Source organism: Zunongwangia profunda SM-A87 (genome assembly GCF_000023465.1).
In the GTDB taxonomy this organism is placed as follows: domain Bacteria; phylum Bacteroidota; class Bacteroidia; order Flavobacteriales; family Flavobacteriaceae; genus Zunongwangia; species Zunongwangia profunda.
The window spans coordinates 3,955,172-4,012,842 of record NC_014041.1; the positions used below are offsets into that span (position 1 = coordinate 3,955,172).

The window sequence follows — 57,671 nt, forward strand, 5'->3', positions numbered from 1 at the left end:
ACTTACATCCTTTGTTTGATAACCTAAAAATGAAAAAGTAACCGACGTATAATCTCTGGATGAAGACAGTGAAAAGTTACCATCCCCATCTGTTGTAGTTCCTTCCTTAGAATCGGTAAAAATCACATTGGCAAAAGGAATCCCTACACCACTCTCATCTACAACGATACCGCTAATCTGGGTTTGTGAAAAAACCTGAAAGCAGCTAAAAATAATTAGGGTAGATAAAAGAATATTTTTCATAAAGACATACAAAAAAACCCCTCAACCTTAAACGGGAAGAGGGGTCAAATATAGGTTATCTCTTTTACTTGTACATCACCTTTTTTACAGCTTTAACAACATCTTCACTATTAGGCAACCACTCTTTAAGAAGAACAGGAGAATAAGGTGCAGGTGTATCTGCCGTATTTATTTTGATAATTGGCGCATCAAGAAAATCAAATGCTTGCTCTTGTACCTGGTAAGTAATTTCTGTAGAAATATTTCCGAATGGCCAGGCTTCTTCAAGAATAACCAAACGATTGGTTTTCTTAACAGATTCTATAATCGTTGCGTGATCCATAGGACGGATGGTACGAAGATCGATAACTTCCGCAGAAATCCCTTCTTTTTCCAATTCATCCGCAGCTTTATAGGCTTCTTTGATGATTTTACCAAAAGAAACAATAGTTACGTCTGTACCTTCACGCTTAATATCGGCTTTACCGATTTCGATTACATATTCCTCTTCTGGGACTTCACCCTTATCACCATACATTTGCTCACTTTCCATAAAGATCACTGGATCGTCATCTCTAATTGCAGCTTTTAATAGCCCTTTTGCATCGTAAGGATTCGAGGGTACGATTACTTTTAAACCTGGACAGTTTGCATACCAGCTTTCAAATGCCTGTGAGTGCGTGGCACCAAGCTGACCAGCAGAAGCTGTTGGTCCTCTAAATACGATAGGACAGTTAAATTGTCCACCACTCATTTGGCGAATTTTGGCTGCGTTGTTTATAATTTGATCGATTCCAACAAGGGAAAAGTTAAAGGTCATGAACTCTATAATAGGACGGTTTCCATTCATAGCACTACCAATACCGATTCCTGAGAATCCAAGCTCAGAGATTGGAGTATCTATTACCCTTTCTGGTCCAAACTCGTCCAACATTCCTTTAGAAGCTTTATATGCACCGTTATATTCGGCTACTTCTTCACCCATCAAATAAATGGACTCATCTTTGCGCATTTCTTCGCTCATAGCCTGTTGAACGGCTTCCCTAAATTGAATTGTCTTCATTATAGTTCTTGATATTAATTTTTATAACTTATAGGACAACAAAAATAGTAATTCGATAAAGTTTTTACCACATAAACCATTAAAAATTTACGACGATGCACAACTTGCTGATTTCGCACCTTAACACAACGGTCATATCATTAAAAAATCAAGTATTTTATTATTAAAACTGTGACAAAACCAGAATATTTTGAGGTTAAATTAAATCTCAAGTCATTTTTTATGATTTTTTTACTATGCATGCATAGTATTTTATAATTTATTTATGTAACTTCGTAGCTATATCGTTTAATAGAAAAAGAACTTTAAATATGAAAATATTAGTGTGTATTAGTCATGTACCTGATACAACCTCAAAAATTAACTTTACCGATGGCGATCGTAAATTTGACACCAACGGGGTTCAATTTGTTATAAATCCTAATGATGAGTTTGGTTTAACGCGTGCTATGTGGTTTAAAGAAAAGCAGGGCGCCAGTGTAGATATTATCAATGTAGGGGGAGCAGAAACCGAACCTACGTTACGTAAAGCACTCGCTATTGGCGCAGATACTGCAATACGTATTAATACGGCACCTACGGACGGTTTTCAGGTAGCTAAGGAATTAGCCAAAGTTGCCAGCGAAGGAAACTATGATCTTATTATATGCGGTAGAGAATCTATAGACTATAATGGAGGAATGGTTCCCGGAATATTGGCCGGTATGCTTAAAGCTAATTTTATAAATACCTGTATTGGACTAGAAATTGAAGGCGATAAAGCTACTGCCATCCGGGAAATCGATGGCGGTAAAGAAACCTTAACCGCCAGTTTACCTTTGGTAATAGGTGGACAAAAAGGATTAGTGGAAGAGAGCGATCTTAAGATCCCAAATATGAGAGGGATCATGCAGGCTCGTAAAAAACCACTAAATGTTGTAGAACCCAGCGGGGCTGAAGTTGCTACTAAAGCAGTAAAATTTGAAAAACCGGCACCAAAAGGTGAAGTAAAATTAGTAGACCCTGAAAACCTGGATCAATTAATTGATTTACTACATAACGAAGCTAAGGTGATCTAAACTTTAAGTCGGTTAATATCGATTTTCAATCAAGGTTTTTAATCTAAAAAATTTAAAAAAATGTCAGTTTTAGTATATACAGAGTCAGAAGACGGAAAATTTAAAAAAGGTGCTCTGGAAGCAGCATCCTACGCCAAGGCTATTGCAGATGCGATGGGCACCAGTCTTACCGCTATTACTTTTAATGCCGAAGATACCAGCGAACTTGGTACATACGGTGTGGATAAGATACTTAGCGTTAGTAACGATAAATTAAAAGATTTTAATGCAGAAGCGTATGCTGATGCCATTAAACAGGCAGCTAAAAAAGAATCTTCGAAAGTGGTAGTTTTAGACCAATCCGCTAATGGAAAATATATCGCACCTCTTGTTGCTGTTCATCTAGAAGCCGGTTATGCTTCTAATGTTGTAGCCTTACCAGAAAGCACTTCTCCATTTCAGGTAAAAAGAACAGCTTTTACTAATAAGGCTTTTAATTTCACTGAAATCACTACCGAAGTGAAAGTTGTAGGACTTTCAAAAAATGCATTCGGATTAAAAGAAAGTGAAGGGTCTGCAAGTGTTGAAGCTTTTGAACCACAGCTTTCAGCAGAAGATTTTACCGTAAACGTAACGGCAGTAGATAAGGCTAAAAACAAAGTCACTATTGCTGATGCAGAGATTGTAGTTTCTGGTGGACGCGGACTCAAGGGTCCGGAAAACTGGGGCATGATCGAAGAAATGGCCGATATCCTTGGTGCGGCTACTGCTTGCTCTAAACCAGTAAGCGATATGGGCTGGAGACCCCATAGCGAACACGTGGGCCAAACAGGAAAACCAGTAGCTTCAAATCTTTATATCGCGGTAGGAATTTCAGGAGCTATACAGCACTTAGCAGGAATTAACGCTGCTAAAACTAAAGTCGTGATTAATAACGATCCAGAAGCGCCTTTCTTTAAAGCCGCAGATTATGGGGTTGTTGGTGATGCTTTTGAAATTGTTCCCAAGCTAAATGAAAAATTGAAGGAATTTAAGGCGAAAAATGCATAAATTTTATAACTTGCACCCCTTAAAAGGGCTGTCTAAATTTAGTAAAATGCTCTATTTAGACAGCCTTTTTTAATTTATGGAATATGAGTTTAGTGCGTCTGAATATCAAAGGAATATCTTATAGTCAAACCCAAAATGGAGCATACGCTCTAATATTAAGTGAAGTTGGTGGGGATAGAAAATTACCCATCGTAATTGGTGCATTCGAGGCTCAGTCGATAGCAATTGCACTCGAAAAAGAAATCAGGCCTCCAAGACCCCTTACTCACGATCTATTTAAAAACTTTTCTGACCGATTCGATATTACTGTGAAACAGGTAATTATCCATAAACTTGTAGATGGTGTTTTTTACTCAAGTCTTATCTGCGAAAGAGATAAAATAGAAGAGATAATAGACGCTCGTACCAGTGATGCCATTGCTTTGGCTTTAAGGTTTGAAGCCCCTATTTTCACTTATAAAAATATTCTGGAAAAAGCCGGAATTTACCTCCAGGGCGAAGAACAACAGAAAAACGAAAAAGAAGAAAATCAGGAAGAAATAATTTCTGAAGAACTTCTCCCGGACGATATAGAGATCTCAAAAGAAGATAATAATTACAAGAAGTTATCTTTAAGCGAATTAGAACGCTTACTCTCACAGGCTGTTCAAAACGAAGATTATGAAAAAGCAGCAAGGTTAAGAGACGAAATCTCTAAAAGACATTAATACTCCCCTATTTAAATTAAATATGAAGAGATTATTATACCTTCTTTTCTTTATGGTATTGAGTGTAACGACATTGCAGGCTCAGAACATAACTAAAAGCTGGAAAATCGAAAAAAATGTCGATAGCCTGGCTGTCGAAATCTTTAAACCAGGAAGCGTACTCACCATACAAAAAGGCAGGTTTAGTTTCTCTAAAGAAAAGGATACAGTAGCTCGTGGTGACTATATGTATCAAAATGATATTCTCGTTTTCTTTTATGGTAAACCTAAAAAGGACATGGAAAACTACCGGGTCACCAAATTATCAGACTCTTCCATGATTCTTAAAAGCGGGAGAAATGCAATTAACCTCAAAGCTTATCAACCTAAAATAGCTGAAGTAATCCCAGCTGAAACTGCTAAAAAAATCATTCCAAATCAGGGAATTACCACCACAGGAATTCTACGTGGAATTTTGGGGATGTTTTCGCTTATTGTTATTGCATTTGCATTTAGCAGTAACCGCAAAGCCATTAACTGGAAAACCGTTGGGATAGGTCTTGGAATGCAATTATTACTGGCTTACGGTGTTCTAAAAATCGATTGGGTGAAATCAACTTTCGAATTTGTGGGAAAAATCTTTGTGAAGATATTAGAATTTACCGCAGCAGGAAGTGAATTCCTTTTGGGCGGACTTATGGACACCTCTAGTTTTGGATACATCTTTTTATTTCAGGTATTGCCTACCATTATTTTCTTTTCAGCGTTAACCTCTATTCTTTTTTACTACGGAATTATACAGGTGGTTGTTAGAGGGTTTGCGCTGGTACTTACGAAGTTATTAGGGATCTCTGGGGCAGAAAGCTTAAACGTTGCCGGAAACATTTTCTTAGGCCAAACAGAAGCTCCTTTAATGATTAAAGCTTATTTAGAGCGTATGACACGTTCTGAAATTTTACTGGTAATGATTGGCGGTATGGCTACTGTGGCTGGTGGCGTTTTAGCTGCATATATAGGATTTTTAGGGGGAGACGACCCCATGGCTAGATTAGAGTTTGCCAAGCATCTACTGGCTGCTTCGGTAATGGCTGCTCCGGGAGCAATTGTGATTTCTAAAATATTATACCCACAACAGGAAAAAATTAATACCGATGTAGAAGTTTCTTCTGAAAAAATAGGATCTAACGTACTGGATGCTATTGCTATTGGAACCACTGAAGGTTTAAAACTTGCTGCCAATGTAGGTGCAATGTTGTTGGTTTTTGTGGCTTTAATCGCAATGATTAATTATGGCTTTGCCAAAGTAGGGCAAATCACTCATCTTAATGATGTGCTGGCGGCAAATACGCCTTATCAAACATTTTCAATCGAAGCAGTTCTGGGAACGGTTTTCGCTCCCCTGATGTGGCTTATAGGTGTTGCCAAGGAGGATATGATGTTAATGGGACAACTACTAGGCATTAAACTTGCTGCAAGTGAATTTGTGGGATATATACAATTAGCAGAACTTAAAAATGCCGCTTCAGGATTAAGCTTCACGTACCAGAAGTCGATTATTATGGCAACCTATATGTTATGCGGTTTTGCAAATTTTGCTTCTATCGGTATTCAGCTTGGTGGAATTGGTTCTCTAGCCCCGGGACAACGTAAAAACTTATCTGAATTCGGGATTAAAGCCGTAATCGGTGGAACACTGGCCTCTTTGCTATCAGCTACCATCGCAGGAATGATTATTGGGTAGAACTTTTTAGTATGATTAAGGGAAAGATAAAAAGTCTTGGTGAAATTGTTATTAGAGTAAATAACATGAAAATCATGACTGAATTTTATCATCAAACTATTGGTTTAGAAGTTATTCGAAACTCAGAAAAATTCACCTTTTTCAAAATTGCAGAAGGTAATGCCGGACATCATCAGACACTAGCATTATTCCACAAAGAAAATCCAACAGCTTTCGAGGAAAAATTAAATGACATAAATTCTAAAAACTCTTCATTACATCACTTTGCTCTTGAAATTGCAAAAGAAGATTATGATATTTTTTTATTGAAATGTGAAGAGCTTAATCTCGAATCTACGACTGAAGTTTTCCCATGGATTAAATGGAAGTCTGTTTTTATCAAAGACCCGGAAAACAATATTATCGAATTTGTTTGTTATGATGAAAACATTCAGGAATAATTAATTCGATCTAACTCTAATACTTTTTATATTTCTTCTTTAAGACTTATTTCTCCTTTTGATTTTTCTCCTTGCTCACCTAAAACAATAAGGACATAATCATTTACTGGTAGTGCGATCTCTAGATCATCAGAATTTTTCGTCTTTAAATTAAGAACCGGCACTGCATTCTTTTTATAAATATCGAATTCTTCTTTATTATAAATTTTAGCAAGTAAAGTAGTCTCTAAATTGAAGTTTCTTAAATTCAGTTTATAGTTTTTAAACTCTTTTTCTGGATAAGTATTTTTTAAATTGGTGGGTATATTATTTATTACATAATAGTCATTTGTCTTTTCTTGTCCTGGAGGTAGTTCATGAAATGGTATTAAAGTGAGACCATTGGTCGTTTTATCAATAATTTCAACCTGATTTATCGTCAAAGGATTTATACCAGTGATTTCTTTGAGGTAAACAGCCATTCGCTTCCCTTTTTTGGTTGGCTTTTCCAAAATATGATCAATCCCAGCGTGTACCAGGATTTTAGCCTTTGGATCATTTTCTATTATCGCTGCAAGTTTTTTGGCTTGCCCTAATTCTCTATCTACCGCCATATCGCTACTTTCATAAGCGATAATTTTATATCCCAATTCTTTTGCGATCCTTATAAGATGTGCAAAATAGGGCTCCTGTATATAATATCCAGCACTTAATGTAGGATAAGGTCGTTCTTCAGTAATCTTTGAAGCCTGAAAAGAACTACTCAATGCTTCAAGTGCCAGATAATTAAACCCGTTCTTTTTTAATTTCTTCAGTAATTGAATTGTAAATATTCGATGTTTTGGATACCAGTGATTTTCATTCACCATAACCACATTAGTAGATTTCGACTCTTGTGAAATTTTACCAAAGGCAGCGGTATCATGATAAATCTTTGAGGTATCAATACTTGCTATATTTATTTTTTGCTTACGTATTCTTTTTTGTTCAAATACATTTATCAGGCTATCATACATAATATTATTTTGTACAAATGAATTGATAGTAGTCAAAAACTGGTATTGCATCCAATCTTGCCCAAGGCTATCTTCAACTGGTGCATTTATTAGTTTTTTACTCGCTCTTAGATAATTAATATCGTCCCTTACGTTTTCGAAAACACTGGAATAGGTTAAAGCATTACTACTATCTATCTTAAATCGAATACTTTTTAAAATTTCTTCTCCATCATTAATCACACTTTTCATAGTTATGCTGTCCTGCCTTATTAATAAGAGATAGGCCCTTTTTTGATTATTAGCAGTTTGAAATAATACCGACTTCGCCAAAGTGTCTTTTATGGGAAATTCTAAAGTATCAATATCTTTTACATACTCATTAAGAAATAAATATGCCGCATATCTCGGTGCTATCGTTGTTTCCGAAAAAGCAAGAATATCTTTCATCCTCAGGAAAGGATATTTCTTCAATAAAGATCGAAGTGAAGTTTTATCAATTTGTTCTAAAGAACCGAAATGCGTATCCCCAAAATATTGAACAGTAATTTTTGCTTTAGTATTTATAAGCCTGCTCTTATTTACGTAATTATATTTAGCCAAATGATGATAAGGACTACAACTTAAAAGGAGAAAGAAAATAAAGACTAAGAAGTAATATCTGTAATGAAGCATGATTGATAAATTTATTTTCGTAATATACAACTAAATAATTAGTTTAAAAGTTTTGCTATAACAAATGCGTGGGCAAAGTAGTATTACTGTAATCCAAATTCATTATTTTAGCGCCTTATTAGTTAGTTCATTTTTTGAAAAAAGGGTAGCAGAATTATGAAGCAATATCACGACTTATTACAGTATATTTTAGATCATGGAGCAGAAAAAGGAGATCGTACCGGCACGGGTACTAAAAGTGTTTTTGGCTACCAGATGCGATTTAATTTAAGTGAAGGATTCCCGATGGTCACCACTAAAAAAGTACATTTAAAATCGATCATTTACGAGCTACTTTGGTTTTTAAAAGGAGACACTAACATTAAATATCTGCAGGAAAATGGCGTTAGAATTTGGAATGAATGGGCTGATGAACATGGCGATTTAGGACCGGTGTATGGCCACCAGTGGAGAAACTGGAATAGTGAAGAAATCGATCAAATTTCAGAAATTATAGAAACCTTAAAGACCAATCCTAATAGTCGAAGAATGTTGGTTTCAGCCTGGAATCCTTCCGTAATGCCGGATACTGCGGTTTCTTTTTCAGAAAATGTAGCCAATGGTAAAGCAGCACTTCCACCCTGCCACGCTTTTTTTCAATTTTATGTAGCTGATGGAAAATTAAGTTGTCAACTTTATCAGCGCAGCGCCGATGTATTTTTAGGCGTTCCGTTTAATATTGCTTCTTATGCGTTATTTACGATGATGATGGCTCAGGTTTGTGGATACGAACCGGGAGATTTTATTCACACTTTTGGTGATGTACATATTTACAGCAATCATATGGAGCAGGTAAAACTTCAGTTAAGCAGAACACCAAGAGCCTTACCTATTATGAAGATGAATCCTGAAATCACTAATATTTTTGATTTTTCGTTTGAAGATTTTAAATTAGAGGGATATGATCCGCATCCGGCTATTAAAGGCAAGGTTGCGGTATAATCAAATTTTTAATTTAAAATTGTTAGTATTATGAAAAGCGTATTGCTTATAGCAAGTTTTGTAATTGGAAGTATCACCACCGTGGCAGCACAGCAAACCTCACCAGTTTGGCCCGGATGTGAGGATAGCAAAAATGTAAAAACCTGTTTTAACAAGAAACTTAGTAAACACGTTAGAGAAAATTACAAATACCCAAAAAATGACGCCGGTGAATATGTTCGCGGTGAAGTGACCATCAAATTTGAAGTTGATGAAGAGGGTAAAGTAAATGTTTTAAATATTGAAGGTGACGAACCTTTAGTAAATGAAGCGGCTAAAGAAATGATCGAAAAAATGCCAAAAATGGAACCTGGTACACTTCAGGGAGAACCTGATGCGCGCGAATTTACTGTTCCATTTAAATTCTAATAAAAATTACCAAACTATATTATCTTCAGTTTTTATGAAAAATCTACTATTTACCATTTGCTTGTTGGTGAGTTTTATAAGTTGCGGACAAGAGCATGTAAAAACTGAAGGTAATACGGTTACTGTTTCAGAAATAGCTCCGGTGTGGCCTGGATGTGAATCTCCTACTAATGATCAGGACGACTGCTTTCGTAAGAAATTCCTGGAACTGGTAAAAACTACTTATAAATACCCTCGTAAAGAAAACGGTGATTTTATTCGTGGCAAAGCCACTATCAAAATGCATATCGATGAAAAAGGAGTGGCACAAATCGATAAAATCGAAACCAAAGAACCCGAAATAAAAGTAGCATTAGAAAAAATGCTTAAGGAATTACCTAAAATGACCCCCGGTAAAAGAGCGGGAAAATCTATCTCAATAAAATATACGATACCGGTTAAGCTTTAAAGTTTGCAGTACAATTAACCTACAGATTAATTATTTAACCCTGATTCATTTTTTTCAACAAATACGAAATAAAAAATCTAAGCTCTAATTTCTTAGTTCTCAATTCTAAAAGGGAAGCGGTCTAAATTCTAATATCTAATAGCTCAAAATAACGTTTTTCAACTCGCTACTAGCACTATTCCTTTTTTAACTTGGGATTAACGCTGGTGAAAACTTATCACTTCTAAAAAATTGTAAATTTGAGAGATACGCACAAATCGCAGACCTCTTTTTATGCTTTTACAATCTGAATTATTAGATTTCTTCAATGAAACCAGAGCAAAATCTGAACTTATCTGTTCTTTTTTGGAAACTGAAGATTACGTGGTTCAACCTATCGTAGATGTTTCTCCGCCTAAGTGGCACTTGGGACACACTACCTGGTTCTTCGAAGAATTTGTTCTAAAACCTTATAAAAGCGGATATCAGCTTTTTGATAATCACTCTGCTTATGTTTTTAATAGTTACTATGAAAGTGTAGGTGAAAAAGTAATTCGTACCGATCGAGGAAATCTTTCGCGCCCAACCGTTGCCTGGGTGTATAAATACCGAAATTATGTTTCTAAAGCATTACAGGATTTTATTGAATCTGAAGATTTAAATAATAAAATTCTTGAGGTGATCGAGATTGGTTGCCATCATGAAAAGCAACATCAGGAACTTCTCTATACCGATATTAAATATATTTTAGGCAATAATCCGCTTTTCCCTAAATATAATGACCAGTTTGAAGAAAACCCAATTCAGGATTTTCCCCAGCAATGGATTACTATAGATAAAGGAAATTATGAGATTGGGCATAACAGTACCGATTTTTGCTACGACAATGAGCTTGGCAGACACAAAGTTTACTTAGCCGATTATCAAATTTCAAATAAACTGGTTACTAATAAAGAATATATCGAATTTATCGAAGACGGAGGATACAATGATGTTTTACTATGGCATGCTGAAGCTTGGGATTGGATAAATTCCAATCAGATTTCAGCCCCATCTTATTGGCATAAAATCGATGACGCATGGCAACAGTTTACCCTACAGGGACTACAAAAATTAATTCCCGATGCACCGCTAAGTCACATTAGTTATTACGAAGCTTTTGCTTTTGCTCAATGGAAAGGTTTACGCTTACCTACCGAACAGGAATGGGAAGTTGCAAATAGCAAATTTAACTGGGGATTACGTTGGGAATGGACAGAAAGTGCTTATACTCCCTACCCCGGCTATATAAAAGCCCCAGGAGCTTTAGGGGAATACAATGGTAAATTTATGGTGAATCAAAAAGTCCTTCGAGGAGGCTCTGTTGCCACTTCAAAAAAGCATACAAGACCCACCTATCGCAATTTTTTCCATGCGCCATTACGTTGGCAATTCACAGGAATTCGCCTTGCTAAATAACCATCAACCTAGATTATGAAATCCACACCTACTACCACAAAATACGATACTGCTTTTGAAGAAGATGTTGCCAAAGGTCTAACTAGCTTCCCAAAGTATCTGCTTTCCAAATATATTTATGATAAAAAGGGTGATAAGCTGTTCCAGCAAATCATGAATATGCCAGAGTACTATTTAACCAATTGTGAACTGGGCATTATAGAACAGCATACTGCTTCCATTGCCGATTCTTTTAATGGTAAAAACGGATTCGATTTAATTGAACTCGGCGCAGGAGACGGCAAGAAAACCAAGGTTCTACTGAAACATCTGGTAGCTAAACATTATGATTTTAATTACTTACCGGTAGATATTAGCCAACATGTGTTAGACGAACTGGAAGAAGCCCTAAAAACTGAAATCCCTGGGGTTAAGATCAGAACCCAGCAAGGTACTTACTTTAAAACTTTGGAAAAATTGGCCGACTATAATTCGCGTAAAAAAGTGATTATGGTGTTGGGATCTAATATTGGAAACCTTTTACACGAAAAAGCCATCGATTTTTTAAAAAATATCTGCGAAGCCATGAGCGAAGAAGATATGTTATTTATGGGGTTTGATCAGAAAAAAAATCCCCAACAGATCCTCGATGCTTATAATGATCCCCATGGAATCACAGAAGCTTTCAATAAAAATCTTCTGGTACGGATGAATAATGAATTGGATGCCGACTTTAATATTGAGGATTTTAAACACTGGGAAACTTACAATCCTGAAACGGGGACAGCTAGTAGCTATCTGGTAAGCAGCAAGCAACAACAGATTAAAATCGACAAACTGGGCTTAACTATTCATTTTGATGCCTGGGAAACTATTCATACTGAAATTTCTCAGAAATATGATGATCATATTGTACAGTGGCTGGCGAAAGAATCAGGGCTTGCTGTTACGGATGAATTTAGCGATTCGGAAAACTGTTATAAAAATTATATCTTTAGAAGGAAAACTTTTTAAAGCTACAATCAACACCCTATACCATGAAAAAGTTACTATTCCTTTTTTCGGCAATTCTTTTAAGTTTCGCGTTTATCCCGGTACAGAATCATTCTGAAACATCAGAAAATATAGCTTTACAAGAGTTTATCCCGCAGGGAAAAATCAGCTTTTCTGAGATAGAATCGATTGAAAAATCTGCTATAGATACTAATTTTGAAACAAAACTCACATTTGTTGATATCGAAGACGGTAATGTAATAAAATATCTTTCAGAAAAGACCAAAATAAAAAGTGACCTCGCGTTTAATCAAAATGAATATCTCAAAATTGTTAAGCTAAAAGGAAGTTTTGCTTACGATATAAAAAAGACTTTAAAAAACATCGAGTTTGGGACGACTACAACAACACATCCTGATTTTATTCTAAATACTGAAGAGAATAGCATTGCACTTGATAAAAATATCTATTCATTTTCCGCTAAAATGAGTATTGAACATTCAGAAAATGCTTTTAACAGTGCCTGGACGGGGTTTGTATATACTAACGGACAATCTAAAGTAGTTTTAGCAAAACTTGAAGATAATCGCTTCGGAATTTTGATTCAGCAACCAAATAAAAAACCTCAGGTTTTTATCGAAAATCAGTAATTATGAAAGCGATCTGGAAAAATACGGTTATTGCGGAAAGTACTGAAACCAAAACGGTAGAGAGCAATCATTATTTTCCCATGGAAAGTATTAAAAAGGAATATTTTAAAAATAGTAAAAAACAAACACGTTGTCCCTGGAAGGGATTAGCTTCCTATTTCACTATAGAAATTGATGGTGAGAAAAACGAAGATGCCGCCTGGTATTATCCAAAAACCAGTCATGCTGCCAAACCTATCCAAAATCACGTCGCCTTTAAAAATGGTGTCGAGATAAAAGTTTGAAAATTAGTTTTTTTACGCAAGTGAAAAAATCTTACCTATTTAACGATAATAATCACAAAGACTATGAGATTTTGAGTCAAGTTGAAAATAAAGACTTGTAATGTTCTTTTTATCAAAAAATAAACTATTTTTTATAAGCTTTCAGCGCCTTTACCAAAACCCCTAGTTCTTCTTCTGTATTAAAATAGTGAAAACTTACACGCAGTCCTTCTCCACGTTGTGAAACAATAATGTCTTTTTCCCGCAAATATTGATATAATTTATCGTCGCCTTTAATATTAAAAATGGATGAATGCTCGCCTCTTTTTACAACAGCTTCTTCCAGCAAATTCATTTCGGTAAAGACCTGCTTGGCGTGGCTTTTTAAAACATTTACCAGACTTTCAATGGTTGAAATTCCAATATCTTTTATCAATTTAAGAGCTTCACCTAAACTTCCATAGTTTAGCGTATCCTGATGCCCTGGCTCAAATTTTCCAAGAAAGTTACCTTCCTGTGCTTTATATTTTCCCTGCAACGATCCAAAACCTAAATGCTTTGGAGATATTTTACCTTCAATATCTTTGTTGAACAGCATAAATCCATTTCCGTAGCCGGCATTTAACCATTTATAGGTACTTGAAATAACGACGTCTATCCCACTCGCATCAAAATCAAAAGCCTCTGTTCCCAAAAACTGTGTCCCATCGGCCACAAAAATCACTTCTGGAAAGTCCTTTTTAAGCTGGGTGAGAAAAGCGGTACTTAGTTTAATTCCGTTAATATATTGAACGATACTAAAAGCAAAGAACTGAGGCTGTTCTTTCTTTAAAACCTCAACAATGTTTTCCTCTAAAAATTCATTGATTTCTGCATAACAAATCTCAAAATCTCTGGATTCTACCGGCCAATTGATCGATGGATAGTCATTATTTAATAACAATACTTTTTTAGGCTTTTCAATACCTTCTAAAAGCGTATTAAAGCCATACGAAAAGTTAGGCACCAATCCTACCCTGTTTGGTTCGCAATTAAAAGATTCCCCAACCTCTTCACGTACTTTCGCTAAAAGTCGACCCTGATTTTCTTTCAGCACACTTCCGGAGATCAAAAAGTCTAAATCATGTTCCTGCCTGAACTCTAAAACTTTTTCGTGTAGTAGACCGGAAGCTGCAGTGTTTAGGTAGGTGTATCGCTCTAAAACGGGAAAGCCTTTTCTTAAATTACTCATAAGCCTTAAAGAATTCAGTTCTAAAAATGTAAATTTGTTAAAAGCACTAAAGTACCTTTATTTATGTTCTCTAAAAAGAAAAATACTTCTAAAATGGATGCTGAACAACGGGAGTTGTACGAAAACGCCAGAAAAAGAACACTTCAGAAAAAAAGACTATTTCAGCATTTTATCGTATTTCTTGGCGCTTCGATTTTAGCTATTATTCTAAACGTGGTTATTGGCTTTAAAGAAGAATATCAACCTTTAGGCTACGACTGGTTTGTTTGGATCGTCCTTATTTGGGGGTTTATCTTTTTAATTCATTTCTTTAATGTGCTTTTGGTTAACACCTTTATGGGTAAAGAATGGCAGGCCAAACAAATTGAGAAACTGGTCGCCAAACAAAAAGAGAAAATTGCCAAATTACAGCAGCAGGTAGAAAAAGACCATCCGTTACCAACTAAAGAAAGCAAAAAAAGTTTTCCCGAAAATAAAGACCCTAACGACAAGTTCAAGCCTATTTCCCCAGACAATAAACCAGACCAAAACTACAATCACTAATTTATGGTAACCATGATCGCGGCTGCAGCCGAAAATAATGCGCTAGGAAAAGATAATGACCTGTTATGGCGCCTGCCAGACGACTTCAAACGTTTTAAAAAGTTAACCAGCCACCATCCTATTATTATGGGGCGAAAAACTTTTGAAAGTTTTGATGGATTATTACCAAACCGAACTCATTTTGTAATTACACGAAACGAAAACTACGATCCCGGGAAAGGGGTGTATGTGGTAAAAAGTTTATCCTTAGCCCTAAAGATCGCGCAGGATTTAGATGAAAATCCTTTTATAATTGGTGGTGGTGAGATCTATAAAATGGGACTGGAAAGAACCGATAAAATTGAACTTACCCGTGTTCATGAAAGTTTTGAAGATGCCGATACTTTTTTTCCTGATATCGCAGAAGAAGAATGGAAGTTAACTGAAGAGGTTTTTCACGAAAAAGACGAAAAGCATAAATACTCTTTTAGCTATCTTACTTATGAGCGTAAATAAAGGCTACAAACCACTTTTTAAAATTATTGAAGAAAAAAGCAACTTAAAAATCAATAATATCGCTCCATTATCCGGCGGCGACATTAATGATGTGTTTTTACTAAACACTTCGGAAGGAAAGAAAGTAGTAAAAGTTAATAGTGCTATAAGGTTCCCAGGAATGTTTGAAGCTGAAATGGCAGGAATGAAAGCCCTAAAAGCAACTAACGCGATCGACGCTCCTAAAATAATAGATGTCTATACTAAAGGGGACTACTCCTGTCTTTTAATGGAATATCGCGAGACCGGATCTAAATCATCAGATTTTTGGACGGTTTTTGGTAAACAAATGGCTCATTTACATAAAAATACACAGCCCAATTTTGGCTTTTCTGATGATAACTATATTGGCAGCTTGCCGCAACGTAATAATGCACATAAAAATATTGTAGATTTTTATATTGAAGAGCGACTTCAACCTCAATTTAGATTAGCTACTGAAAACGGATATAGTTTAGGAGATACTAAAAAATTCTGTTCAGTATTATATCATCTCATCCCACAGGAAAAACCAGCTTTAATACATGGTGATTTATGGAATGGTAATTACCTGGTGAATGCTAACGGCCACCCTTGTCTTATTGATCCGGCCGTAGCTTATGCGCCACGGGAAATGGACTTATCCATGATGAAGCTTTTCGGCGGATTTTCCGAAGAATTATTCAATACATATTTTGAAGAGTTTCCGGTAGAAAATGATTTCGAAGAACGTGTCCCTATCTGGCAACTTTATTATTTACTCGTCCATCTTAATCTATTTGGAAAAGGATATTTAGGCTCCTGTCAAAATATTGTAGCCCGCTTTACCTAATTTCACAATTCTTAACAGCACTGCATTTGTTTTTAGCAATTTATTAGCTGCAAAGCTCTACACTGAATTGTACCTTCATAATAAATTAAAAAACTATGAGTACAGAAAATTTAGAATATAGCGAAGCCAGAAAGAAATTAAAATCTCTAGTAGACGATATTAAAACCTGCATGATGGTAACCAATATTGGTAGTAAACCAGTAGATGCCATACCAATGACCACGAAGAAAATTGATACTGAAGGGAACATTTGGTTTTTAAGCGGCTTAAATAGTGACCATAACACCAATATTGTAAAAGATAACGATGTCCAGTTATTATATAGTGATGTTAAGGATTTCGAATTTATCAGCATTTTCGGAAAAGCAGCTATAGTAACCGAAAAAGACATTTTGGAAGATCTATATAGTAAAGTAGATGACACCTGGTTTAGAGGTACAGATGATCCAAATTTAAGTGCAATCAAGGTAAATCCAGAAGAAGCCTATTATTGGGATACGAAATCCAATAAATATGTTTCATTATTCAAAATGGGGGTATCTGCCATTACCGGGGATCAAAAAGATATCGGAGAAAAAGGAAAATTAGAATTATAAATACCAAAGTGTATTTGATGAAGGACCTCATAACTGTATTTTGTTGTGAGGTCTTTTTTATTCTTACTATTTTTGCTAAAATTTCACCGTTTTATATTTTAAAAAAACGGCGCATTAATTTATAATTTCGCGTTTCTATCATAGGTTGATGAAGACCGGAACAGCTATTAAACCCTGATCGAAGGGATAAAAATTAGAAAATGAAAGCATATGTTTTTCCCGGACAGGGAGCACAATTTTCAGGAATGGGAGCAGATTTATACGAGAAATCTGCTGAAGCAAAAGAACTGTTTGAAAGAGCTAACGAAATTTTAGGTTTCTCTATAACCGAAACCATGTTTAAAGGATCTGCCGAAGATCTAAAACAAACTAAAGTTACCCAGCCTGCAATATTTTTGCATAGTGTTATTTTAAGTAAAGTATTGGGAGCAGACTTTAAGCCAGATATGGTAGCGGGACATTCTCTAGGAGAATTCTCTGCCTTAGTTGCTAATAATACTTTAGAATTTGAAGATGCACTAAAGTTGGTTTCGCAACGTGCTTTAGCGATGCAAAAAGCATGTGAAATTACTCCATCTACCATGGCTGCGGTTTTAGGTTTAGAAGATGAGTTAGTAGAGGCTGTATGCGCAGATACAGAAGGAATAGTAGTTGCGGCAAATTATAACTGCCCAGGGCAGTTAGTAATTTCTGGTGAAATTTCTGCAGTTGAAAAAGCCTGTGAAAGCTTAAAGGAAAAAGGAGCTAAACGCGCCTTACTACTTCCTGTTGGGGGTGCTTTTCATTCACCACTCATGGAACCGGCAAGAAAAGAATTGGCTGCTGCTATTGAAGCTACAACTTTTAAAAACCCTTCTTGTCCTATCTATCAAAATGTGAGTACTAACGCAGTAACCGATCCTACAGAAATCCAGAAAAATCTGGTATTTCAATTAACAGCTCCGGTGAAGTGGACACAATCTGTACAAAATATGATTAAAGACGGCGCCACAAGTTTTACGGAAGTTGGCCCGGGAAAAGTGCTACAAGGATTAGTAAAAAAAGTAGATCGTAAAATGGAAACTGCCTCTGCTGCGATTTAATTTTTAAAAGAAAATATTTCAGTAAACTACCTCATAATGGCACATGAGGCATTTATTAAAAAATTCGATCTCGATAATCGAGTAAAAACGCCTAATCCTGGGATTAGGCGTTTTTTAATTCATGAATTTTTCACGCCTCTTCTCAATGCTAATGACCAAGACTTAAAACAATACATTTAGTGTATCAATTTGCAATGTTGTACCCTTTAATTATCATTCTCACGGCTAAAATTTACCAAACCTATCTATTTTTTTGCATGTAATACACAATTTTAGTTATTCCTAAACTTTAAATAAGTTAATTTGAAATCAATTATTTTAACAAATAAATATTTATTAACATTTTAAATTTAATTAAATACATGATTTATCAAAAATTAACTATTTATAATTATTAATTTGGTTTTTAATTAGTGTTTTTTCATATTTGTTAACATACTAATTCAAAAACTATATTATGACAAGAAAACTACAAGGCTTTTGGACCTTATTGTTTTTATTCTCCTTTTGTAGCATGTTTGCTCAGGATAGAACAATTTCAGGGACAATTACAGACGACCAGGGTATGCCTTTACCTGGAGTAAACGTCAGGATTAAAGGAACCTCAAGTGGAATCCAATCCGACTTTGATGGAAACTATTCAATTCAGGCACAAAAAGGCGATGTCATCGTTTTTTCTTTTGTAGGACTAAAAACAGCAGAATACACTGTTGCAGATGTTAATACTATTGATGTAATAATGGAAGCCGACCAGGCCCAGCTAGATGAGGTCGTTGTAACAGCATTTGGGATTTCCAGAGAGAAAAAATCATTGGGATATGCCGTATCCGAAGTAAGTAGTGAAGATTTAGAATCCAGAGCTGAAGGCGATGTTGGCCGGCTTTTAAGCGGGAAGGCTTCGGGAGTACAGATTACACAACAAAGTGGTATTTCAGGCTCAGGAACCAACATCATCATTAGAGGATTAAGTTCGTTTAGCGGTAGTAACCAACCCCTGTTCATTGTAGACGGGGTTCCTTTTAGTAGTGACACCAATGCGCAGGGCGATTTTGTTCAGGGCAACAGTGGAGGTAGCAGGTTTTTTGATCTGGATCCAAACAATATCGAAAGCGTAAACGTCTTGAAAGGACTTGCTGCTTCTACACTTTACGGGACCCAGGGTAGAAATGGAGTAATTCTAATTACCACCAAAAACGGCAGTGGTGCTGCCAGTCGTAAAAAACATGAGGTTACGGTAACCTCATCGATATTTTTTAACGAAGTGGCTTCTATTCCAGATTACACCATGAGCTACGGCGGTGGCTTTGACCAGGCCTTTGGTTGGTTTTATAGTAACTGGGGACCAAGCTTTGAAAAAGATGGTGTTGCCGGTTGGGGTTCTGATTCGGCTATAGACGAAAACGGCTATTTACCCCACCCCTATTCTACCGCAAGTTCGGGAACAGGTATTCCTCAGGCATTCCCAGAATTCGCAGATACACCATACCCATGGCAGCCGTATAACAGTGTAGAAGAATTCTTTAGAACGGGCGTTGTTTCGAATACCAGTATTAACTTCTCCGGTTCTTCTAACGACGGTAAAGTCACCTACAATTTAAGTGGTGGTCATTTAGAAGATGAAGGCTTCACGCCCGAAAATAAAGTAGTACGTAACAACCTGGGGATAGGAGGAAAAGCAGAGCTAGCTAATAATTTTATTATCGATGGAACTTTGAACTTTTCGCAAACAGATTTTAAATCTCCACCTGTTTCCGCAGGTGATGGTAATACCGTTTTTGGAGGTGGTGGATCCTCGGTTTTTTCTAACGTCTTCTTTACTCCTAGAAACGTAGATCTCATGGGATTACCTTATCAAAACCCGTTAACTGGGGGGAGTGTTTATTACCGCCAGGCTAACGACATACAGCATCCTTTATGGACAGTTTATAATGCTAGCTCACAGCAGCTTACCAATAGAGTCTATGGAAGTGCAGGAATTACTTATAACTTTACAGATAACTTAAATCTTACTTATCGACTGGGTATCGACCTTTATAATGAAGGTAACTCCAGTTATCAAAATAGAGGCGGATCTACCTCGAACACCAGAATAAGAAGTGGTTTTTACGACACCTGGAACAATGCTAACACCATTTGGGATCACAATCTTACCTTAAACGGGATGTATGACCTTTCTGAAAAAATTGGATTAAACTTTAACATTGGAGCAACAACCAGAAGAACAATTTACGATCGCCAGGGAGTTAGCAGCTCTAACCAGCAAGTCTTTGATGTATTGCGTCATTTTAACTTTATGTTACAAGATGAAATTCAATATTCTGAAGAAAGAAATATAGCTGGGCTTTATGGACAGGTAGAACTAGATTATAATCGATTTTTATATCTAACCATAAACGGCAGGAACGATTGGGTTTCGAACCTTGCTAAGGAGAATAGGTCTATTTTCTATCCAGGGGTTAGTGCTTCTTTTTTACCCACCTCGGCATTCTCAGGACTTAGCAGCGATGCTCTAGGCTTTTTAAAACTAAGAGCAGGTTTTGGAACTTCGGCGAACTTCCCATCTGGATATCCTATTGCAAATCGATTATCCCTAGATACCCAAAGATGGCTGGACGATTCTGGTAACCTGGTTGTAAGTAATACTACCAACAGTGTTCTGGGAAATCCCGATCTAGAGCCAGAAACAATGACAGAAATCGAGTTCGGTGTGGAGTCCAATTGGTTTAAAAACCGCTTTACCTTAAATGCTTCTTACTTTAATCGAATTACCAAAAACCTCCTGGTTAATCGCAGTCTAGATGCCTCTACCGGTTATACGAGTGTTAGAACAAATATTGGTGAAATTAATGTGGAGGGATTAGAGATTGAAGCAGGATTGGACATTTTTAAAAATTCAGATGAGGGTGCTTTCAACTGGAGGATTAATGCAAATTTTAGCACTATAGAACCAACAGTGAAAGATCTTGGACAGGACACAGATATTATTGTTTATGCCGGTTTCTCTAATCTGGGGAATGCTGCCATTGCAGGTAAACCATTAGGAACTATAGTTGGATCTCGAATATTAAGAGACGATAACGGGAATTTTATTACAAACAGTCAGGGAGATTACGTGGTAGAAGCGGGACAATTTGAAATTGGTGATCCAAACCCAGATTATACCTTAAATGTAAGTAGTAATATTTCGTTCAAAAATTTTAGCCTTAATGTACTGTTTACTCATGTATCAGGCGGCGATATTTACAGTCAAACCATCGCAACTTTACTAGGTCGAGGCCTCACTACAGATACTGATAACCGTATTAATCCCTTTATTTTACCAGGGATAAATCAGGACACTGGAGAGCCTAACACAATCCAGATCAACAATTCCCAGTATTATTTTAGTAACATTTTATTTGGACCAGACGAGCTGCAAATTTACGATGGCTCTGTGATAAGACTCCAGGAAGTATCACTGGGCTACTCCTTACCCAAATCATTTTTAGAAAAAACTCCTTTTGGATCTCTATCACTAAAAGTGTCTGGCTATAATCTTTGGTATGATGCTTACAATACCCCAGATGGTATAAACTTCGATCCCAATGTTGCCGCGTTAGGAGTAGGAAATGGACAGGGATTTGATTTTTTAAGCGGACCTAGTTCGAAGAGATACGGAATTAGTATCACCGCTTCATTCTAAAAACTAAAAACAATATGAAAAGTATACGTAAAATATTCGGATTGATCGTTCTGTCAGGACTTTGCTTTTACTCCTGCGAAACGACCGACATGGATTTAACCGAGGACCCTAACTACCTGACGCCTGAACAGGCAAATGTAGATTTCTACCTAAATGCTATTGAAAGATCATATGTAAGTCTTATGCAAAATTTTGGAAACTATGGTGCACAGGTAACAAGAATAGAATATTTAGGAAGTCGGAATTATTTAAATGCCTATGCCCCTACATCTTTTGATGATGAATGGGATCTGGCCTACAGGCAGATTTTAGCAGATGTAGAAGCTATGACCCCAATTGCGCAGGAAAACGAACAATTTCACCACATAGCAATTGCTCAACTACTTTCTGCTAATGTTTTAATTACTCTTGTAGATTTTTTTGGCGATATTCCTTACTCTGAAGCCTTGATGGCCGACGAAGGAAACTTCAATCCTAACTTAGACAATGGTGCTGCTGTTTATAGTGCTGCAGCGCAGTTAATCGATACTGCTATTACCAACTTTAATAAGGAAGCCGCACTTGAGCCTGAATACGATCCATTTTACAATGGGAACTATGAAAACTGGATAAAACTCGCGAATACCTTAAAAATGAAAATCTATCTCCAAACCCGGTTAGTAGACAACTCGGCTTTAAGCAGCTTTAATCAAATTGTTGCCTCAGGAGATTTCATCACCAGTACTGATGAAGATTTTCAGTTTAATTATGGAACTAACGAAAACCAACCAGATACAAGAAATGGAAAATATGCAGGTAATTACAGACCTACAGGAGCTGGAAGCTACCTATCTAATTGGTTGATGGGAACTATGTTAGAAGATGGTGATCCAAGGATCCGGTATTATTTTTACCGGCAGGTAAATGCTGTACCTGGGGAAGAAATAGAGCCCAATGAGCAAACACTAACCTGCTCTATGGAAAATGCTCCACAACATTATATCGATGGCGGATTCACCTTCTGTAGTTTACCAAATGGTTACTGGGGCAGAGATCATGGCGATGATGATGGCACTCCCGGAGACGGTTTCTTAAGAACAACCTACGGAATTTATCCTGCAGGCGGAATGTTTGACGACAGTAGATTTGCACCGGTGTCTCAAGGTGCCGGAGCTGCCGGCGCCGGTATAACTCCATTAATGCTTGCATCCTGGGTAGATTTTATGAGAGCTGAAATGGCAATGGTAGAAGGAGATGTTGCTGCCGCTCAAGAATTTGTTGTAAGTGGTACAGCAAAGTCTATAACTAAAGTACGTTCTTTTGGTGCTCTAGATGAAGACGCAGATTTAAGCCTTGCTCCATCTGAAGAACAAGTGAATAGTTTTTTATCTGGAATTGAAACAGCCTTCATAGAAGCAGATACAGAAGAAAAATGGAATCTACTTGCCGAAGAATTTTGGATTTCTTGTTTTGGAAATGGTATTTTGAACTATAATTTCTATCGAAGAACTGGCTATCCAACCACTTTACAACCTAATAGAGAACCAAACCCGGGAGGTTTTATAAGATCCTTTAGGTATCCTGCCAATTTAGTAAATAACAACTCGTCTATTTCGCAAAAACAGGAAGTTACCACTACAGTCTTCTGGGATACCAATCCGGCCTCTCCTTCTTTTCCTGAGTCGAACTAAATAAAAAACTATGATGAAACATTATACAAAATATATCATTCCGTTTTTTGCCTTCTTTCTGTTACTTGGTTGTACGGAAAAAGACAATACTGTAGACAAGGTATTTCAGGATACTGTTTACGGGGCAATATTAAGAACAACACAAACCATAAGTACTTCTTACAATGCTTTTGACCCCTCCTCTCTCTTTTCGATAATGTTGGAAGAACAAGATGAAGAAATGGGAAATTTATTAGCATCTGTAGACATATATATCTCTTTTGAGGACAATCAGGAAGATGCTATGGATAAAAGTGTTAGCGAAGTTTTATTGGTAAACATTCCGGCATCAGATTTTACTACCGGAGATAATGGTTTGCCTGTAATTCAATTTGAAAGATCTTTAGCTGAAGCTGCCAGTGCAGTTGGAATTTCTGATAGCGATTACAGCGGAGGCGATCGCTTTATCTATCGTATGGTTTTAAATTTAACCGATGGAAGATCATATACCAACACCGATTATGGGGGGACGGTATCCAATAGTTCATTCTTTAGGTCACCACTTATTTATTATGTTGGAGTAAACTGTACGCCGATTACTCCTATTCCCGGCACCTATAGTATAGATCTACAGGATAGTTACGGGGATGGCTGGAATGGCGCCTCTATAGTGGTTACCATCGATGGTGTTGCTGAATCCTATACCTTAGATTCTGGCTCATCCGGTTCTTTTTCTATAAGTGTTCCTGAAGATACAGAAGAATTATCTTTTGTATTTAACTCAGGAGATTGGGATGGTGAAGTTACGTTCCAAATTTACGCTCCCAATGGAGAAATAGCTTCTGAGCAGGGACCAAGTCCAGGCGTAGGGGAAATACCGCTTAGTATATGTCCAGATTAATTTAATACCTATTTGTTTTAGCTTTAAGGCTGTCTGTAATAATTAAGGCAGCCTTTTCTTCTTAAAATATTTCATTATGAAAAAAACAAATATAAGTTGTTTAGTATGTTTCCTACTTGCTATTACTTTATCAGTTACCGCACAGGTAACTACGCCTAAACCAGACCACTTCAAGTCGATAACAGACGGCGGCACAGGAAGTCAACCTATTCTTAATACGATTATGCATGACCTTTTGGATGATAAAATAACCTATAAATCAAATCTTAAAACCATAGGATCGCCTTATTTAAAAGAAAAGTACCAAATCGCAACTTTATTTTATAAAGAAGAATTACAGGAGCATTTTTATATTCGTCACAATATTTTAAATGACGAAATTGAATTAAAGAAAAGTATGCTACCTAACGAACAACCTAAAGCATTAATCAGAGATCCAGGTATAAAGCTAGTTCTTGAAGATGGTAAGGCAATTTGCTTCAAAAAGTATCGCTCAAAAAAGGCGACATTAAAAGGGGATTTATCTATACTCTAAATGACTCTGCCACTTATACTATTTATAAAGCTATACATGCAAAATTTTCTAAGGGTCACACTGCACACACTGCAACAAGTTCGATGGTAAAAGAAGTTCCTCATCGATTTTCGCATTTCAGTAGTTATTATTTTACTTCTATTCCAAAAGGAACCTTATATCCTTTACCGTCAAATTATAAAAAATTTCTCCAGAATTTGAAGCCGGAAATTCAGAAAAAATTAAAAGCCTACATCAAAGAAAACGGACTGAATTTTAAAGATGAAAATGAGATTAAACTAATTTTCGATTATTTGAAAAGCATTTTATAAATAAAAGTCATAAAATTGAACAATTTGATAAGGGCTAATGACTTAAACTTTATGCTCACAAGAGTTTTCATGATAAATTCCAACCTACTCTTTATATAATTCTGTATGCATTGGTAAAGAAAATAAAGAAAGTTTTTGGAAGTAATGTTAAGATTTAAGATTATGAACCGCCATTTCAAAACGACTTTTATGGAAGAAAATCAAATGGAATAGCGGTTGATCGTCCCGGTCATGTCTATTTCACAGGAATTATATAATAATCTAAGATTCTCAGACTAAGAAGGGCAGTTTACCTATTCGAGATGATGTAAAAGTACAAGACCATAAATTAAACACTCCTGAAGTTACACTTTTGGCAATTCCCATCCGTTGTGGTAACGGGCGCTTACCAGAGCATCAGCCTCTGAATCTTTAAAAGAACCGCTGGTGGCATCCCAATAGATTTTTTTACCGGTTTTATAAGCGATATTACCCATATGTGCGGTAATCGCGGCTACACTCCCTGTTTCTACCCCGCATGCCAGTGCGCTTTTATCGTTGTTGCGTATAGCAGTTACAAAGTTTTTAGCGTGTTTATCAAGCGCATTACCTTCGGGTTTAGTGAGTTCTACCCGGTCTATTTTGTTTTTCCACTCACCTTCTACACGCTCGCCTTCGGGGAGGACTTCCCATCCACCACGGTTAACTATCAGTGTTCCGTTATTGCCGATAAAGGCAATGCCTTCGGTACGGCCATAGGGACCACCGTCAATCCCGGTAGCGTGTTCCCAGAGAAGGTTATAATTATCAAATTCATACACGGTTTGAAGGGTATCCGGTGTTTCGGAAGCATCATCAGGGTAGGCAAGCTTTCCGCCAGAAGCTAAAATAGATTTTGGCGCTTTAGCTCCCATCGCAAACAGTGCTATGTCGAGTTCGTGCACCCCCCAATCGGTCATCAAGCCCCCTGCATAATCCCAAAACCAACGAAAATTGAAATGGAAGCGGTTTTCATTAAACGGACGTTTGGGAGCAGGACCTAGCCACATCGCATAATCTACTCCGGGAGGCGGAGTCGTATTGGGTTTTTCGGGAACAGGATTCATCCATCCCTGATAGGCCCAGCATTTCACGAGTCTTATTTGTCCAAGTTTACCCGATTGTACGTACTTAATCGCCTCGTCATATTGCTGCCCGCTACGCTGCCACTGTCCTACCTGCACCAACTTCTCTGAAGCATTGGCAGCTTTAAGCATCACGTTACATTCTTCAATACTGTTAGCCAAAGGTTTCTCTACATAAACGTGTTTACCGGCCTGCAGGGCATCTACCATATTGAGGCAGTGCCAATGGTCTGGCGTACCGATGATCACCACATCAATATCTTTATTCTCAAGCATTTTTCTATAATCGGTATACAGTTTCGGAGCCTTTCCTGTCATTTTTTTAAGTTCACCTGCACGGCGGTCCAGCACCCGCTGGTCTACATCTGCCAGTGCAATGCAGGTAACGTTAGGCAATTTTAAATGCGCCTGCATATTAGACCATCCCATCCCGTTACAGCCTATTAAACCAAAGTTAAGCCGGTCATTGGCTCCAAAAATAGAAACCGGGTTTGCCAAAAGAGAACCTGACAGGCTAAGACCAGCAGTAGCTAAAGTAGTTTGCTGCAAAAATTTTCGTCTGGGAAGCTTACTCATAACGTATGATTTAAAACTATTTTTCACAATATAGTCAATTTTACTCTAACGTTTTTAAAGAATTAGTAATTCTCCCGGAAGTCTGTAATTAAACTCTGACGCGAAACCTAAAACAAATATTAATTGGGTACAATCAAGGAAACGGATTTTACTTTTTCTATTTATATAACTCAAAAAATAACCCTGAAATTAAGCAATTCTAACTGTAGTGGTTTAGCGCAATGCAAACATTAAGAAACTATACAATAATTTTTACGTTTCATTTTATTCGCCTACGTAAACAGAATACGCTATAAGCGTATAAATGTTTTATACGCGACACTGTTTTGGTCACCCGTTTATTGCGAAAAATAACACAATAATCGAAACTACACTTTGGAGTAATTCGAAGTCTGGGGGTCTCTCCCTTTACAGAGGTTGGTTGGGTTTAAATCAGGCAAATTTATTTCATCAGATGACAAATTTTAAAAAACAAACATAAAAATAATTTAAATTCATTAATTATAATAAAAAATTAAACAATAAACTGTATTTAACTTAATTTAACTAATTATAATTAATTTTAAAAATAATTAGTATTTTAGCATTAGCTAAATCCTGTAATTGAAACAGGATGGGAATAAAAATTATAAAATTAAATTACTGATCGGTAATTCGGTAATTTGTAATTTAGCCGAAAAGAGCTGCTCAAAACTGAACAGCTCTTGTTTTTAGGCAAAAAATCTCCCGAAATTTGAAGCCTTAAATTCAAAAAAAAGCAAAAAGTTTACATCAAATAAAGTCGACTGAATCTTGAATAGGTGGATAAAACTCAACTAACTTTGATTATTTGAACAGCTGTTTATAAATAAGCGGCATAAAATTAAAAAATCTCATGCCGCTGTCATCACTTTAATTCTAATATCCATTAAGCATTCACAAATGCTATCAACGTTTTTGTGATAAATTCAATCTGCTCTTTATCTAATTCGGTATGCATTGGTAAAGAAATCACTTCTTTTACCAATTGATTGGTAACTTCAAAATCAGCTTCGTTGTACCGCTCATCTGCATAGGCCTTTTGTTTATGAAGCGGAATTGGATAATACACTCCACATGGGATATTATTTTCCTGAAAATGCTTTACTAAAGCATCTCTTTTGCCATTTGTAATTTTTAATGTGTATTGATGAAATACATGAGTATCATCATTTCCTACACGAAGCGGCGTAATTATATGCTCCTGAGCTTTAAAAGCAACATCATAAAGATCTGCCGCTTTTCTTCTAGCATTATTATAGGAATCTAATTTTGGTAATTTGGCTCTTAATACCGCTGCCTGCAAACTGTCCAATCTTGAATTTACACCTACAACATCATGATGGTATCGCTCGTACATTCCATGGTTCACTACTCCGCGAATAGTATGTGCCAATTCATCATCATTGGTAAAAATCGCGCCGCCATCACCATAACATCCTAAATTTTTAGAGGGAAAGAAAGAAGTGGCTCCAATATGCCCAATAGTTCCGGTTTTATGGCTTACTCCCGTCTTATCATGATAATTTCCACCTATTGCCTGCGCATTATCTTCTATAACGAAAAGATTATTTGCCGTCGCAATATCCATTATCTCATCCATATTTGCCGTTTGCCCAAACAAATGTACAGGTACAATCGCTTTGGTTTTTGGTGTAATTGCGGCTTTAACTTTTTCAGGATCGATATTAAAAGTATCAGGTTCTACATCTACAAGAACAGGAGTTAAACCTAAAAGGGCAATAACCTCTACAGTGGCGGCAAAGGTGAAATCTGCTGTAATGACTTCGTCACCGGGTTTTAGACCCAAGCCCATCATAGCTATTTGCAAAGCATCTGTACCGTTCCCGCAAGGGATCACATGTTTTACGCCAAGATATTCTTCCAGTTCTTTTTGAAAATTCTGAACTTCAGGTCCGTTTATAAAAGCTGTTGAGGTAATCACCTCCTCAAAAGAAGAACTAATCTGATCTTTTATTCCTTCATATTGACCTTTAAGGTCAACCATCTGTATCTTTCTCATTTGTTTTTTCTTGTGGAGTCAAAATTACGAAATATAGCAGCTATTGCCATACATTTTTAATGAAACCCCTACTTTTGTAATCCAAATTCTTTGTTTTGCGAGGTACTTATAATTTACTCACTTATGTAGCCAAAGCTGCACTTCCTTTACCAGCCATGTTTAATCCAAAACTTAAACTATTTGTGGAAGGCAGAAAAAAGGTTTTTAAGCAATTGGAGAAAATTGATTTTTCTGAAGATTGGGTTTGGTTCCATGCCGCTTCTTTAGGAGAATTCGAACAGGCAGTACCTATAATGGAAGCCATAAAAGAAAATTATGCAACTTATAAAATTTTAGTAAGTTTTTATTCGCCCTCGGGTTACGAGAATAAGAAAAAACACCCATTGGCTGATGCCATAGTGTATTTACCGCTGGATACGCCAAAAAATGCAAAACGCTTTGTATCAATCATTAAACCAAAGCTAGCATTTTTTATCAAATACGATATCTGGCCTAACTTTTTAAAAGAATTACAAATCCAGAACATTCGTACGTTTCTAATTTCAGGGGCATTTAGAAAAGATCAGATCTATTTTAAACCCTATGGTGGTCTATTTAGAGAAGCGCTTCGGGTTTTTGAACATATTTTTCTTCAGAATGAAACCTCGAAAGAGCTTTTAAAAACAATTAATATTACAAATACTACGGTAAGTGGTGACACCCGTTTTGACCGTGTTGCCAGGCAATTAGAATATGACAATCAGCTTGATTTTATTGCGCAATTTAAAGATCAAAAAACCTGTATTGTTGCTGGAAGCACGTGGCCTGAAGACGACGCGCTGTTATTAGAGTACATCAATACCGCTTCAGAAGATGTGAAATTTATCATCGCCCCCCATGAAATTAAGAATGAAAAAATTCAACGTTTAAAAGCTCAAATTGTAAAGAAAACCGTATTATTTTCAGAAAAAAAAGATTCTAAAATTAACCAATATCAGGTACTTATCATTGATACTATCGGATTACTAACCAAGGTATATAGCTATGCGGATATCGCTTATGTTGGTGGCGCTGCCGGAAAAAGCGGACTTCATAACATCCTGGAACCGGCTACTTTCGGGCTACCGATAATTATTGGTAAAAACTTCGATAAGTTTCCTGAAGCCAAACAATTGGAAAAACTAGCTGGCTTATTTTCAGTAGCTTCTGCTGAAGAATTATTTAAAATCATGACCAAAATGGTCAAAGACGAGCAATTCCGCTCCAAAACCGGAATGATCAGTGGTCACTTTATTAATAGCAATACCGGTGCTACACAAAGTGTATTATCCTACTTAAAAAGAAATCATTAATTTTTTAGCTGGATATTAAGAAATTCTATTAAAATTCATTTAAAAAATACCGTTAAAAGCTTATTCGTTGTAATTTCGACCTATTCAACAATACATAAAGATATGAAACGATTAATTTTATTAGGTGGATTTTTGGCAATAAGCGCAACTTCATTACTTTCTTGTCGGGAAGAACCTAAAAAAACCGTTGTAAAAGAAGTTGAAGTAGAAAAAACCGAAAACGAGGGTATCCTAGAACGTACTGCTAAAAAAGTAGACAAAAAAGTGAACGAACAGATCGATGAAGAGATCGACAAGATCGGCGACGACAATTAAAGCATTTAACATAAAAACACCACACATTAAATTTTTAAAACAGTTTTATTAAAATTTTACAACAACTTTTGGATAGACTGTTCAATTTCATTTTAATTTTGTTGTAAACCACTAAACCAAAAACTATGAAACGTTATTTTTTAATATTAGCTTCTTTCTTAACGATTTCTTTTACGATGAATTCGTGTAGAGAAACTACTGAAGATAAAACTGATGATACCGAACTTAATGATGGTATGATTGAAGATCAGGAAGACGAAATGGATGATTACAATGATGATGACAACGGTGTAATAAATGATGTAAAAGAAGCTGGGGAAGACGTTGGGGACGCTGTAGAAAATGCAGCAAACGAAACTGGTGATGCTGTGAATACTGCAGTAGACGAAACAGGAAATGCCATTGACGAAGCGACTGATGAAATCGATGGATCAGACGATAATTAAAAATAAATAAACAAAAAATATAACTTATGAAAAAAGGTCTAATTATTTTAGCAGCTTTTGTGGCCACTTTAGTTTTAACTTCCTGCCGAGAAGAAAAATCTGGTGTAGAAAAAGCCGCAGATAGTGTTGAGGATGCAGCTGACGATGTTGGTGATGCTGTAGAAGATGCTGTAGATTAAATTAATAGTGTACAATTAACATATTACTAGCCAAAAAATAAGCCCTTTCGTTTTGAAAGGGCTTATTTTTTGGTTTCTTTTCTTAATTTCTATTGATAGACTTTGATATAATCAATATAGAATTTTGCAGGAAAAATACTATCGTCTACATCAGGTCCTCCAAAGTTACCTCCAATAGCCATATTTAGCAAAAAATAGAATTTATGGCGAAAAGGATAATGCTCATCATCTTTTATTTCTGGCGAAAAAGTATATACCTTTTCTCCATCGATATAATAAACTATTTCTTGTTTAGACCATTCTACCTTATATATATGAAAATCGTCTTCTACATTATCGATTTTCGTCACTGTAGTACTGGCATGATCCCCATGAGTTGCGGGGGTATGCAAGGTCGTATGCAAGGTATCTTTCATTCGTCCAACATATTCCATTATGTCGATTTCTCCGGAAGCGGGCCAACCTACCTCTCCAATATTATCTCCTAACATCCAGATTGCCGGCCAAATCCCGTGTCCCCCGGGAACTTTAGCGCGGGTTTCTATAATACCATACTGAAACTCGAATTTATCTTTAGTATTTATGCGAGAGCTAAAATAGGAATCGCCATTTTTTTCAGCGGTAATAACCGCCAAGCCATCTTTTATTTCAAGATTTTCAGGGCGATAAAGCTGTCGCTCGTTATTTCCCCAACCACAAATATCAGGGCAGCCGTCACCATTTTCATAGCTCCAATAATCCATATTTAAGCTATTTCCATCAAAATTTTCTTCCCAGATCAATTCTTTTTCTTGTCCTTTACAGCTCTGCAAGGTCAATAACACAAGGGCTAAAACCGCTAATCTTTTCTTCATATTATTTAAATTCAAAATTAGCCTTTTTAAGATCCACAGAGTTACCACCAATCATCACTTCAAAATCCCCAGGTTCAGCTTCCCATTTCTTATTAATAGTAAAATATGTGATCATTTCTTTATCGATTATAAAATTCACCACTTTACGTTCGCCTGGTTTTAATGAAATTTTCTCAAAGGCTTTTAGTTCCAGATTTGGTCGTGTAATGCTTCCCACCAGATCATGTAAATACAACTGAACGGTTTCTTCTCCTACCATATTACCCGTATTTTTTACTGAAATTGATGCTTCTATTTTTTCGCCTTCTGAAAAGGAATCAGCACTTAGCTCGATATCCCCATATTCAAATTCGGTAAAGCTTAGTCCGAATCCAAATGGATACAATGCTTCTCTAGGAGAATCGGTATAATGCGAATAAGTCACCTGCGCCCCACCCTCTGGTCTACCGGTACTCTTTTGATTGTAGTACAAAGGTTCCATTCCTGAATTCTGAGGAAAAGATACTGGTAACTTCCCGGAAGGATTATACCTTCCAAAAAGAATTTCGGCAACCGCATTCCCATGCTGTGAACCTAAAAACCAGGATTCTACAATGGCTGGAATATTTTTAGAACTCCAACTTAAATCCATAGGGCGGCCGTTCATCAATACCATCACCACGTTTTTGTTAGCTTTTTGAACCGTTTCAATCAAATCATCCTGCACTCCGGCAAAACCAATATTGGTCTGGCTACGCCCCTCGCCCGTTTGAAAAGCATCTTCACCAACCACTAATACCACTAAATCTGCCTGTTTAGCTAATTTTTCAGCTTCGGCGAAACCACTTTTATCATCTTTATTAAAAGTCATAGGATTTAAAAAAGACCGATCTCCGGTTGAAAGTTTTGCCCCTTCAGCATAAGTTATCTTCACGCCTTTTGGCGTATAATTTCTAATTCCTTCTAAGACTGAAACTGCAGAATTTTCTACCGCATGCGCTCTCCAGTTTCCTAAAGGCGAATCTTTATCGTTTGCCAATGGCCCTATAACCGCAATGTTTTTAATAGAATTTTTAATGGGTAAAATATCATTCTCATTCTTTAAAAGTACGATCGATTTTTTACCGGCTTCCAAAGCCACTTCCTGATTTGCTTCAGAGTATAATTCAGATTTCTCGAAAGCTTCATCGCAATACTTATAGGGATCATCAAAAAGTCCTAATCTGAATTTTACACGAAGAATCCTTTTTACGGCATCGTCGATCAATTTTTCAGCAACTTTACCTTCTTCCACCAGTTCTTTTAAGGACGACTCGTAAGCACCACCTTCCATATCCATGTCGCTACCGGCTTTTACTGCTAATTCAGCAGCGGCTTTTTTATCTTTAGCAACGCCATGCGGAATAAGTTCGGTTATCGATCCCCAATCTGATACTACAAATCCATCCCAATGCCACTTGCCTTTTAGCAAATCTCGTTGTAAATAGGTACTTGCAGTTGCCGGCACACCGTCTATCTCGTTAAACGAGTTCATAAATGTAGCCACCCCTGCAGCTGCGGCAGCTTTAAACGGTGGTAAAATGGTATTATTTAATTCATAAATACCAATATTTACCGTGTTATAATCTCTACCTCCTTCAGCAAAACCATAACCGGCAAAGTGCTTGGCACAGGCCGCGATAGTTTTAGGATCTGAAAGATCATTTCCCTGAAAGCCTTTAATTCGGGCTACTGCTATTTTTGAGTTTAGATAAGGATCTTCACCGGCACCTTCCATAATTCGGCCCCATCGTGCATCGCGAGAAATATCCATCATTGGGGCAAATGTCCAATGAACACCTGCCGCTGCAGTTTCCCTACCGGCAACTCTTGCCGTTTTTTCCATGAGTTCTAAATCCCAGCTGGCACTTTCACCAAGCGGAACAGGAAACATGGTTTGATAACCATGAATTACATCATACCCAAAAATCAACGGAATTTTGAGTCGGCTATTTTCCATGACGATCTTTTGTGCCTGGCGAGTATGTTCTACAGAGGTCACATTAAGCATCGATCCTACCAGTCCGTTTTTAAGATTTTCGAGTTTCTTTTCGTTATCAGTTCCAGTCGCGGGACCGGTAACATCCCAGCTACCATTGTACTGCACCATCTGCCCTATTTTCTCATCAAGGGTCATTAAAGCTAAAACCGAATCTATTTTCTGCTCGATATCTCGAGGATCCTGATCACTTTTCTTAAACCCTGGCTTTTCATAGGTCGAGAATGCCAAGAAACCCAGTGACAGAACTACTCCAATTATTGCTACTCTTTTTTTCATATCCAAAAATTAAAAAGGGGCTACGAGGAAGAACAGCTTAACCTCCAGGCAACCCCTATTTTATTAAAAGTTAATCCGATATTATGTGTTATGATTTATTGATAAACTTTCACATAATCTACTTCCATGGTATCTTCACTGAAATTAGGGTCTATATCTCCTCCTAGGTTACCACCCATGGCAACATTTAGAATTAAGAAAAACGGCTGATTAAACGGTGTATCTGCACTGTTTTTATATTCATGAAATACGATATCATCTACAGCAAAAAGAATATGATCTGCCGTCCATTCCAAAGTATAGGTATGGAATTCTGAATCTACATTTTCAACTTCAGTCCCTTTAGAAATTCCGTCTCCGCCTGAGTTCCCGGGCATATGAAGTGTTCCTAACACATGACCAAGATCATTACCTACATGCTCCATAATATCAATCTCTCCGGAAGCAGGCCAGTTTACCTCGGCAAAATTTGATCCTAGCATCCAAATCGCAGGCCATGTACCTGCTGCACCTGGAAGTTTAGCTCTTACCTCTACTCTACCGTACTTAAATTCCTGCTTATCCATTGTAGTAATTCTTGCAGAAGAATAATCAAAGCCATTCGTACTTTCAGCAATCGCATTGATCTTTAAGCTACCATCACTTACCACTGCATTATCTGCTGTATAATACTGTTTTTCGTTATTTCCCCAGCCATTGTCACCATTACCGGTTTCAATATTCCAGCTATCGGCGTCTAGCGCATTCCCATCAAATTCTTCTTCCCACACCAGGTTTTCGAATTCAGTTTCCAGCTCTTTTCCTTCGGCAGAATTATTTCCGCCACCTGCTCCACCTTCAGGATCAGTAGTAAGTTTTAAATACCATGCTTCTGCAGCATTTCCTCCAGATTGTGTTCTAACCTGCATATAATCTTCAGTAATTTCCAGAATCTCATACGTACTGGTTCCTAAATAATAACTTAAGAAACCTCCATCTGAAATCATCATTTGGGTTCCAGTGGTTTCATCTTCCGGATAAATAGTTGGTGCTGCAGAAAGACTTACATTTTTAACTCCCGAAGTATCATAATCGAAACATTGATCCCCAGTTCCATTAGTTCCTCCAGCGGCATTTAATGAATTGGTATTAAAAAACGTAGCTCCATTATTATCCAGTTCGTATAAAATATTTCCGTTTTCATCAAGACTAAAGGTCATACTATCATCATAAATACATTCGTCTTTCTTCTCAAAAGGAGCAGCATTATACCAATCTGATGTTTTAACATCGATTGGTCCAAGCGCTAAGTGCGATGGCAAAGCTGCTGCAACATACCATGTTTTAGAATCGTCTCCTGTAAGCAACGATTTAGTTTCTGGATCATCAAATTCGCTAAAAACTGTTACGCTTGTTGTCATTGATGATGAAGTACCACCCGTACCGGTAGCAATTACAGTCACTATATACTCATTTACTCCGGTTGACGTAAACGAGTGCATTACATTACCGTTAGATACGTTTGTTGAAGTATTATCTCCAAAGGCGAATTTATAATTTATTGCATTATCTGCTGAAGCCATAAACTGCACCTGCCCGCTACCATCTCCATAAGGATTATCGGCATCTGCATTTACAATAGTTGCTTCTAAAGAAAGATTTGAAGGCGCCACGACTTCTCCAAAGTCGTGATCATCATCCTGGCAGCTTTGTAAAAAGCTACCAAGAATGATCATAAGGCCTAGTATATATTTAAAATTCTTCATTTTTTTAGTCATTTTTAATTTGAATATCATCAAAGTAGAACGTACCACCTTCTGTGTTTCCGAAGCCATAAAAAACAACCACGGTATCATAACCGGCATTAGGATCAAAGGCTCCAAAACTTGTAAGATCAAAATCAAGTTCTTCCCACGCGTTTGCTACAGTGGTTGTTTGCTGTACCTCTGCTATCACTGATGGATTGCCATTAGCATCTGGTTCTGACTTAGAATTTTCTAATTTCAATAGAATCGTTGCTCCTGTTTTAGGTGACCAGGTTTTTATAGAGATCGTTGTCCCCTTGCTAAAGTCTATTGCTCCACCCAAACGTTGGGAAACACCGGCCCAGGTTTCTGCTCCGTCATTCTTCACAAGCTCGGTTACTTTTGTGCTGGTATTAATTCCAGAAGCATCCGGATTTTCGATAACAGTTGCATTTGCGCTCCCAAATCCAGACCAGCTATAATCTACCAAAACTGAATCGAAAGTTAATGGAAGTTTTGGAGCTGTCATTGGCTGATCGCTTACATAAGAAAGATCATCAAAATAATAATCTAATCCTTTTCCTGCAGTATTTAAATCCATAAAAACAATAGCGCGTTTCCAATTTTGATTTGCATCTGCCTCACTAAAGTCAAAAGTTAATGTTTGCCAGGTATTGGCTTCAGTTACGGTCGCATTGACTTCGAAAGCTATATCACCGTCACTTGGGTCTTCAAATTTTAAAGTTACCGGAATACCTGCTTCTGGTGACCAAACTTTTAAACTTAACTGATCGTCTTTGGTAAAATCTACCGCATTATCCAAATCGAAATAAGCACCCGCCCAAATTTCAGATCCTTGTGTTTTAGTCATTTTAGCTACAGTTTCGCTAGGATTAGCGTCGCTCATATCTGGATTTGTAACAAGAGCGGTTGGCGCCCCTCCAAATTCGAAAAATTGATATGCATTTGCATTACCTTCAAAAGTTACCGGCAACTCTACTATCGTAGGATTTGCTAATCTAATATTGTCGAAGTAATACGTATTGTCGTTACCAGAGGTATTATAATCAAAGAACAATGCGATAACACTATAAGTTTGTGAAGGATCGATTGCTGAAAGATCAAAAATCAATGTTTCCCATTCATTTTCTTTAGTCGTCATTGTAGTCACTTCAGCATTGATATCTGAATTCGCTGAATTTTCAACCTTAAATAATACCGGAATACCTGCTTTTGGAGAATAAACATCCATAGCAATGTACGTAGTACTACTAAAATCGATATTTTCGTTTAAAGTAGTGGAAGTTCCCGCCCAGGTTTCAGAACCTGATGGCTTGGTATATGAAGCTACAGTAGCACTTTCGTTCACCTCATTTGGTGCGGGATTAGCAACTAAAGAAGCTGTAGGGGCACCTCCGCCAAAATTATAGAAGTTGTAAGCTACGGTTTGTGATTCAAAATCGATTGGCAACAGTAAAGGATCTACAATCGTAACTTCTTCAGTATATTCTGTAGTTTCAGCTCCTCCACTTAAAGCTACAACACGAATGGTGTACGTACCTATATTCCCATATTCATATTCAGCAGTCTCGCCTTCCATAATCATTGTTGGCTGATCATCTGTATCTTCCCCAAAATAAACCTCGTAACCAGCAGCATTCTCTGCAGCTGCCGTAACGCTTACCTTAAAAGGATTCGACTGATCTTTAGTGATGACTACTTCTAAATTTTCTGGAGCGAGGAAGGATACATTTAAAGATTGCGAAGCTTCGGCAACTTCGCCATTTAAATTCATCGCATAAATAGTAACATCATATTGCCCTTCAGCATAGGTATGTTCTACATGGTTACCCGAAGTAAATTCATCGGAAACTTCACTGCCGTCTCCAAAATCCACACTAAACATATTTGCGCCATTTGCCGACGGGAATATGCTTACCTCACCAGAATTATCCTGCTTTATTGTAAACTTGGCAGAAATATCTGATGGTATTGCGATATCTACACTTTCTAAACTATCATCATCTGAACATGAGATAACAAAAAGAATAGAGAAGCATGCTATTATTGATGTAATATAATTCTTCATAATTTATATTTTAATAACCAGCGTTTTGATCCCAGTTACCCTGAGCAAATTGTATTTCTTCTAATGGAATAGGGAACACTTCATTTTTACCAGTAGTAAATCCATCGATAAACTGTTCGGCTCTACCTGTTCTTACCAAATCAAAGAATCGGTGGCCTTCTCCTATCATTTCAGACCTTCTATCCATATAAATTTGTTCAGTAAGACTTGTACCGCTATCATCTACCGGTGCTAAACCGGCACGATCCCTAACCATATTTAAATAAGCTCTCGCCTGGGCATCATCAATACCGCCACGGTTTAAAGCCTCTGCTGCCATTAACAATACATCTGCATATCTAATCGCTCTGTAATTATTTGGTTGCGTTAAATTGGCATCACCAAGGTTATCGTTTTGTCTTGGCAAATATTTACGGTTATAATAACCGGTATGTCCGGTAACCTCATCCTGATTACCTATATTGTAAGTGGCTCCGGTTTCTGCAGCCCAGGCTTCGATATCAAGTAAGCTTACCTCCTGTCTGGCATCTCCAGATTCGAAAGAATTGTATGCTTCTTCTGTAGGTAGGTTAAAGCCGTAACCCGATTCAAAAACAGGACCGGCATAACCTCTAATTCCGCTAAAACCAACCATTACATTACCTTCGCTACACTGTAAACATCCAAATCCAGCCCCCTCAGTACCGGTATATTGAATTTCGAAAACTGATTCTGCACTATTCTCTGCGGAATACTCGAACAGGTTAGCGTAATCTTCATCACCCTGAGTACCATAAAGATGATATTTACCAGAATTGATCACTTTTTGAAGTTCGGTCGCAGCTTCAGAAAATTTATCCTGATATAAATAAACTTTCCCCAATAAAGCCTGCGCTGCACCTTTGGTAACACGACCAACTTCGGGAGCATTTACCGCTAAATTTTCTTCGGCATAGGTTAAATCCTGTTCGATCAGTGCATAAACTTCAGCTTTTGATGATCTAGGAATTGTTTTTGCTTCCCCTAACGTAAATCTACCTTCAGGTTTAATAGGAATGGGGCCAAACCATTTTAGTAACTCAAAATTAAAATAGGCTCTTAAAAAATGGGCTTCCGCTAATAATTGAGATTTACCTTCAAAATCGATATTATCGGCATTTTCCAACATAAAACTGGCACGGTATACTCCCGCAAAATTCCAGTCCCAAATATCGTCAAGGTTATCGTTTACCGGAGTATGTTGCATACGATCTACCTGTTGCCAGCCAATCACATCTGTTGCACTTTCCCCGCCGGCATGAGCATTATCCGAGGCGATCTCACCCAGGATTACATTCGCATAGGTACTTTGTAAAATATCATACGTTCCTATTAATGCATTGTAATAATCATCTTCTGCAGTGAAGTAGGAATCAGAGTTAATTCCATACGGAGGATCTACTTCTACAAAATCATCCCCGCAGGAGGTAATTCCCAGCGAAGCGGCAATTGCTGCCAAAATTATATTTCTTTTGATATTTATCTTCATCATCATTTTTTTAAAATTCAAGATTTACACCTAACATATATGTTCTTGGCAAAGGATAGAATCCTAAATCGATTCCTCCACCTATTGGCGCACCTGTTGAAGCAGTTGGATCGTATCCTGAATATTCGGTAAATGTGTACACATTATCCACTTTTCCATAGATCCTAAACTTATCGATAGATACCTTCTGTGTAAATTCAGACGGAATAGTATATCCAAGGCTCACAGTTTGGATTCTCGCAAAAGAACCATCCTCTATATAGAAATCTGAGAATACCTTATTAGCAGTAGCTGCCGTAGTCACTCTTGGCACCGTATTGCTTGTTCCCGCACCCGTCCAACGATCCAGCACGTAACTCATTTTGTTTACGTTAGGCTGATCTCTTTCGTAATTACGTACAATGTCGTTCCCAAGATTAGAGAACATATAGGTTGCGAAATCGAAATTCTTAAAATTAAACCCTAAATTGAAACCTAAGGTTACTTTTGGGATTGGATTACCAAGATCGGTACGGTCTTTATTATCTATGACTCCGTCTCCATTTAGATCTTTATATCTAATATCTCCCGGCATAGCTTCTGCCCCCAATGCTAATTGCGACGGATGTGCATCTACCTCAGCCTGAGTCTGGAAAATTCCATCGGTTTGATAACCGTAGAAATAACCTATTGGTTTTCCTTCTTCCATTCTGGAGATCAGAGGCTGCCCTACACCAAAGTTCCCTCCTTCAATAAACTCGGTTCCGTTAACCTGAGTCACCTCATTTTCTAAAGTACTTATGTTGAATGAGGTATTGAAAGAGAAATCATCGCTAAAGTTGTTGCTATAGCTTAAGGCAAATTCCCAACCTGAGTTTCTAACAGATCCCGCGTTAATTGTAGGACTACCTGAAGCAGGTGCTCCCACTCCATAAATTCCTGAAACCGGAATATTAGAGATTAACAGATTATCACGATTATTAATAAAATAATCTACAGTGAATTCGAATTTGCTATTTAAGAAGTTAGCATCTAAACCAACATCAAACTTTTTCGCTTCTTCCCACTGTAAATCTGGATTAGCTAACTGTCCTAACGCTCGACCGTTTACTAATAGCTGGTCCTGACCAAGAACATAGGTTGCTTCTCCTCCTAATAACGCTAAATAACCAAAATCCGGAATCTGATCGTTACCTAAAATACCGTAACTACCGCGTAGTTTTAAGAAATTAAGGAAACCATCTTCGTTAAAGAAATTTTCTTCTGAAATTACCCAACCTGCAGTTGCTGATGGGAAATACGCAACACGATTGTTAGGTCCAAATTTGGTTGAACTATCACGACGTAACATCGCAGATAATAAATACTTATCCTGAAAAGCATATTGAATTCTTCCAAAATAAGATAATCTTCTAAGCTTATAAGCATACGAAGAGTTTGTTTGTTCTTCTCCAGTACCGTTAGCACTACTTAAATCTGCAAATTTCCAGCTATTGGCCTGTACCCCGGTTCTGGATCCATAAAGACCTTCGCCATTGGTTTCATAGGCTGTCATACCGATAAGGAAAGTTACATCGTGATCATCTCCGAAAGTATTTTCGTAGGTATTAAAAAGATCGAATGTATAATCATTATCATTAATCTTACCCAGCGTAACCGAGCTATTTGCATTGGTATAAATCTTCCCGGTACCATAGTTAAACAGGGGGGTAAAATCCCGGTTTTTAGTATTGCTGGTATTAAAACCTATACGTGCCTGTAAATTTAAATTCCTGGCATAATCTAAACTTGCCTGTACCGTACCGCTTAAACGGTTAGTAATATATTTATTATACGTATTATCTAATTGAGTTAACGGGTTTACCACCTCGTTCCCCAAATTAATTTGCCCATCAAGATTGCTAACAGAAGGATCTATAGTTGGTGCAATGTTAGCAGCATTAAATAACACAGAACCTAAACTAAAACTATTTACCGTACTACTCTCTGTACTATTATAAAATAATTTCGTTTGCAGATTCAGTTTATCCGTAAGATCAGCGTTTAAGGTGATTTTTGCCGTACTACGTTCAAACTGTGATTTTTCAGGAGAAATAATACCTTCCTGCTTTAGATTTGAAGCACCGATAGAATAGGTGATTTTTTCTTCACCTCCTACGACCGAAAGGTTATGGCTGGTTACCAAAGCTTCTTGAAATACCTCGTCCTGCCAGTCTGTACCTGCACCAAGATCACTAATATTGGAAAAAGGTAATGCCTGCCCAGCATTGGCATAACTCTCATTTAAGATCAACGCGTATTCTGTAGCATTTAATACCGGTAATTTTCTGGTTGTTTCCTGGATACCGGTATAACCCTCGTAAGAAACTTTAGCTTTTTGGTTTTTCTTACCGGCTTTAGTCGTTACCAGAATCACACCGTTTGCACCAATAGTACCATAAATAGCTGCCTGAGCATCTTTAAGAACGGTAATGTTTTGAATATCCTGAGGGTTAATGCTATTTAATCCTCCTTCATATTGAAAACCATCCAGAATAATAAGTGGTTTGTTCTGCCCGTTTGTAGAAATTCCTCGAATCCTGATATTGGATTCAGCTCCGGGAGAACCTCCGGTTGGGGTAACGTTCACCCCTGAGGTTGTTCCCTGTAATGCCTGGGCAGCATTTACCGGCTCTAATTTAGAAATTGTTTCAGCGCCTACGTTAGAAACCGCTCCGGTAATATCCCTTTTCTTTTGCTCTCCATAACCAATTACCAAAACTTCATCTAATGCCTGGGAATCGACACTTAAGATGACATCTATAGCATCCTGGTTGGTAATTTTCACTTCCTTACTTGTATAACCTATAAAAGAAAATACAAGCACATCTCCTTGAGAAACATCATTTATGGAATAATTACCGTCAAAATCGGTAGTCACTCCATTTGTAGTTCCTTTCACTACAACATTTACTCCGGGTAGTGGCATTTGTGTTTCATCTTCTGAAACTGTACCCGAAACCGAAAACGTTTGAGCATGTATGCCAAATGAAAGCATACAAAATAAAATAAGTAACAGTACTCTATTCATTTGTTGATTGTTTTGTTTAGTACGCAAATTAGTATTTAATAAAAGCTTAACACGAATTTATAACCCTTACAAAAAGTATACATCATAAATTTTTAGTGTTAAAATTGAGAATATGCTAATAAACCGTGGTGAAAATGATGTTTCAAAAGGATTTAAAAAAGATAGATTAACTTACCATAAATGAGATTTTTACAAAAATGTTGAGGTAATGTTGAGGTAAATTTTAAACTTGTAAAGGAATTAGAAACTTAGGATGTATTCTACCAACCCTTCTTCGTGAGCTAAATCCATCTTTTTTCTCAAACGATATCGTTTAATCTCTACACTTCTTACAGAAATATTTAAAAGGGGAGCAATTTCTTTTGAGGATAAATTCAGTCGCAAGTAAGCACACAATTTTAAATCATTTGAAGTTAGATTAGGATGTCTGGATTTTACCGTTTGTAAAAAATCTTTATCAGCATTATCAAAAGCTTCTTTAAAAAATTTCCAGTTATCCTCTTCATTGATATTTGAATCCACGGTTTTCAACACTGATTGAATATCATCTAATTTTTTTATGGAAGTAAGCTCGTCTTTAATCTGATTTAAAACCTCACTCTTACGGATAATACTCATAGTAGAAGCTGCCAATTCCCTATTTTTAGAAGACACATCTGCTTCCAATTGTTCATTTTTAAGTTTCATGATCTCCTGCTGCGCTTCAAGCTGTTGCATTTCAGCTTTCTTTTGTTGCACCTTAATCATTTGTGCATGCCTTTTATTATAATATCGGGTGTAAAAATGATGAGTAATAACAATGATAACGACCAGTAATACAACATAGATAAAGATGGCAAAGTTTGATAAAAACCAGGGTTTTTCTATAGCAAACGCATAGGTTTTCTCCTTAATATCTTTAGTATTATATCTTGCTCTCACCTGAAATTCATAATCCCCGTAAGGTAAATTCTCGAAAGAAGCCATACTCGAGGATCTAAATGGTGTCCATACATCTGTGAATCCCTTCATCCGGTAGCTATAAGTTACATTAGCAAACTTCTGGTATACGGGTGTATTAAAATAAAAATTGAAATAATTTTCCGAATTCTTAAATTCTGGATATCGCTGCTTCTTATCGATTAATTCAAAATCCAGACCTTTATCTGCAATTTCAATCCTATTAATTTCTAATTCAGATATCTTATTTTGTGTAAAAGGTGTATTAAATATAGCATACCCATGATTGCTTCCCACCAGATATTGATTTTCACCAATTTGGGATAGATTTTCAAAACCGCTGGAAATATTCCTGAATTCATAAGAAAGTGGGATGGCGGATACATTCATACCATCCTGAAAAGCATCCTTTACGGTATAATAGATCTCACTTTCTGCAAAAGTCCACCATTTCCCATCAGGGGTAATTTCAGAAATACCGGTACTTCTGCTCAAATTATTAAATGCCTGCTGTAGCTTATTCTCAGCAGTAAATGCATCCAAAACCGCATCATATTTAAAAATGGTATGTGCGGTAGCATAATAAATATCATTGTTAAACCGGAAAAGTTTAATGCCAGAGGCATCTTTATAATCTACCGGGTAATTTTTTACAATTTCGATTTTAGAACTGGAGAGATCTGGTCTCAATCTAAAGATACCTTTATGATCATGACCTACCCATATTTCTTTATCGTTTTCATTCAGAATATTTCTGGAAGAAAGATTAAAACCATCCAAATAAGAGATATTATTAAAACTTTGGCCTTCTTTAAAATAACTTAAACCATTATAATGCCCCTGTAGAAACCCACCATCAAAAGGAATCACCTGCCAGGTACCCAAGCTATCAAAAATATAGTTTAAGTTCTTATTTTTTAGAATAAAAGTACCGCGATCGTGACCAATAAAAAGTTGATCATCATACTCTTGTAAACTCCATACCTGTCCGCTGGTTCCTTCAATTAGCTCGAAACTATTAGATGTTTGATCCCGCCTGTACAGCCCCTGGTTAGTGCCAAGATATAACTGATCCTGGTACATCACACTACAATAAACGGTACCAAGCTTGCCTGTAATGTCTGAGAATACAGAAAATTGACTGTCTTTTTCTATTAAGCTTATCCCATTATCCAATCCGCACCAAATATGCCCTGCATCATCTTCAAATAAAGACAAAACCGTATTATTAAGGATATCGGGCTGAACGATTTGCTGCAAATCACCGCTTAGTAAATTCAGAATAAATAAGCCATCTCCAATACTGCCCAGCACCAGCATATTATCATCGGTATACCTTGCACTAAAAAAACTGGAGGACATTGGATAATTTGGGATAGAAATTTTTTCCCAATTGGACTGTGTAAAAGAAAATAAGCCATCATCACGGGTTACCGCTACTTTTTGATCATTCCAATGAAAAACCTGTATAATTGCTTTGGCCCCGGTTTGATTAAAACCGACTTCCTTTTGTATACCTCCACTTTTTATGGAATATAACCCATCTTCGGCCACCTGAAAGTAAACGGTATTACCAGATTTATAAAGATTTGCTATCGTCTTACCAAGATCGATCACATTGATCGTCTCATTTTGGATGTGGTAGCTAAACAATCTGCTAAGACTTTGAAAAACGATATAATCCCCAAACTTTTCAATATGCCAGATCTGCTCACCATCCCGTATCCCTGTAGGTAATTTTTCTAAAAGTGAGGTGTAATTTAGTGCTCCAAAAGAATTCTTTTGCCAATACCCAAAATCCATATAAGCACCTGTAAAGATTAAGCTATCCACCACTTTCACAGAACGCACGGGACTCCCCGCTTTCATTTTATGCAGATTCCATTGTTCACCATTAAAAGACAATAAGCCTGAATTATTAGCGAAATACATCCAATCATTCTCTGCCTGGCTTATCATCCAGTTCTGGTTTCCACCATTATAAATTTTAGTATCAAAATTGGTAATTGGAGGAAGTTCCTGACTTTTGGATAAAGACGGAAGAAATAAAATTAACAGAACTAACCAACGCATAATAATAGCTTTTGGTAAAAATATCAATTCTGCTAAAACTACAATAAAAAGCGTATGCCTCCCTAGGAAATTTTTGGAGAATTATTGTTTTTAAATTGTCGCAACTCCTTTTTTAAATCCTCCATTGATTGCTGTAATTGCTGAAACAAGCCATTTTCTGAAGGATTATCTATATTAAAAGTTAGCTTACTGTTTACCTGCCACAACTCTTGAATGTCCCCAAGCTTCACTTCTATAGGTAAATATTCTTCATTTAAAGAAATAAGCAAGAGCTTAGAAGGATCTGGAAGTCGCTGTATTTTCTTAATCAAAACAGAATCGTACATCACTACTACATAAACGCGATTATTATTCACTTCTTCCATACCCGCAATACCTTTAGCCATCACCCATTCGCCAGGACGATAATTAGGGAGCATACTGTCCCCTTCTACCTGAAAACCACGATAACTGGCGTTTCTAAATTCGGGCAACGGGATTTCGAAAGCCGGTAATTGAGTATACCATTCTACATCCTGAACATTATGGGGATACCCGGCAGCCGCTTTTTGGTTCACCATTACGATATTTTCATTATCAGTATTTCTATCTACCGTAACTACTTTTGGGCTTACGTCCCCTTTAGAAATCTTTAGGTATTTTTGCCCACTATCCCCAAATAACCAAAGTGGATTAATACCGAATTGTCGTAATAATTCAGAAACTACTTTTCCGGAAAGCTTAGTTCTACCCCGCTCAATATCTGCCGTAGAATTTTTTATTCCTAAAATTTCTGCAAATTCGGCCTGAGTAAAATTATTTTCTTCTCTTACTTCTTTAAAATGCTTAATTTCGATTGAAGATGCTGCCATAACTCATTATTAGGAAATATTCCATGCAAGATGCAAATTATTTGGACTAATTCCTACTGATAAAACATTTTTATGCTAAAGAAAATATTCATTATTTGTTCCTTATTTTTTTTCCAATTTTCTTACCCTCAGTTACCCGACGGTTTTGTTTATTTGAATGATATTATTCCTGATATCCAGATTGAATTGCGTTATCTTGGTAGTAATAACTTTACCGGTAAACCTGTACCTGGTTATGAAGCCGAAAAAATAATTCTAACCAGAGAAGCTGCGTTAGCCCTGCAAAAAATCCAGCAAAAACTGGAAAATGATGGCTATTGCTTAAAAATTTTTGATGCCTACCGTCCACAAAGAGCCGTAAATAGCTTTATAGAATGGGCCCGTATCGCGGAAGATACACTTACTAAAGCTGAATTTTATCCCGAAAAAAAGAAAAGCAATCTCTTTAACCTGGGTTACATTGCCACTCGATCTGGACATTCCAGAGGCAGTACTGTAGATCTGACTATCATAGATGCCGAAAGTTTAGAAGAGGTTGATATGGGAGGCTCCTACGATTTTTTTGGGGAGCGTTCACATCATAACTTTATGAATATAACTGAAAAGCAAAAAGCTAATAGGTTATATTTAAAATCTATAATGAGTACTTATGGTTTTAGGCCATATAGTGAAGAATGGTGGCACTACACACTAAGAAACGAACCTTATCCTGACACATACTTTAACTATACTATTAAATAAGCTTTAACAAAACACCTTATACTTTATTGATTTTTAACCTTATATTTAAAAATGATTATAATTATTTAAAATTATAGTCGATTAATTTTGTGAAAAATCAATCAAAATATGGAAAACCTCAAATCCCTAAGATTACAAAACCGATTACAGCAATTAAAAGACAGCTACGAATTAAAGAACCTGGATCTTCAAATTCTTCAAAAAGTTCAGCAATACCAGATTATTAGTATTTGCTGTACCACAGAAGGTGGCTTTGACAAAAAAACAGGTGCTTTTTATACCCAGGATCGAACGCTTAATTATAAGATTAAGATCAGTTTTAAACGAACTCCTACTTCTCCATCAGAATTTGTACTTATAAAAGCTGAGGAAGCGGAAGAAGATTTTTTCAACTTTCCCAATAAAAAAGCTGTACTAAACAAAGCAGGTTAATAAATATTCATTTTTTATCCCTTATTTTTTACTTTTTATCAGAAAATCCTATTTTCTTTAATTTTCATACATTATTTTTTCTATTTTACCGCAGTTAATGGTTTACAGTAAAATGGAAGAAGAGCTACTTCGCCAGGAGGTTTTAAGCAGTTTTAAGTTTAAAGATAAAACCTCAGAAAAAATTTTAGATGAATTAACACAAATGGCAGCGGCTATATGTGATACTCCTATTTCTTTAATCAGTTTTGTTGGCCTGGAGAAACAGTGCTTTAAATCTAAAATTGGCCTTAATATAGCAGAGACTCCCATAGAAGATTCTTTTTGTAAATATGCCATAAAACAACCGGATGAAATCTTTATTGTAAAAAATCCATTACAAGATATTCGGTTTAAAAATAATCCACTCGTTGTGGGCTATCCAAATCTTCGCTTTTACGCGGGTGCACCTTTAACTACCGCTGGGGGAATTACTTTGGGCACTTTATGCGTTATCGACACAAAAGATAGAGATTTAACTAACTTACAAATAAAGGCACTTAAGATTTTAGCTAAACAAACTATCAATTATTTAGAACATAAAAAGGAACATATTCAGCAAAACAACCTCCTTAAAAATAGCATTTCGAAGTTCAATAAACTGAGTAATCATTCTCTGGATGCCCTTTTTCAGCTTGAAGTGAATGAAGATAAACGTATTCATTTTACCTATATTAATGAAACTATAAAGGATTTACTGCCGCACCTGGATACAGAAGATTTTAAAACTCATCCTTTTAAAGCATTAAATTTTATACACCAGGAAGATCGTATGATGGTAGAAAATACTTTTATCGATGCTGTGAGGCATAAAAAAGACTGGGATATTACCTATAGAATCTTAAATCCAGACGGAACTATCTCGTGGCATCAATCCAGAGCATTCCCTGATAACTTCCCGGGTCGTAAAATTGTCTGGTATGGAAGTTTTAGAGATGTAACCGATAAAAAAAATTACCTGGAGTTAATCGAAAAGATCATTTTCGATATCTCTCATATTATGCGTCGCCCTATAGCCAATATGCTAGGATTAATTAACTTATTAGAAGTTTCTGATGATAGTGATATGCTAAACAACAGGAAAATCATCAAGTATATCAAAATTGTATCTGAAGAAATCGACGAGGAGATCCAAGGGCTTAACGAAAACTACCAGAAAATCAAAACAAGTTTTAAAGACATCTATTAATACACAGAAAAAGATAGTCCATCAATATTTTACATAAAAAAATCGCCTTACTTACATAAGGCGATTTTTTTATTTTAATCTTAAAGAATTGTTGAAATACTTAATTTTTCACTACTGCAAAATAAGGCTCAAAACTGTCGCCGGTAGACCAGCTTAATTTACCATTATAATATATTTTATCCTGAATAATATAACGATCGCCTTTTAAATATTCACTTTGAATAGTATCCACATCTGTTTCATTCCACTGAATTAGCGTTAACGGACGATCTTCGGTTTTTGACGGATTTTGAATAATTCTCATTCTGTAAGAATCCCCGCTTCGAAAAACCATAAAGCTTTTTGGTAAATCGCTCGTTTCGTCATAAACCTCCTGAGCTTTTCCTCCCTCTACATAATATAACTTTACATCTTCTGGATTGATTGCTCCTTCCGTTCTAGGATCTAATAGATTTTCTCCTGATTCATTTTGCAAAGTAATCTCAAAGGCAACATCTAAATTAAATGTATCTGCCCCTGGTCTTTCATGACTGCATCCAATTGCTAAAAAAGCTCCTAAGATCCCTAAAAGTAATTTTGATTTCATACGATTCTATTAAGATTTTAAATTTCAGTTATTTCGATGAAGTAAAATTAACAAAAAAGAACGTTCAAAAAACATCAATAAACGACGAAATACACCTTAGACACTAAAAAAACCCAATTTAACACATTTTTGTAGGTAGTATATTACAAAAATTAAAATATCATGCAATTAAACTAGTTTGAAAGTAAGAATTTACCTTCTTAAATAATGCTTTAAAGTCTATCAAAAACGACAAAAAACAGTAAACATGATCTAAAACATCGATTAAAGGCACAAAAAAACCTCCAAGAAGGAGGTTTTTTATCGATAAAATTCACATATCAACTGCTAGTCATCAGAAAAAACTCGATCAATTCTTGCTATTAAATCTTTATAATGATATCTGCTTAAACGATCTGAAGTTGAATATTGCATACGTTGCAACTGCGATTTTAAGCTTTCTAACTCTCCCCTCATTAAAGCGATAATATCTGTACCAGCAACTTTATTATCTGCTTCTATATTATTTAAATACCCAATCGCTACATCTACATACGCCCGCTGTAGGTTTCTTCGGTAAGCATCAACCTTTTGTCCGTTATACAATTCGGAAAAAATACCCTTACGTAAATCTTCTAATAATTCCACAACCGCATAATCGCTATTGTGCAATTGTTCGTTCTCGATCATTCGCATTAAGCGGTCTTCATTCAGCAAATAATTTAAAACCCTGGATTGCAGATTTTGTACCCGCGCTATCGCTCCACTCGATTCAATACGATCTAAAATATCCTTATTTAATAACCAATCTGGAGTGGTAAAGGCATTTTCATTTAAAAACTGTACGGCATTTTTTTGAATGTCATCTGGTACCGGTGTATAAATGGTACCTTCCTGATCTGAAGTTTTCCGCGTTTCATAAACTCCTCCCACATTAGTAACAACATGGTAAAGATAACCTCTCCAAAGGCTAATAAGCTCACCATAAACCTCTTCCAACTCATCGTAAGCATAACCATCCTTTGTAGTCCATTCTATTAAATTAGGTACTACTTTCTTCATATTAGCCAAGCCATATTCACTGGCTTTTACCTGATCTTTACCTAAACTTTCTCGTTGGGCCTGCGGATCAAAACCACCGTAACCTCCACCAAATTCATACACTGGATCCCCTGCTTTTTCAAGAATCCATTGATCCAGTTTTTCTTTTTCATCATCAGGAGTATCAGCGTCAGGCAAGTAACGATAGCCCCAATTAATAGCATACAAATCGTAAGGTCCCATCATTCTAATATAGCGCACCCCTTTATCTTCTGGCTGGGCTACATAATTTACCCTGGCGTAATCCATTATCGATGGTGTAAGACCGTATTTTTGAGTAAACTCCGCTGAGCGTAGAGAATCTGTAGGATAAGCTGCACTGGCTTTCATATTATGAGGTAATCCTAAAGCATGACCTACTTCATGGGCAATAACCATTCGCATCATCTCTCCTATTTCTTCTTCTGGAGTATCTAATGTACGGGCATTTGGATTTTGGGCTCCTGCCTCTATCATAAACCTATTTCTGTAAGAGCGTAAATGATTATGGTACCAAATAATATCACTTTCAATAATTTCACCTGTTCTGGGATCTACAACAGATGGCCCTACCGCATTACGGGTAGTACTGGCGACATAACGAACTACGGAGTATCTTACATCCTCTGGACTAAAATCTGGATCTTCTTCTTTAGTAGGAGGATCCTTGGCTATAATTGCATTTTTAAAACCTGCGGTTTCAAAAGCTTTATTCCAATCTTCGATTCCTTGTTTAAAATACGGCCTCCAGCGCTTGGGGGTTGCAGGATCCAAATAATAAACAATGGGCTTTAACGGTTCCACCAGCTCGCCATTTTTATAGGCTTCTATATCTTTAGGAATCAGTCTCCATTTTCTGATAATCTGGTAATCATCAGATTTTAAAGCCTCCGAATCATAATCATATTTCCCGATCGTAAACCATCCTACGCGATAATCTGCAATTCGGGGCATCATTTTATCCTCAGGTAGCAACACCATAGATTGATTCATTAATATAGAAATAGTCCCGGCCTGTCCTCTTTCCGGTGGCGTTTCAGCTTCATAGGTCATTACATGCCTTACTTCAACATTTTGAGGAAAAGAATGAACTTCATCGATATAAGATCTACTTTTATCAAGACGTTTTACTTTATATCTTTTTCTGTAAGAAGCATTCATCCCATTAATAGCCGCCACCTCATCTTCAAATAACCCGGTAACATCAACCACATAAGCACTACTGTCTGCCTTCATGGTTTCGATTTTAGTACTATACAGAATAGGTTCAAAATTATTGGCTTGTACAGATTTATAGATGGGTGACTCTTCGTTGCTCTGGTTTTCAAAACTCATCACCTTAATATCTACATTTTTACCCCGTTTATTCCAACGTACCACCTGTTCATTTACTTTAGAACCGGCATTTATATAGCCACCACCATATCCCGAAGGGACTTTAGCGATCCTGCTCACCCATAACAAATCCTTATTAAAAAGAGAATCAGGAATTTCAAAATAAAGTTTATCATCTACCCTATGGGTAGTAAACAATCCTTTATCTGATATTGCTGCAGGGGTAATTACTTTGTTGTAGGGTTTAAAATCTCCTTTCTTTTCAGTTTCAGGAGCTTTAACGATGGGGTTCGAAGTTTTACAGCCTACACTTAAAGCTGCCAACACTCCCATTACAAGTACTTTTTTAATCATGAAGTTTTGAATTTGATCACAAGATAAGGAAAGCTTCTAAATTGAATAAATAGCCGAAACGATGATTATTATAAATTAAAGAATCTATAATTAATGCCCCCTCTTTTTAAAAATTTGATTTTATTTTGAAATCACTATCACCGGCTTTCACTTTTTCAATAAATGCCTGCATGGCGTCTGTAAGCAATAATTGATTTTGATCATTCCAAAATTCATCCTCATATCTTGTTTTTACTTTGAAGATGTCTTTATCTGCCCTAACATTTCTTTTTACACCGAAATCTGAAAAATGATCACTGCTTAAATATTTAATACGCTGCACATAATTATAAATCTTATTTTCATATTTACATTCTAAAACAGCTTGTTGAGTGCTTTTATATAAAACATAACTCCCATTGGGAAGTCTATCGTAGAAAGAATGAATAATATTTGATATTGTACGACTCTGGGTATTATGATTTGGTTCAAACTTAGCATCAGACATATCCATTTTTATATAGCATTCTTCAAAGGCATAGGTTTGCGTATTGATAATAAGATAAGCTTCAGAATCGCTTTTACTTGACTTTACCTGAAGTTTTACCAGTCCATCACCATAATTTTTTAATTCGGCTTTAGTACTATCGGCCAAACTTATCACTAAAGTAGAAAGATCAAAATAGGTTTCAAAAGAGGGAAATATAAATTCAATATCATCTTCTCTAATTTCTGCTTTTCTCAGATTCTCAATTTCTAAGGTATAATTTTTTTTAGGTCGTGCATTGTTTTTTAGATCTCCCAATAGTCTTTGCCGTTCTAATTTTCCGTTTACATCTACCAATTTAGTGATATTCCCATCCCTTGCCACCATCGCTCGCAAGAAAAAGCGTTCTTTATAAGGACGTATAGAGTAATTATCGTCCAGGTGATCGATCATCTTTTTATAAATATCTTGATCTAATAAATGAACCTCATCCAAATTTTCGGCAGATTGCTTTAAATAAATAGTATCATTCTTTAAGGCTGAAATTGAAAAGCTTTTAGGTTCATACCCCAATCTATTGAACTTAATCATATCTCGATGGGTTTTGAATGCAAAATGCCCATCGCTATTAGTAGATGTATAATTTTGATCATTATAGACATCTACAAATTCTAATGGTTTCTTAGTCTCAGCATCTAAAACAATAGCTCGAATTTCAGATTGAGCCCGAATTTGAGAAGACCATAGCAATATAAATAAAAGATAATAACGTATCATAAAACATAACGTTTATCGGTAAAAATAATGATTTTCAACCTCTCTTTGTTTTATGAACTCAATTATTCCTCGGATAAAAAAACATATTAAATTTATTACATATTATTAAGATATTTTCACCAATAACTTATAATTCGCTATTTTTAAGTGGTATTTTTAACTATTTGACACTTCTATATTCGATAACTATAAATACCATATTTAAAACAATAGTTTTTTACTATTGAAATTAAATAAAACATAGTGTTTCATTATATATTTTTAACCAGCTATTAATTAAAATCATAAACCATGGCAAACAATGATCATCAAAACAGTTCAGATAACCACAAGGTATGGGAAGTAAATGATTCCAGTAAGTGTCCCTTTTTAGGTGGAGCGAAAAACTTTACCGCAGGAACCGGAACAACAAATAAAGACTGGTGGCCCAACCAGCTCAATTTAAAAATATTAAGTCAGCATTCCTCTAAAACCAATCCGATGGACGAGGATTTTAATTACGCTTCAGCATTTAAAAAACTAGACCTGCAAGCGGTCAAGCAGGATTTGTATCATTTAATGACCGACTCCCAAGATTGGTGGCCGGCAGATTATGGCCATTACGGGCCATTTTTTATCAGAATGGCTTGGCATAGCGCAGGGACTTACAGAATTGGCGATGGCCGCGGTGGTGCAAGCTCGGGTTCGCAACGTTTTGCTCCTTTAAATAGTTGGCCAGATAATGCCAATTTGGATAAAGCACGATTACTTTTATGGCCTATCAAACAAAAATATGGTAAGAAAATTAGTTGGGCAGATTTGATGATCCTTGCCGGAAATTGTGCTTTAGAATCTATGGGATTTAAAACTTTTGGTTTTGCCGGTGGCCGTGAAGATATCTGGGAACCCGAAGAAGATATTTATTGGGGTGCTGAAGGTGAATGGCTGGGAAACAAAGAGCGTTATGAAAAGGGAAATACATTGGAGAATCCTCTTGGTGCTTCTCATATGGGCTTGATTTATGTAAATCCTGAAGGTCCTAATGGCAATCCAGATCCTATTGGTGCCGCGAAGGATATTCGTGAAACCTTTGGACGTATGGCCATGAACGACGAAGAAACAGTTGTATTGATTGCTGGCGGACATAGCTTTGGAAAAACACATGGGGCTGCCGATCCAGAGAAATATGTCTCAGCTGAACCTGCCGGTGCAACCCTTGAAGAAATGAATTTAGGATGGAAAAATACGTTTGGGACGGGGAATGCCGGAGACACGATTACAAGCGGACTTGAGGGTGCATGGACTACCACTCCTACGAAATGGAGTAATAACTTCTTTGAAAACCTGTTTAACTTTGATTGGGAACTTACTAAAAGCCCGGCAGGAGCACATCAATGGAAACCCAAAGACAATGCAGGAGCAGGTACCGTTCCAGATGCACACGATCCCAATAAAAAGCACGCACCTTTTATGCTTACTACCGATCTTGCATTAAAAATGGATCCCGAATACGCGAAAATCTCCAGACGATTTTTTGAAAACCCAGATGAATTTGCCGATGCTTTTGCCAGAGCCTGGTTTAAATTAACGCATCGGGATATGGGACCACTTTCCAGGTATCTAGGCCCCGAGGTTCCTAAAGAAGAATTGATTTGGCAGGATCCGGTTCCGGCTGTAGATCATGAATTGGTAAATAACGATGATATTGCTAACCTAAAGGATAAAATTTTAAATTCGGGATTATCAGTTTCAGAGCTGGTTTCTACCGCCTGGGCTTCTGCTTCTACCTTTAGAGGTTCTGATAAGCGTGGTGGCGCCAATGGTGCCAGAATTCGCTTAGAACCACAGCGCCACTGGGAAGTAAACAATCCTCCACAACTTCAAAAGATAATATCGAAATTGGAAGAAATTCAAGCTGATTTTAATGCTTCTACGGAAAGAAAAATATCTTTAGCAGACCTAATCGTTCTTGCCGGAAACGCAGCGATCGAAAAAGCTGCAAATGATGCTGGAAGTGATATAAAGCTTGAATTTAGCCCAGGGCGTACTGATGCTACTGAAGCACAAACCGATGCTGATGCCTTTAATGCATTAGAGCCGGAAGCTGATGGATTTAGAAATTACGTAAAAGGCAGAGAAAGTATAAGTACTTCCGCAGAAACCATGCTTATTGACCGAGCACAATTGCTAACATTAAATGTTCCTGAATTGACTGTTCTCTTTGGCGGACTTAAAGTTTTAAACATTAATTACGACGGTTCTAAAAAAGGTGTTTTCACCCATAAACCCGGCGTTTTAAGTAATGATTACTTTATGAATTTGTTGGATATGAGTACTACCTGGAGCTCTACAAATGATGCGCAAACCGAATTTGTTGGAAAAGACCGAAAAACAGGAGAAACAAAATGGACGGCCAGCCGTGCTGACTTAATTTTTGGCTCAAACTCTGAATTACGTGCACAAGCCGAAGTTTATGCCTGCCATGACAGTCATGAGAAATTCTTAAAAGATTTCGCCAAAGCCTGGACTAAAGTAATGAATTTAGATCGCTTTGATTTAAAATAAAATACAGATTAAAATGTCGAAAAGCAGCTTTTAAAAAGGCTGCTTTTTTTTTGAATAAAATACTACTTTCCTTTATTTATTTTGATTACCTGAGGACGATACTCTTGACTATCCATTCTTTCCAATCTACCATTTTTAAAATAATAGTAACCGGTTCTTTCCCATTCATATCCATAAACTACTTTATAAACCGTATACTCTTTGTCCATTGCCACAAGCTGTTCATATTTGGCGATATCTTTAAATTCCTCTAAAGACATTCCAATTTTTATAGCCGGAGCTTTATAGGCATAACAAGAAAGTAAAAACGAAGAAACTATAATGGCCAGGCAAGTATTTTTAAACATAAGTTTGGTTTATTTTTTCCAAATACAAAAATTCAGCCAAAAATATATTAGAAAGGATTTAAAAATCTGACTAAAAGTGGGACGCATTAAAATAGGGTCCAGGATCATTTAAATATGGGAACAGCGAAACTCATTTAAACATCTCTAATCTATTAAATTAGCACTAATAAGAGCAAAGCTCTTTCTCGTTTGAAACATCTACATGTAAAATATCTTAAATCCAGAAATTTTCATCGCTTTGATAGGTACTGATATGCCGATCTACTTTCAAGATAAAACCAAAAATGAATAAAAAAAACTGCAAGCCTAAAAAATAGCGAATGGTCTGCATTAAATAAGTATTAAGATAAGGGAATATAGAAGACGAAACGAATATATCAATTTAAGATTATTATAAAATCATTGCGACTATAAATAACCTGTACCCAGCATGTAAACAATAAATACTTTCACCCTAAAATGTTAAAATAAAACTAAAAACATAACCTTTAACACTAAAAAATAGCATCACCCCAACAACAATATTAAATTGATACTCTTAACCACTTAAATTATTATTATGAGAAAATTATTTTTATCCGTCTTTGCATGTGCTTCTTTATTATTTGGAAGCACTTTAGTCTCTAATGCAGAAACCAAATCTTCAGCGGCCACATTACTGCCTCCCCTGTTCCAAAATTGCGACCAAGCCAATGACTTTTTGGCTAGCATTCGTGAAAACCCAGAAAATTACGCGCCATATCTCTATTATTATACAATAGATTACTTAGAGAATAATGATTGTCCTTATGCAACATCGCCAAACCCTTATATTTTAGTTCCCTAAAATTTAAATCTCTTTTTAATTTATAGAAAACAGTTAATATTAACGGTTTTCTATAAATTAAAAGACCATAATCAATCCTTCAAATTAGAAATAAAAGAAACCGATTACGATAAAATAAGGTCTTTTCAAAAAACCAGCAAAACATCATCCAGTCTAAAAACGATAATCATCATATATAGCGCGCTCTGAAACCATGTCCGCTATTCCCTGAAAAATATTTAGTGGATATTCCGCCTAACGGTTACATAAATACAAATATCACTCTTTTCCATACACAATATAAATTCGGCAATTATAACCGTCATCTTTATACTTTTGAAATTCTTCGTTTCTAATTCCCAACAGTCTTTCGAGCACATAATTGTTTGGCTTATATTTTTCGATTAATGCAGTCGTCTGCTTATGTATTTTTTCATCGTACGAGGCTATAGCACCTATGGTTGTTCCTTAAAAGTTTCTCTACATATCCTAAATAAATTTCATCAAGCTTATCTCCGCGTTCTATCGATAGTCCCTTTGCAGTTTCATAGGCTCCTTTTACCATTTACCAGACAACTGGGATACTTCTTTAAAATCATCGCTTGTCCTTTCCAGTTAAGCCTGAAGCGTTATTCCAAGATTTTTATGCGCTTTTAAAGTTTCTTTATACACCTCCAGAATACTATCGGTTCGGTCAGTGACTGC

General features: G+C 36.5%; 48 protein-coding genes (1 of these 48 cut by a window edge). 30 read left to right on the plus strand and 18 right to left on the minus strand.

The window, feature by feature from the left end; translation table 11 throughout:
* Positions 1–243: the 5' end (the start) of a DUF5686 and carboxypeptidase-like regulatory domain-containing protein gene (locus ZPR_RS17315; RefSeq protein ID WP_013073051.1), read on the minus strand. It extends 2,244 nt beyond the left edge of the window; only the first 243 of its 2,487 coding nucleotides appear in the window; its start codon is at positions 241–243; its stop codon lies off the left edge, out of view.
* Positions 244–307: 64 nt separating this feature from the next.
* The gene (locus tag ZPR_RS17320) at positions 308–1,285 is read right to left on the minus strand and encodes a pyruvate dehydrogenase complex E1 component subunit beta (protein WP_013073052.1); all 978 of its coding nucleotides are present in this window, start codon (positions 1,283–1,285) and stop codon (positions 308–310) included.
* A 311-nt stretch (positions 1,286–1,596) separates the two neighbouring features.
* On the opposite strand from ZPR_RS17320, the gene ZPR_RS17325 reads away from it, so the two are divergent.
* The 5 genes from ZPR_RS17325 (at position 1,597) to ZPR_RS17345 (ending at position 6,239) form a co-directional block, all read left to right on the plus strand.
* Complete coding sequence (locus tag ZPR_RS17325) at positions 1,597–2,343, plus strand: electron transfer flavoprotein subunit beta/FixA family protein (protein WP_013073053.1); 747 nt, start codon at positions 1,597–1,599, stop codon at positions 2,341–2,343.
* Between the two features lie 60 nt (positions 2,344–2,403).
* Positions 2,404–3,372: an electron transfer flavoprotein subunit alpha/FixB family protein gene (locus ZPR_RS17330; protein WP_013073054.1), complete on the plus strand. Its 969-nt coding sequence runs from the start codon at positions 2,404–2,406 to the stop codon at positions 3,370–3,372.
* Between the two features lie 83 nt (positions 3,373–3,455).
* Positions 3,456–4,079: a bifunctional nuclease family protein gene (locus tag ZPR_RS17335; protein ID WP_013073055.1), complete on the plus strand. Its 624-nt coding sequence runs from the start codon at positions 3,456–3,458 to the stop codon at positions 4,077–4,079.
* Positions 4,080–4,101: 22 nt separating this feature from the next.
* Positions 4,102–5,799, plus strand: coding sequence for a NupC/NupG family nucleoside CNT transporter (locus tag ZPR_RS17340; RefSeq protein ID WP_041579049.1), 1,698 nt, complete (start codon positions 4,102–4,104; stop codon positions 5,797–5,799).
* Positions 5,800–5,810: 11 nt separating this feature from the next.
* Positions 5,811–6,239 (plus strand): VOC family protein, encoded by a 429-nt coding sequence (locus tag ZPR_RS17345; RefSeq protein WP_013073057.1) that lies wholly within the window; start codon positions 5,811–5,813, stop codon positions 6,237–6,239.
* Positions 6,240–6,265: 26 nt separating this feature from the next.
* Here the strand turns inward: ZPR_RS17345 and ZPR_RS22670 are convergent, their stop codons facing one another.
* Entirely contained in the window at positions 6,266–7,888 is a 1,623-nt protein-coding gene (locus ZPR_RS22670) for a hypothetical protein (RefSeq protein ID WP_148211764.1), read from the minus strand.
* Between the two features lie 156 nt (positions 7,889–8,044).
* Between ZPR_RS22670 and ZPR_RS17355 the strand changes: the two genes are divergently transcribed.
* The 7 genes from ZPR_RS17355 (at position 8,045) to ZPR_RS17385 (ending at position 13,068) form a co-directional block, all read left to right on the plus strand.
* Positions 8,045–8,869, plus strand: a complete 825-nt coding sequence (locus ZPR_RS17355) for a thymidylate synthase (RefSeq protein WP_013073059.1) — start codon at positions 8,045–8,047, stop codon at positions 8,867–8,869.
* A gap of 30 nt (positions 8,870–8,899) precedes the next feature.
* A complete protein-coding gene (locus ZPR_RS17360) occupies positions 8,900–9,277 on the plus strand; it encodes an energy transducer TonB family protein (protein WP_013073060.1) in 378 nt (125 codons plus the stop codon).
* Between the two features lie 34 nt (positions 9,278–9,311).
* Positions 9,312–9,725 carry an energy transducer protein TonB gene (locus ZPR_RS17365; RefSeq protein WP_013073061.1) on the plus strand — a complete coding sequence of 138 codons (414 nt, stop codon included), beginning with the start codon at positions 9,312–9,314 and terminating at the stop codon, positions 9,723–9,725.
* Positions 9,726–9,998: 273 nt separating this feature from the next.
* The gene (gene egtB, locus ZPR_RS17370; protein ID WP_013073062.1) at positions 9,999–11,162 is read left to right on the plus strand and encodes an ergothioneine biosynthesis protein EgtB; all 1,164 of its coding nucleotides are present in this window, start codon (positions 9,999–10,001) and stop codon (positions 11,160–11,162) included.
* Between the two features lie 15 nt (positions 11,163–11,177).
* Positions 11,178–12,155 (plus strand): L-histidine N(alpha)-methyltransferase, encoded by a 978-nt coding sequence (locus ZPR_RS17375; RefSeq protein ID WP_013073063.1) that lies wholly within the window; start codon positions 11,178–11,180, stop codon positions 12,153–12,155.
* Positions 12,156–12,178: 23 nt separating this feature from the next.
* Positions 12,179–12,784, plus strand: a complete 606-nt coding sequence (locus ZPR_RS17380; RefSeq protein WP_013073064.1) for a hypothetical protein — start codon at positions 12,179–12,181, stop codon at positions 12,782–12,784.
* A gap of 2 nt (positions 12,785–12,786) precedes the next feature.
* The gene (locus ZPR_RS17385) at positions 12,787–13,068 is read left to right on the plus strand and encodes a DUF427 domain-containing protein (protein WP_013073065.1); all 282 of its coding nucleotides are present in this window, start codon (positions 12,787–12,789) and stop codon (positions 13,066–13,068) included.
* Between the two features lie 124 nt (positions 13,069–13,192).
* On the opposite strand, the gene ZPR_RS17390 is transcribed toward ZPR_RS17385, so the two are convergent.
* Positions 13,193–14,278 carry an aminotransferase class V-fold PLP-dependent enzyme gene (locus ZPR_RS17390; protein ID WP_013073066.1) on the minus strand — a complete coding sequence of 362 codons (1,086 nt, stop codon included), beginning with the start codon at positions 14,276–14,278 and terminating at the stop codon, positions 13,193–13,195.
* A 63-nt stretch (positions 14,279–14,341) separates the two neighbouring features.
* Here ZPR_RS17390 and ZPR_RS17395 point away from each other — a divergent pair, with 63 nt between their 5' ends.
* The 9 genes from ZPR_RS17395 (at position 14,342) to ZPR_RS17435 (ending at position 24,611) form a co-directional block, all read left to right on the plus strand.
* Positions 14,342–14,821 (plus strand): 2TM domain-containing protein, encoded by a 480-nt coding sequence (locus tag ZPR_RS17395; RefSeq protein WP_013073067.1) that lies wholly within the window; start codon positions 14,342–14,344, stop codon positions 14,819–14,821.
* 3 nt (positions 14,822–14,824) lie between these two features.
* Entirely contained in the window at positions 14,825–15,316 is a 492-nt protein-coding gene (locus tag ZPR_RS17400; protein WP_013073068.1) for a dihydrofolate reductase, read from the plus strand.
* Positions 15,303–16,166: a fructosamine kinase family protein gene (locus ZPR_RS17405; protein WP_013073069.1), complete on the plus strand. Its 864-nt coding sequence runs from the start codon at positions 15,303–15,305 to the stop codon at positions 16,164–16,166. Before ZPR_RS17400 ends, ZPR_RS17405 begins: the two co-directional genes overlap by 14 nt.
* A 95-nt stretch (positions 16,167–16,261) precedes the next feature.
* Positions 16,262–16,762: a pyridoxamine 5'-phosphate oxidase family protein gene (locus ZPR_RS17410; RefSeq protein WP_013073070.1), complete on the plus strand. Its 501-nt coding sequence runs from the start codon at positions 16,262–16,264 to the stop codon at positions 16,760–16,762.
* Between the two features lie 200 nt (positions 16,763–16,962).
* Positions 16,963–17,844 carry an ACP S-malonyltransferase gene (fabD, locus tag ZPR_RS17415; protein ID WP_013073071.1) on the plus strand — a complete coding sequence of 294 codons (882 nt, stop codon included), beginning with the start codon at positions 16,963–16,965 and terminating at the stop codon, positions 17,842–17,844.
* Positions 17,845–18,301: 457 nt separating this feature from the next.
* The gene (locus tag ZPR_RS17420) at positions 18,302–21,526 is read left to right on the plus strand and encodes a SusC/RagA family TonB-linked outer membrane protein (RefSeq protein ID WP_041579050.1); all 3,225 of its coding nucleotides are present in this window, start codon (positions 18,302–18,304) and stop codon (positions 21,524–21,526) included.
* A gap of 14 nt (positions 21,527–21,540) precedes the next feature.
* A complete protein-coding gene (locus ZPR_RS17425; protein ID WP_041579051.1) occupies positions 21,541–23,196 on the plus strand; it encodes a SusD/RagB family nutrient-binding outer membrane lipoprotein in 1,656 nt (551 codons plus the stop codon).
* Positions 23,197–23,206: 10 nt separating this feature from the next.
* On the plus strand, positions 23,207–24,076 hold the full coding sequence (locus ZPR_RS17430; RefSeq protein ID WP_013073074.1) for a hypothetical protein: 870 nt from the start codon (positions 23,207–23,209) through the stop codon (positions 24,074–24,076).
* A 76-nt stretch (positions 24,077–24,152) separates the two neighbouring features.
* The gene (locus ZPR_RS17435; protein WP_041579052.1) at positions 24,153–24,611 is read left to right on the plus strand and encodes a hypothetical protein; all 459 of its coding nucleotides are present in this window, start codon (positions 24,153–24,155) and stop codon (positions 24,609–24,611) included.
* A 655-nt stretch (positions 24,612–25,266) separates the two neighbouring features.
* Here ZPR_RS17435 and ZPR_RS17445 read toward each other — a convergent pair.
* Positions 25,267–26,601 (minus strand): Gfo/Idh/MocA family protein, encoded by a 1,335-nt coding sequence (locus ZPR_RS17445; protein ID WP_013073077.1) that lies wholly within the window; start codon positions 26,599–26,601, stop codon positions 25,267–25,269.
* A gap of 907 nt (positions 26,602–27,508) precedes the next feature.
* Entirely contained in the window at positions 27,509–28,642 is a 1,134-nt protein-coding gene (locus ZPR_RS17450) for a DegT/DnrJ/EryC1/StrS family aminotransferase (RefSeq protein ID WP_041579053.1), read from the minus strand.
* A 95-nt stretch (positions 28,643–28,737) separates the two neighbouring features.
* Here ZPR_RS17450 and ZPR_RS17455 point away from each other — a divergent pair, with 95 nt between their 5' ends.
* The 4 genes from ZPR_RS17455 to ZPR_RS23475 all read left to right on the plus strand — a co-directional run bounded on the left by ZPR_RS17455 (position 28,738) and on the right by ZPR_RS23475 (position 30,913).
* Positions 28,738–29,973 carry a 3-deoxy-D-manno-octulosonic acid transferase gene (locus ZPR_RS17455; RefSeq protein ID WP_013073079.1) on the plus strand — a complete coding sequence of 412 codons (1,236 nt, stop codon included), beginning with the start codon at positions 28,738–28,740 and terminating at the stop codon, positions 29,971–29,973.
* Positions 29,974–30,075: 102 nt separating this feature from the next.
* On the plus strand, positions 30,076–30,288 hold the full coding sequence (locus tag ZPR_RS17460; RefSeq protein WP_013073080.1) for a hypothetical protein: 213 nt from the start codon (positions 30,076–30,078) through the stop codon (positions 30,286–30,288).
* 125 nt (positions 30,289–30,413) lie between these two features.
* Positions 30,414–30,734, plus strand: a complete 321-nt coding sequence (locus ZPR_RS17465; RefSeq protein WP_013073081.1) for a hypothetical protein — start codon at positions 30,414–30,416, stop codon at positions 30,732–30,734.
* Between the two features lie 26 nt (positions 30,735–30,760).
* On the plus strand, positions 30,761–30,913 hold the full coding sequence (locus tag ZPR_RS23475; RefSeq protein WP_013073082.1) for a hypothetical protein: 153 nt from the start codon (positions 30,761–30,763) through the stop codon (positions 30,911–30,913).
* Positions 30,914–31,002: 89 nt separating this feature from the next.
* Here the strand turns inward: ZPR_RS23475 and ZPR_RS17470 are convergent, their stop codons facing one another.
* From ZPR_RS17470 to ZPR_RS17505, 8 genes are all read right to left on the minus strand, one after another.
* Positions 31,003–31,767 (minus strand): glycoside hydrolase family 16 protein, encoded by a 765-nt coding sequence (locus ZPR_RS17470; RefSeq protein ID WP_013073083.1) that lies wholly within the window; start codon positions 31,765–31,767, stop codon positions 31,003–31,005.
* 1 nt (position 31,768) lies between these two features.
* Positions 31,769–34,063, minus strand: coding sequence for a beta-glucosidase BglX (bglX, locus tag ZPR_RS17475; RefSeq protein ID WP_041579054.1), 2,295 nt, complete (start codon positions 34,061–34,063; stop codon positions 31,769–31,771).
* 95 nt (positions 34,064–34,158) lie between these two features.
* Positions 34,159–35,808 carry a glycoside hydrolase family 16 protein gene (locus tag ZPR_RS17480; protein ID WP_041580090.1) on the minus strand — a complete coding sequence of 550 codons (1,650 nt, stop codon included), beginning with the start codon at positions 35,806–35,808 and terminating at the stop codon, positions 34,159–34,161.
* A 4-nt stretch (positions 35,809–35,812) separates the two neighbouring features.
* Positions 35,813–37,876 (minus strand): hypothetical protein, encoded by a 2,064-nt coding sequence (locus tag ZPR_RS22675; RefSeq protein WP_049771477.1) that lies wholly within the window; start codon positions 37,874–37,876, stop codon positions 35,813–35,815.
* 10 nt (positions 37,877–37,886) lie between these two features.
* Complete coding sequence (locus ZPR_RS17490) at positions 37,887–39,383, minus strand: RagB/SusD family nutrient uptake outer membrane protein (protein WP_041580092.1); 1,497 nt, start codon at positions 39,381–39,383, stop codon at positions 37,887–37,889.
* Between the two features lie 10 nt (positions 39,384–39,393).
* Positions 39,394–42,432: a SusC/RagA family TonB-linked outer membrane protein gene (locus ZPR_RS17495; protein ID WP_041579055.1), complete on the minus strand. Its 3,039-nt coding sequence runs from the start codon at positions 42,430–42,432 to the stop codon at positions 39,394–39,396.
* Between the two features lie 240 nt (positions 42,433–42,672).
* Positions 42,673–45,444 (minus strand): helix-turn-helix and ligand-binding sensor domain-containing protein, encoded by a 2,772-nt coding sequence (locus ZPR_RS17500; protein ID WP_041579056.1) that lies wholly within the window; start codon positions 45,442–45,444, stop codon positions 42,673–42,675.
* A 62-nt stretch (positions 45,445–45,506) separates the two neighbouring features.
* Positions 45,507–46,295, minus strand: coding sequence for an XRE family transcriptional regulator (locus ZPR_RS17505; protein ID WP_013073090.1), 789 nt, complete (start codon positions 46,293–46,295; stop codon positions 45,507–45,509).
* 72 nt (positions 46,296–46,367) lie between these two features.
* On the opposite strand from ZPR_RS17505, the gene ZPR_RS17510 reads away from it, so the two are divergent.
* The 3 genes from ZPR_RS17510 (at position 46,368) to ZPR_RS22680 (ending at position 48,693) form a co-directional block, all read left to right on the plus strand.
* Positions 46,368–47,036 (plus strand): M15 family metallopeptidase, encoded by a 669-nt coding sequence (locus tag ZPR_RS17510; RefSeq protein WP_041579057.1) that lies wholly within the window; start codon positions 46,368–46,370, stop codon positions 47,034–47,036.
* Positions 47,037–47,144: 108 nt separating this feature from the next.
* Positions 47,145–47,468, plus strand: coding sequence for a hypothetical protein (locus ZPR_RS17515; RefSeq protein WP_013073092.1), 324 nt, complete (start codon positions 47,145–47,147; stop codon positions 47,466–47,468).
* A 112-nt stretch (positions 47,469–47,580) separates the two neighbouring features.
* On the plus strand, positions 47,581–48,693 hold the full coding sequence (locus tag ZPR_RS22680) for a PAS domain-containing protein (protein ID WP_187288241.1): 1,113 nt from the start codon (positions 47,581–47,583) through the stop codon (positions 48,691–48,693).
* A gap of 100 nt (positions 48,694–48,793) precedes the next feature.
* On the opposite strand, the gene ZPR_RS17525 is transcribed toward ZPR_RS22680, so the two are convergent.
* The 3 genes from ZPR_RS17525 to ZPR_RS17535 form a co-directional block, all read right to left on the minus strand.
* Positions 48,794–49,279, minus strand: coding sequence for a hypothetical protein (locus ZPR_RS17525; RefSeq protein WP_013073094.1), 486 nt, complete (start codon positions 49,277–49,279; stop codon positions 48,794–48,796).
* A 327-nt stretch (positions 49,280–49,606) separates the two neighbouring features.
* Entirely contained in the window at positions 49,607–52,027 is a 2,421-nt protein-coding gene (locus ZPR_RS17530) for a zinc-dependent metalloprotease (RefSeq protein WP_013073095.1), read from the minus strand.
* Positions 52,028–52,133: 106 nt separating this feature from the next.
* The gene (locus tag ZPR_RS17535) at positions 52,134–53,270 is read right to left on the minus strand and encodes a carboxypeptidase-like regulatory domain-containing protein (RefSeq protein WP_013073096.1); all 1,137 of its coding nucleotides are present in this window, start codon (positions 53,268–53,270) and stop codon (positions 52,134–52,136) included.
* Positions 53,271–53,561: 291 nt separating this feature from the next.
* Here ZPR_RS17535 and katG point away from each other — a divergent pair, with 291 nt between their 5' ends.
* Entirely contained in the window at positions 53,562–55,814 is a 2,253-nt protein-coding gene (katG, locus tag ZPR_RS17540) for a catalase/peroxidase HPI (RefSeq protein WP_013073097.1), read from the plus strand.
* A 62-nt stretch (positions 55,815–55,876) separates the two neighbouring features.
* Here the strand turns inward: katG and ZPR_RS17545 are convergent, their stop codons facing one another.
* The gene (locus tag ZPR_RS17545) at positions 55,877–56,161 is read right to left on the minus strand and encodes a hypothetical protein (RefSeq protein ID WP_013073098.1); all 285 of its coding nucleotides are present in this window, start codon (positions 56,159–56,161) and stop codon (positions 55,877–55,879) included.
* A gap of 559 nt (positions 56,162–56,720) precedes the next feature.
* On the opposite strand from ZPR_RS17545, the gene ZPR_RS23280 reads away from it, so the two are divergent.
* Complete coding sequence (locus ZPR_RS23280) at positions 56,721–56,987, plus strand: hypothetical protein (protein WP_148211765.1); 267 nt, start codon at positions 56,721–56,723, stop codon at positions 56,985–56,987.
* Positions 56,988–57,671 lie beyond the last annotated feature (684 nt).

Bases quoted from the DNA above. Each gene is read 5' to 3' on its own strand.
- ZPR_RS17320 (WP_013073052.1), bottom strand. From the start codon at position 1,285: ATGAAGACAATTCAATTTAGGGAAGCCGTTCAACAGGCTATGAGCGAA.
- ZPR_RS17325 (WP_013073053.1), top strand. From the start codon at position 1,597: ATGAAAATATTAGTGTGTATTAGTCATGTACCTGATACAACCTCAAAA.
- ZPR_RS17330 (WP_013073054.1), top strand. From the start codon at position 2,404: ATGTCAGTTTTAGTATATACAGAGTCAGAAGACGGAAAATTTAAAAAA.
- ZPR_RS17335 (WP_013073055.1), top strand. From the start codon at position 3,456: ATGAGTTTAGTGCGTCTGAATATCAAAGGAATATCTTATAGTCAAACC.
- ZPR_RS17340 (WP_041579049.1), top strand. From the start codon at position 4,102: ATGAAGAGATTATTATACCTTCTTTTCTTTATGGTATTGAGTGTAACG.
- ZPR_RS17345 (WP_013073057.1), top strand. From the start codon at position 5,811: ATGATTAAGGGAAAGATAAAAAGTCTTGGTGAAATTGTTATTAGAGTA.
- ZPR_RS22670 (WP_148211764.1), bottom strand. From the start codon at position 7,888: ATGCTTCATTACAGATATTACTTCTTAGTCTTTATTTTCTTTCTCCTT.
- ZPR_RS17355 (WP_013073059.1), top strand. From the start codon at position 8,045: ATGAAGCAATATCACGACTTATTACAGTATATTTTAGATCATGGAGCA.
- ZPR_RS17360 (WP_013073060.1), top strand. From the start codon at position 8,900: ATGAAAAGCGTATTGCTTATAGCAAGTTTTGTAATTGGAAGTATCACC.
- ZPR_RS17365 (WP_013073061.1), top strand. From the start codon at position 9,312: ATGAAAAATCTACTATTTACCATTTGCTTGTTGGTGAGTTTTATAAGT.
- egtB (WP_013073062.1), top strand. From the start codon at position 9,999: ATGCTTTTACAATCTGAATTATTAGATTTCTTCAATGAAACCAGAGCA.
- ZPR_RS17375 (WP_013073063.1), top strand. From the start codon at position 11,178: ATGAAATCCACACCTACTACCACAAAATACGATACTGCTTTTGAAGAA.
- ZPR_RS17380 (WP_013073064.1), top strand. From the start codon at position 12,179: ATGAAAAAGTTACTATTCCTTTTTTCGGCAATTCTTTTAAGTTTCGCG.
- ZPR_RS17385 (WP_013073065.1), top strand. From the start codon at position 12,787: ATGAAAGCGATCTGGAAAAATACGGTTATTGCGGAAAGTACTGAAACC.
- ZPR_RS17390 (WP_013073066.1), bottom strand. From the start codon at position 14,278: ATGAGTAATTTAAGAAAAGGCTTTCCCGTTTTAGAGCGATACACCTAC.
- ZPR_RS17395 (WP_013073067.1), top strand. From the start codon at position 14,342: ATGTTCTCTAAAAAGAAAAATACTTCTAAAATGGATGCTGAACAACGG.
- ZPR_RS17400 (WP_013073068.1), top strand. From the start codon at position 14,825: ATGGTAACCATGATCGCGGCTGCAGCCGAAAATAATGCGCTAGGAAAA.
- ZPR_RS17405 (WP_013073069.1), top strand. From the start codon at position 15,303: ATGAGCGTAAATAAAGGCTACAAACCACTTTTTAAAATTATTGAAGAA.
- ZPR_RS17410 (WP_013073070.1), top strand. From the start codon at position 16,262: ATGAGTACAGAAAATTTAGAATATAGCGAAGCCAGAAAGAAATTAAAA.
- fabD (WP_013073071.1), top strand. From the start codon at position 16,963: ATGAAAGCATATGTTTTTCCCGGACAGGGAGCACAATTTTCAGGAATG.
- ZPR_RS17420 (WP_041579050.1), top strand. From the start codon at position 18,302: ATGACAAGAAAACTACAAGGCTTTTGGACCTTATTGTTTTTATTCTCC.
- ZPR_RS17425 (WP_041579051.1), top strand. From the start codon at position 21,541: ATGAAAAGTATACGTAAAATATTCGGATTGATCGTTCTGTCAGGACTT.
- ZPR_RS17430 (WP_013073074.1), top strand. From the start codon at position 23,207: ATGATGAAACATTATACAAAATATATCATTCCGTTTTTTGCCTTCTTT.
- ZPR_RS17435 (WP_041579052.1), top strand. From the start codon at position 24,153: ATGAAAAAAACAAATATAAGTTGTTTAGTATGTTTCCTACTTGCTATT.
- ZPR_RS17445 (WP_013073077.1), bottom strand. From the start codon at position 26,601: ATGAGTAAGCTTCCCAGACGAAAATTTTTGCAGCAAACTACTTTAGCT.
- ZPR_RS17450 (WP_041579053.1), bottom strand. From the start codon at position 28,642: ATGAGAAAGATACAGATGGTTGACCTTAAAGGTCAATATGAAGGAATA.
- ZPR_RS17460 (WP_013073080.1), top strand. From the start codon at position 30,076: ATGAAACGATTAATTTTATTAGGTGGATTTTTGGCAATAAGCGCAACT.
- ZPR_RS17465 (WP_013073081.1), top strand. From the start codon at position 30,414: ATGAAACGTTATTTTTTAATATTAGCTTCTTTCTTAACGATTTCTTTT.
- ZPR_RS23475 (WP_013073082.1), top strand. From the start codon at position 30,761: ATGAAAAAAGGTCTAATTATTTTAGCAGCTTTTGTGGCCACTTTAGTT.
- ZPR_RS17470 (WP_013073083.1), bottom strand. From the start codon at position 31,767: ATGAAGAAAAGATTAGCGGTTTTAGCCCTTGTGTTATTGACCTTGCAG.
- bglX (WP_041579054.1), bottom strand. From the start codon at position 34,063: ATGAAAAAAAGAGTAGCAATAATTGGAGTAGTTCTGTCACTGGGTTTC.
- ZPR_RS17480 (WP_041580090.1), bottom strand. From the start codon at position 35,808: ATGAAGAATTTTAAATATATACTAGGCCTTATGATCATTCTTGGTAGC.
- ZPR_RS22675 (WP_049771477.1), bottom strand. From the start codon at position 37,876: ATGAAGAATTATATTACATCAATAATAGCATGCTTCTCTATTCTTTTT.
- ZPR_RS17490 (WP_041580092.1), bottom strand. From the start codon at position 39,383: ATGAAGATAAATATCAAAAGAAATATAATTTTGGCAGCAATTGCCGCT.
- ZPR_RS17495 (WP_041579055.1), bottom strand. From the start codon at position 42,432: ATGAATAGAGTACTGTTACTTATTTTATTTTGTATGCTTTCATTTGGC.
- ZPR_RS17500 (WP_041579056.1), bottom strand. From the start codon at position 45,444: ATGCGTTGGTTAGTTCTGTTAATTTTATTTCTTCCGTCTTTATCCAAA.
- ZPR_RS17505 (WP_013073090.1), bottom strand. From the start codon at position 46,295: ATGGCAGCATCTTCAATCGAAATTAAGCATTTTAAAGAAGTAAGAGAA.
- ZPR_RS17510 (WP_041579057.1), top strand. From the start codon at position 46,368: ATGCTAAAGAAAATATTCATTATTTGTTCCTTATTTTTTTTCCAATTT.
- ZPR_RS17515 (WP_013073092.1), top strand. From the start codon at position 47,145: ATGGAAAACCTCAAATCCCTAAGATTACAAAACCGATTACAGCAATTA.
- ZPR_RS22680 (WP_187288241.1), top strand. From the start codon at position 47,581: ATGGAAGAAGAGCTACTTCGCCAGGAGGTTTTAAGCAGTTTTAAGTTT.
- ZPR_RS17525 (WP_013073094.1), bottom strand. From the start codon at position 49,279: ATGAAATCAAAATTACTTTTAGGGATCTTAGGAGCTTTTTTAGCAATT.
- ZPR_RS17530 (WP_013073095.1), bottom strand. From the start codon at position 52,027: ATGATTAAAAAAGTACTTGTAATGGGAGTGTTGGCAGCTTTAAGTGTA.
- ZPR_RS17535 (WP_013073096.1), bottom strand. From the start codon at position 53,270: ATGATACGTTATTATCTTTTATTTATATTGCTATGGTCTTCTCAAATT.
- katG (WP_013073097.1), top strand. From the start codon at position 53,562: ATGGCAAACAATGATCATCAAAACAGTTCAGATAACCACAAGGTATGG.
- ZPR_RS17545 (WP_013073098.1), bottom strand. From the start codon at position 56,161: ATGTTTAAAAATACTTGCCTGGCCATTATAGTTTCTTCGTTTTTACTT.
- ZPR_RS23280 (WP_148211765.1), top strand. From the start codon at position 56,721: ATGAGAAAATTATTTTTATCCGTCTTTGCATGTGCTTCTTTATTATTT.